Genomic DNA, 57,671 nt, shown 5'->3' on the forward strand with positions numbered 1-57,671 from the left:
ACCGGCAGTAGCCGCTGCCCCGCCGGCCCCGCCGTTACCACCTCGACCGAACAAGCCCGCCGACCCACCACGCCCGCCGTTGCCGCCGGGTGCACCTGATCCACCGTTGCCACCGTTGCCGAACAGAATCCCGCCGTCACCACCGGCCTGTCCCGTCCCCGCCGCGCCGTTAGCGCCATTGCCGATTAGCGGGCGACCGAACAAATCCTCGGTCGGCGCGTTGATCGCCCTGAATAGGTCCCGCTCAAGTGCCTGCAACGGCGACCTGTTAGCAGCCTCGGCGGCTGCATATGTCCCCCCGGCCGCGGTCAACGCGCGGACAAACTCGTCATGAAACAGTGCCGCCTGTGCACTGAGCGTCCGATAATCCTGGGCAAAGGTTCCGAACAGATTCGCGATAGCCGCCGAAACCTCGTCGCCGGCGGCCACCGCGATCCCCACGGTGGAAGGCGCGGCTGCCGCCTCCGCCTGCTTGAGCGCCTCTCTGATGCCGCTTAAGCCCGCCGAGGCTGCGGTCAATGCCTCAGGTGCCGCGACTACATGCCACGACACTGCGGCTTCCCGTCACCTCGAGTTCCCATGAACTTGACTGCAGTTCCATGCGTCACACAGGGTTGATCCGACACCGCGCCCTTTTTGGGTGCGCTGTTTGGAGACGGCATTATTCACTCCTTCCACCACGAATTCGTGACTGAAGGCTGGCCGCGTGGAGAGGTCTCGTCAGGGCACTGCTTCTGCTTTGGCGATCACCCTAGCTAGTCAACACATGACCGTCTATTAGAAAAAAAGCAACAATTCCATGCATACGACGCAAATAGGCTGGCCAAAAAGCCCACGATGAAGGCTTTGCGACTGGAGCTGAAGCACAGTACACCATACTTTGACGGAATAATGGTCAATTGCGGAATTTCGTGATGTGCGCGGCAGGATCCGGATCCGGCCAACGCGGCTATGTCCGTCAAGCCCAGCTAGCAGCGATATTGAAGCGCGTAGGCACGGCCGGCGCCGAGTGCCGACAGCGCCGAAAAGGAGCGGGTGACTGTCGGCGGGTGGTCCAGCGGTGTCATCAGTACGAATTCGCCGACGATTTCTCCCGCTTTATCAATGGCTCCGACGGCCGAGTCGCAGTGGCTGATGCGGATGCCCCGACGAACATCATTCGCGGTCACCGATTGTTAATATGCGATTTATTTGAATACCGCCTGAGCACCCGAGTCACCATTTACTCAAACGGACGGTCCGGCTAAACACCGGCGGGCAGCCGACAATCCATTCGGGATTCGACATCATGCGGTGAAGTGAAATCGACAACACTGCCGCTAGCCGGGCAGCACCATCACCGGCACCGGACTGTGCCGGATGATCTTGCCGCTGCGGGAGCCCAGGAAAACCCTTGCCAGTTCGCCCCGCGGTGACGTGCCCAACGCCAGGATCTCGCCGTCCACCCAGTCCGTCGCATCCAGCGCCTGCTGCCAACCATTTCCGGTAACGACTTGCAGCGGCACATCTTCGTCAACGACCCCGTCAATTCGCAGCCGTTCCAACATTTCTCGCGCCTGCCCCGCCCATGCTTCCAGCACCGATGCCTCGGCGTGCAATCCGACTTCCGGCGGATACATGGTCCGGCCACGCGCGGCGAATGTGATGACCCGCAACGGCACTCGCCACTGCTTGGCCAAGCCCGCGCAGCGCTGCACCACCTCAACCGATTCTGAAGTCGCCGAGTACCCACAAGTGAGGCGCGTCAATCGGGCTGTGCGCGAACGGTATTGACGCGGACTGACAGCCACCGGCACCGGCGACGAATGCAATAGCCAGTCGGCGGTCGAGCCGATCAGCACCCGCGCGCGCCGCCCGTTCGGAAACGAGCCCAGCACCACGACATCGGCGCTGAGTTCCTCGACCAGTTCGATAAGGCCGCCCGATACCGAGCGGTGGGCACGATGGCAATACGTGACCTCGATGCCGTCGGCCAATGTGCGCAGATAACGCTGCGCCTCCTTGGCCGCGTCGGCGGCCAGCCCTTCGGCCCACTGTTCATACTCGGCGTCCACGCGAGCCAGCGACGGTGTGGGCCACGGCGTTGGAACGATCGTCGCCACCGTCAGCCCCGTGCCCAGCGTCCGCGCGATCCGCACGGCCAGCTGCAACGCCGACGGACCGACCCGGCCGGCCAAGTATCCGACGACGACGGTCACGGCTTGCCCCCCTCAAGCGCATCCCCATTCAGCGCGCTGCGGTGGCGGCCCCACAACAAGTAATAGACCAGCGCCGCTGCGACCCAGCCACTGAACGCGATCCAGGTGTACCAGTGCAGGCTGGCCAGAATGTAGCCGCAGGCCAGGATCGAAAGGACCGGCGTGACAGGGTATCCCGGCACGCGGAACGCACGCGGCAGGTCGGGCTCGCGCACCCGCAGGATGATCACCCCGGCAGAAACGACGATGAACGCGGTCAAAGTGCCGATCGACACCATGTCGGCCAGCTTGTCCAGCGGTACCAGCGCAGCCAGCAGCGCCGCGGCGGTCGCGACGATCACGGTGTTGGCGACCGGAGTCATGGTGCGCGGATGCACCCGCGCGAACCGCGTTGGCAGCAGCCCGTCGCGACCCATCGCGAACAGGATGCGAGTCTGGCCATACATGGTGACCAGTGTGACGGTGAAGATCGAGATCACCGCGCCCGCAGCCAGGATCGTGCTGGCCCACGCCCCGTGCGTGACATTGTCGAGAATGGTTGCCAGTCCGGCGTTTTCCTGGCCTTTGAAGTCTTGCCAGGGCTGGGTGCCCAGCCCGGCCAGCGCAACGAGCACGTACACACCGGTCACGATCACCAAAGCGATGATCAAGGCGCGCGGCATGGTCTTCTGCGGATCCTTGACCTCGTCACCCGCGGTCGAGACCGCGTCCAGGCCGATGTAGGAGAAGAAGATCGTGCCGGCCGCCGAGCCGATCCCGGCAACGCCGAAGGGAGCGAAGTTCCTGAGGTGGTCACCGTTGAATGCACTGAATGCGATCACCACGAACATGGCCAGCACACCGAGCTTGATCAGCACCATGATCGCGTTGACCGTCGCCGACTCGCTGGCGCCGCGGATCAACAGCAGCGCACACAGCCCGATCAGGACCACAGCCGGCAGGTTCACATAGCCGGGCTGGGAATCCCACGGCGCCGCCGACAGTGCCTGCGGCATCTGGAACCCGAACAAGTTGCTTAGCAGCTTGTTGACGTAGCCACTCCAGCCGACGGCCACCGCGGCGGTGGCGACTCCGTACTCCAATAGCAGGCACGCCGCCACGCAGATGGCCACCGCCTCCCCCAGCGTGGCATAGGCGTAAGAGTATGACGACCCGGAAACCGGTACCGCAGAGGCCAATTCGGCATAGCAGATGGCCGCCAGCCCGGCCGCGATGCCGGCGATGATGAACGAAACGATCACGCTGGGACCGGCTTCTGGCACTGCCTCCGACAACACGAAGAAGATGCCCGTGCCGACCGTCGAGCCCACCCCGAACATGGTCAACTGGAATGTGCCGAAGCTGCGTTTGAGGCTTGCTGCGGCCCCCTGTGCGACGGGAGCGCCGCCCACCGGGCGGCGCCGCAGCATCTGCTCTTTCAGGCTGATCGAAGTAGCCGGCAACTGCGCCTCCCGTCCCAAGGTCAGCTAATTATGCGGCTGCCGGAACAAAAGCTAACCCTTCAGGTGAAAGAAGGTCTCGAGCGCAATCGCCGCGCCACTGACCGAGACGGTGATCGCCAGCGTCGCCCAGTCAGCGAGTTTGGGCCGTGCCGGATTCGCCGACAGCTGCCCGGTCCCGCCGCGCGCGGTGATCGCATCACCCATCTCGTCAGCGCGGCGCAGCGTCACCGTCATGGCGGCAGCGAGCAGGTCGATCAGTTCGCGAGCGTGCCGCTGACGTCGGGCCTTGCGGGTCGGCGGAACCCATTTGGGGCGCAGCCGACGGGCGGCGTAGAGCACCTGAAACTCGTCGATCAGCATCGGGAATGCGCGCAGCGCAAGCGCCAACGCGACCGCCCATTCGTCGACCGGGATCCGCAACCATCGCAGCGGGCGGCCCAAAGTGGCCAGTGCAGGCCCGATTTCAGCGACGTTCGTCGTCCAGGAGACCATCGCCCCGAGCGCCAGCAACACGATCGACAACGTGGTGATCCGCAGAAAGTTAAGCGCGCCGCCCAGTGCAAGCTCGGTGCCGCCCACGGAGACCACGGGAGTTCCGCCGCCCAGTGCCGCGGTGACGAACCCGAGCGCCAACAGGATCCACAGCCACCGTGGCATCGACGGCAGCGCGCCGCGGGGAATGTGTGCGATCCAGGCGGCGATCAGCACCAGCACGGCCACCATCCCGATCGCGATCGGTCCCGGGTAGAAGGTGAGCAACACCGAAACACCGAAAACCACCAGCAGTTTGGTGCCGGCCCACAAATCGTGGATGGCCGACTTGCCCGGCACCGGAACCAGCAACACCACCGGCCGCGCCTGGCGCCGCGTCCCGTCCGGCGTGGAGGTCATGAGATTCCTCCTGCCGCAGTGGATACCGACTCCACCGCGCCATTGCGCAGATGCAACGTGCGCGGGCAGAGCTCCTCCATGCCGACGAAGTCATGCGAAATGACCACCACCGTAAGACCCCGTTCCCGGCGCAGGTCCTCCAACAGCCGCAGCAAGCCGCGCTGGCTGTCGGCGTCCAGCCCGGCCAGTGGCTCGTCGAGAATCAGCGCACGCGGCGAACACGCCAGCAGACCAGCCAGCACCACGCGGCGCATCTGGCCACCGCTGAGCTGATCGATGCGCCGCTTGCCCAGCGCGGGGTCCAGGCCCACCACACTCAGCGCCGCCGCCACGCGGTCGGCATCTTTGGCCGAAAAGCCCGCTGCCGAAGCAACTTCCAGGTCGACGCGACTGCGCATCAACTGAAGCCGGGCCGCCTGAAACGACAACGCCACCGCGCCGACATGGTCATACGTCGGCTCACCGTCAATCAGGCAGGAGCCGGTGGTGGGCACCGTCAGCCCGGCCATGATCCAGGCCAGCGTCGACTTACCCGAACCGTTGCCGCCGTGGATCAACACCCCGTCGCCCTGCTCGACGACGAAGTTGACATCGCGCAGTGCGGTTTTGGCCCACGGTGTGCCGCTGCCGTATTCGTGTCCCACGCTTAGCAGTTCGATCACCGGCGCGTGCCCCTGGTGACCCACCGAGACGGCCGGCACCGGCGCATCCTCGGTATCGACCATGCCGGTGTTGTCCGGCGAATCACTGAGTTTGATGGTGCGGTCGGCGGATTCGGCCTCGTTGTTGTAGTGCGTGATGTGCACCAGGGCGGTGCGATGCCGTTTCCGCAGCCCCGAGAGGACCCCCAGCAGGGCATCGCGGCCCTGCTGGTCGACCATCGTGGTGACTTCGTCGGCGATCAGCATCGCCGGCTCGCGGGCCATCGCCGCGGCCAGCGCCAGGCGCTGCAGTTCCCCGCCGGACAGCGTCCCAGTGTCGCGTTCGGCGAGTCCTTCCAGCCCGACCTCGCTCAGCAGCTGGTCCACGTCGATCTTGGTACCCGGCGGCAGTCCCCACACCACGTCGTCACCGACCCGGGTGCCCAGCACCTGTGATTCGGGATGCTGCAACACCACCGCAGTGCCGCCCAATTTGCCCAAACCCACCGCGCCCGGCCGGGTTACCGTTCCCGCGGTCGGTTCCCGGCCCGCCAGGATCAGCATCAAGGTGGTCTTGCCGGATCCGTTGGCGCCGGTGATCGCGACGTGTTCGCCGGCCTGCACATCCAGCGTCAGCTCGCGCAGCGCGTCTTGGCCGGCGCCGGGATAACGGAACCGCACCTTGTTTAACCGCACCGGCACCGGACCGATCGCGTCGGTCTGGCCGGCGGCGTCCGGGGCGTCCAGTTTGTGCACATCGGGGATTCCGCGCATCCGCTCCAACAGCCGCGACAGCGCCCACCAGCCGATCAACGACACGATCATGATGCCGATGGTGAAATAGCCCAGCAGCCACCACGGCCAGTAGTGCAGCGCGGCAGCGAAATCGCGCTTCAAGTCCGCGCCGGCACCCTCCAGGTGCACCCTGCCCATAAACCGGGCGAGACCGTCGACGTTCGCGGTCATGACGGAGAAAATCAGGTGCCGCAGTCGCGCCAGCACCATCAGCATCCCGACCATCAGCCCGCCGAAGGCCAGTCCGGCGATCAATGACGTCACGATGACCGTCGGCGTGCCCCGCCCCTTGCGCTTGACGATTCCGGTCAGCCCACCGATGTAAGCGCTGTGCACCACCGCCATGAAACCGCCCAGCCCGGCGATCAGGAAGGCGATCACCCCGGCGGCCACCGTTGCGGCCATCAGCACCCGCAGCCGGTAGCGGTAGGCCAGCAAGCCCGTGGGTACGGTGCCCAGCAGCGCCAGCCCGGCGGCGAACGGTACGACGACGGAGATGATCGCGGTCACTGCGCACAACGCCGCCATAACCGATGCCTGTGCGAGTTCGCCGGGTCGCAGCGGCCCACCACGGTGGTGTGCGGAGAGGGGGCCGGGCGCGGTCACTTCATCGATTGTGCCAGGCACGGAGCCCAACTTTGCGCAGCAGATCAACCCATCCGGGTTTTGCCGGACCGACACCACGATTGGTCTCGCATAGCAAAGCTATGGAACGATGTGCGCATGAGTTCTTACGCCACAGCTAAGGACAGTGCAGCCGTCGAACCCCATCAAGGCCTGGGCGCGGATCTGCTGGCCGTGGTCGCGCGGCTCAACCGGCTGGCCACGCAGCGTATCCAGATGCCGCTGCCCTCAGCGCAGGCGCGATTGCTGGCAACCATCGAGGCGCAGGGCGAGGCACGGATCGGTGACCTGGCGGCCGTCGATCACTGCTCGCAGCCCACGATGACCACGCAGGTCCGCCGGCTCGAGGACGCCGGGCTGGTCACCCGAACCGCCGACCCCGGAGATGCCCGGGCGGTCCGCATCCGCATCACCCCGCAAGGTCTGCAGACCCTCAACGCGGTCCGGGCGGACCGGGCCGCCGCGATCGAACCCCAACTGGACCGGCTCGAGCCGGCCGACCGCCAGGTGCTGGCGGATGCGGTCGGCGTGCTGCGCCGTCTGCTCGAAAACGCCGCAGCCGCCCCGGGCCGCAACACGCTCTGATCGGGCTACCCCCAGCCCTCGGGCATGCTGGATGCATACGCCCGGTCGCGGGTAGACACTTAATTCGGTACCAGTGCGGGAAGGTGGCAGGCCATGCGGAGCGAGGCGACACCGCACGCCTCCCCGTTGACCGTGTGGGTCGGCTCCACCCGGTACGTCTTTCCTCCCGGACGCGACGTGATCGTGGGCCGCGGCAGCCAGTGCGATATTCGCCTGGACCGGATGGGCCCGTTCGAACCCAACGCGGGGCCGGAACCTCCTCCTGATCTGGTGTTGCGGTTCGCTGGTACGCACTGGGTTGCCATCGACCGCAGCCAGATCGGCATCTTCACCGACGGCGCGCGGGTTCCGACGGCCCAGATCCGCGACGGTCAGTCGATCATGATCGGTGATCCCCAGCGCGGGCCGCGGCTGACTTTCCAGCTCGCCGCTGCCGCGGGTCCGCCGGCGCCTCCGGGCGAAGCGGCCACCACCCAAATGCCGGTACGCCGACGCCATCAACCGACGTTCGAAGCATCGACCAGGCCCATGGCGTTACCGCCGCGGCCGTCACCGCCCACAACGGGGACCGGCCCGATACCGCCACCCGCCGTCCCGGTAACCCCCCGAGTTGACGACGAATCCAAGGGCGGTGGCCTGGCCGACTGGATGTCGGTGGCGACGAAGAAGCTGCGCGCTCCCCGCCCGGAGACGGGCACTGACACCAGCACACAAAGCGGAAGCGACACCGTGGCTCCGACGACCAGTCGACTGCCACTGCAACCCGGCGCGCGCACGATCGGGGTGGCCGCCTATCGACTGGGGCTCAACGTCAACGGCCACGAATTGCTGTCCAATGTGTCGTTCACCGCGCGCCCGGGCTCACTGATCGCGGTCATCGGGCCCTCGCGCGCCCGCAACTCCGCGCTGATCGAGTTGCTCGGCGGCACCCGCCCGCTGGACTCCGGCGTGCTGACCGTGGATGGCCACGACGTACACGCTGAGCCAGAATCGATGCGCTCGCGAATCGGGGTGGTGGCACGTGAGGACCTCGTGCATGCGCGCCTCACCGTCGAACAAGCCGTCGGTTACGCCGCTGAACTACGGCTGCCGCCCAACACGTCTGCCGACAGTCGTCGCCGGGTGGTCGACCAGATTCTCGACGAACTAAACCTCAGCCGGCACCGCATGACGCGGGTGGCCAAATTGCCGCCCGAATTGCGTCGGTGCGCAGCGATGGCGATCGAACTGGTTACCAGGCCGTCGTTGCTGGTCGTCGACGAGCCGGGCGCCGGCCTGACACCCGAGCAGCTGGCGCTGCTGCGCCGCCAGGCCGACCTGGGCTGTGTGGTCGTAATAGCGACCACGTCACTGGCTCACTTGAACCTGTGCGATCAGGTGCTGCTGCTCACCGCTGCCGGAAGCTTGGCCTTCGCCGGGCCGCCCCTGCAGATCGAGGCCGCGATGGGCACCGCCGATTGGGCCGACATCATGGCGCGGATGACCGCCGACCCCGCCGGTGCCCATCGCGAATTCCTGGCCCGCCAACAGGCCTCGGTTTCGATGACACCGCCGTCGGTGGCCGCACCGAACCGGCTTCCCGTCACACTCGGCCTCGGCCGGCAGCTGCGGTGGGCAGCCCGTCGTCAGGCCCGGCTATTGCTCGCCCACCGCGGGTACTTCGCTTTCCTGGTGCTGCTGCCGTTCGCACTGGGCGCGCTGACGCTGCTGATTCCCGGCAAGACGGGCTTCGGCCGCGCCGATCCGTCCGGCGCCAACCCGCATGAAGCCGTCGAAATCCTCGCTGCGCTCAACATCGGCGCGGTGATCATGGGCACGGCGTTGACCATCCGTTCGCTGGCGATCGAGCGCGGCATCTTCCGGCGCGAGCAGTCCGTCGGCCTGTCCACCTCGGCTTACCTGGCCGCCAAGCTCATCGTCTTCGGCGTGGCCGCGGCCGTCCAGGCGGCCGTCTTCACCGGCATCGTCGTACTCATCAAGGGCAAGCCCACCCAGGGCGCGGTCCTGCTGCAAAATCCGGTGGTCGAGCTGTACGTGGCGGTGGCCGCCACCACGATCGTGTCGGCGATCGTGGGTCTGGCGCTGTCCTCGGCGGGCCGCTCGATACGCGAGGTGCTGCCACTTGCGGTGCCGGCCGTCCTGGCCTCGGGGCTGTTCGCCGGCGGGCTGGTCTCGCTGGTCGGCACCTGGGGCTACGACCAGATCTCGTGGCTCGTTCCGGCCCAATGGGGCTTTGCCGCAACGGCTTCCACCGTCGATCTGCGCCGGGTCGACAAGCTCGCCGACAGCAACGAGGTGTGGGCCCACTACGTCGGCTGGTGGGTTTTCGACATGCTCGTGCTTGTCGCTTTCGGCCTGCTGTGGGCCGGATTCGTCCGATACCGACTGCGCCCGCCCTACCCGATGCGCAGCGACGCCAGCGGCCGGTCGCTACATCGCGAGCAACAGGAATTGAGTGACCTGCGTGGGTGAAAAGTCGTTGTCGCTCACCAGGACTACCGATTGACGGCCATCGGGCAACTTCGGTCCCAGCGTGATGCCCTCGAGGTTGTACACCAGGTTTTTCGGCCATAGGTCCGGTGCCACCGACAGCGCGGAGACGTCGAAGGCCAGCGACTTGCGCATCGGGGTCAGCGCCCCGCCCAGCAGCGACGGCCTGGACAGGACATCGGTCGCGGCACCGATTTCGGCGCGATAGATGCGGATCACCGGCGGTAGCGAATTGGATCGCTCCACCACCAGAAACGTGCTGTCGGACAGCGCGACCAGATCCGAGACGCCGTCGAACTGAGCGCCCAGGTTGGGCGCCTCGATCGGGTAGGCGTATTGCGCCGTGGGCTCGCCGGTGGCGACGTCGAACTTGGTGATCCGGGTCAGCACCTGATGGCCGTCGCTTTTCGGCGGCCCGTCGTTGTAACCCGGCAGCTCCATGGCAGCGAACAACGAGCGGCCGTCGGGGGTGAGCGTCAGACCTTCCAGCGCCCGGTTGCGCCGCGGCCCGGTGCGCTGGGCAGACATCGCCAGATTGGGCGGCAGAGCGAACTGGCCGAGGTAGGCGCCGTCGAGCGCGGCGATCCGGACCAACGGGTCGACCAGTATCGGCTCTCGATCGGTGGGCCGTTCGCCTTCAGAGGTCCAGTACAACCGCTGCCGGGCAGCGTCGAAGGCGACGCCCTCGGGGTCGGGAGGAACTACCGGAGGCCGCGCGTCCAGGTTCTGCCGCGCAAACGGCTGACCCGACGTATCCAGCAGCGGACGTACGCCGGTAAACGCGACGTCGCTGATTCCCTTGTCCGACAACGAAAGCCGCACGGTGTAGAACCGCACGGGTGCGTTCGCGGAATAGTCGTCGCTGATCACGTAATAGATCTGGCGGCCGCTGTCATAACTGATGCCCGACAAGCCGCCGATGGGCGTGCCGCCAAAGGTGGCATCAGAGGCGACCAGCGACTGGCCGAGGTAAGTCAGCATGGGATGCGCCGTGTTGGCCTGCGGCCCCGCCCGGTCGCAGCCCGCCAGGCACAGGCCGGCCGCCAAACAGCAGACGGTCAGCAGTCTTCCCAGCGCGGGCATCACATCACTGCGGCGACAAGCAACCCGACCAGGTATGTGGCCGCGACGGCGACGGTGCCGAGGAACAACTGCCGAGACGCCGCCCACCACACGGGTTTCCGGGTGAAACGGGCGGTCAGTCCGCCGGCGATCAGCAGGCCCGCCCCACCGAAAATCAGGCCCAGTGGCAACGACCCATGCCCGGACAAATACGGAAGCAACGGGATGACCGCACCGACCGCGAACATCAAAAAGGATGAGATCGCGGCCACCCACGCCGACGGCTTCTCATCGGGATTGAGGCCGATCTCCTGCACCATGTGGAAATTGACCGCGCGGTTTTCGTCGCGGTGGATTTCGTCGGTGGCGGCTTGCGCGGTTTTCTCGGTCATGCCCATCTCGACGAGCAAATTGACGAGTTCGGCCCGTTCGGCGCGCGGGCGGGTGCGCAGGAACCGGCGTTCGACCTGTACCTCGGAGTCGATCTGCTCATTGGCTGTGGTCACCGACGTGTACTCGCCCAGCGCCATGGAGAACGCGCCGGCCAGCAGGCCGGCGATGCCGCTCACCATGGTCGTGTGGGCGCTTTCCCCGGCGGCCACACCGGCGATCAGGCCCGTGTTGCTGACCAGGCCGTCCATCGCGCCGAAGGCGGCGGCCCGCAGCCAGCCTCCGCTGACATCGGAATGGCTATGGCCGACGTCGTACGGGTCGCTGCTTTCTGACCCGGGATCTGACTGGGGCATGGCGCTATCTAAACGCACCCTCTCGCCGCTACAGATACCGCCTCACACGGCTGCAGTACTCGGCGTACTCCTGGCCATATCGCTCGCGCATGAAAGCTTCCTCCCGCAGGACCTGCCGGTTGAACAACCAGGCACCGCCGAGTAAGTAGCAAAGCGGAATCCAGTTGGGAAACACCAAGAACTGACCTACCAGAAACAAGAAAAAGCCTACGTAGATCGGATTTCGGCTGACCGCGAATATGCCGCTCGTCACGAGCTCGCCGGACCCCTCCACGTCGATGCCGACCCGGAAGCTGTTACCGAAGGCCACCAGGCTGAGCACCAGAACTGCGATACCGCCCAGGCACAGCGCCACCCCAAGCCAGGCCAGCGGCGTGGACCGGAAAAACCTTTGGCTGCTGACCAACGGCCAACCGAACGCCGCGGCGAACACTGTGTAGAAGTAGAACAGCGCCACCGGCGGTATCAAGAAGTCGGTCTTGTCGATGCTTCCGAAATGCATTGCGCGAGTGCCGGTTCTGCGCAGCAGGGCGACTCGGACCAGGACCGTGCCCAGCAGCAGCACAACTGTCAATGCGGCCAGGTAATGCGGCATCGCGCGGTCCTCTTCGGTCACTGGGGCTCGGGCTCGACATTCTCGACACTACCCATTGGGGACCCAGTGGGGCCCGCCCCCGTTTGTCCGGTGCTACTCCCACGTCCGCGGGCGGCGGGTTACGGTCGGATATATGGTGCCGAACACGACGAGTACTGCCGATCATCTGCGCAACGCACTGGACGGGCGTTGGCGTGACGTGAAGAACCAGACGCGGGAAAAGTTCCAGCATGAACAATTCCGCCCGCACTACACCCCGAACACGGTTATCGCCCGCGCCAAGGTATTCGAACAGATGAAGGTCATCTCTGCAGCAGGTATCTCCGACGAAGGGTTCCGCAAGGAGCACGGCGGCACCGGCAACGTCGGCGCGGCGATCACCATGATCCAGATGCTCGCCCAGTCGGATCTGTCCCTGATGGTCAAGGCCGGCGTGCAGTGGGGCTTATTCGGCGGCGCCGTGGAGAACCTGGGCACCGGACGCCACCACGACCTTGTGCAGGACATCATCGACCTGGAGCTGCGCGGTTGTTTCGCGATGACCGAGACGGGCCACGGCAGCGACGTTCAGTCACTGGAGACGACGGCCACCTACGACGCCGAGACCGAAGAGTTCGTCATCCATTCCGAGACCCCGACCGCACGCAAGGACTACATCGGTGGTGCGGCCGAAACCGCAATGGTCGCAGCGGTTTTCGCACAGCTGATTACGCACGAGGACGGCAAGCCGGTCAACCACGGCGTGCACTGCGTGCTGGTGCCGATTCGTGACGAGGACGGCAACGACCTGCCGGGCGTCACCACGTCGGACTGCCACTACAAGGGCGGGCTGCCCGGTGTCGACAACGGGCGCATCATGTTCGACCATGTCCGTGTTCCGCGGGTGAACCTACTGAACAAGTACGGCGACGTGGCACCGGACGGCACTTACAGTTCGCCGATCGACAACGCGAACCGCCGGTTCTTCACGATGATCGGCACACTGATCCGCGGGCGCGTCACGGTGGGCGGCAGCGCGGGTGCGGCGACCCAGGTGGCACTTGACATCGCTACTCGATATGCGTTGCAGCGCAAGCAATTCAGCGCCCCCGACGACGACAGCGAAGTGCTGATCATGGACTACCTGGCGCACCAGCGCCGGCTGTTTCCGTTGATAGCGAAGACATACGCGCTGCAGTTCGCCCAGAACGAGCTGGTGTCCAAGTGTCATGACCTACAGACCTCCGACGTGGTGGACGCCGAGGAGCAGCGGGAGCTGGAAGCTCGTGCCGCTGGGCTGAAGGCGGCCAATACCTGGCATGCTTCGCGGGCCATACAGGAGGCTCGGGAAGCCTGCGGCGGCGCGGGCTACATGGCCGAGAACCGGCTGATCGCACTGCGGGCCGATACCGACGTGTTCACCACCTTCGAAGGTGACAACCACGTGCTGACTCAGCTGGTGGCCAAAGAGCTGTTGACCGCCTACGCCGACGACATCAAGAGCATGAGCCCGGTGGAGTGGGTGCGTTTCGCGGCCAACACCGTCAGTGACCGGGTACGCAAACGCACTGCGGCAGAGGCGATTATGCAACGGATCGTGGACGCCAGGCAGGACAGCGAAGAAGAGGGCAGCCTGTTCAACCGCGGCACCCAGGTCAATATGTTCGAGGAGCGTGAGGATTATCTGCTGTCCTCGGTGGCGCGCCGGCTGCAAAGCAAATCCAAGGAGCTGTCGGCCTTCGACGCGTTCAATGCCGTGCAGGATCACGTGCTGCACGCGGCCGCGGCCCACATCGACCGCGTGGTGCTCGAAGCGTTCGTCGCCGGGATCGAGTCATGCCCCGACGAAGGGGCCCGCGAGCTGCTCGGCCTGTTGTGCGACCTGTACGCCCTGTCGGTGATCGAGGAGGACAAGGCCTGGTACATCGAGCACCGCTACCTGTCCACCGAGCGGGCCAAGGCCGTCACCCGCGGCATCAATGACCGCTGCCGGCTACTGCGACCGCACGCCAAGACGCTGGTCGACGGATTCGGTGTACCCGAGCCGCTGCGTTACGCCGAGATGCTGCACCCGGAGAACCTGCCCGCCTGAACTCAGGAGCTCATGAGTTCAGCCGGCTGCCGGGCCGGGGTCTCGCCGGCAAGGCTCAGTGCCGGCCGGCGTACGTACTTCTTCCAGGTCAGCAGTGCCGCAGCGGCGTAGCAGATCATGAAGGTGAAGAACGCCGAGGTCCCGGTGCCGGTGCTGACGTAGGACTCACGCAGCGCCAGGTTGATCCCCACACCGCCGAGGGCGCCGAACGCGGCGACGAACCCGATGGCCACCCCGGAGATGACGCGTGACCACTCACGCCGTTCCGTCTCGCCGAGGTCCAGCGAGCGGCTGCATGCTTCGAAAATCGACGGGATCATCTTGTAGACGGATCCATTGCCCACGCCGGACAAGACGAACAACGCGATGAAGCAGACGAAGTAGCCGACGACGGCCACACTGGCGTGCGGGCCGCTCTGCAGCGCGTGGTGGTGGCGGTCTTCCAGATTGCTCGCACTGATCAGCAGGCCGGCGGTGAGCGTCATGGCGATGAACACCATCAGGGTCAGCCGGCTGCCGCCGATCCGGTCGGCCAGCCGGCCGCCGAAAACCCGGGCCAGTGCGGCCAGCAGCGGTCCGACGAAGGCAAGCTCGGCGGCGTGCAGCGTGGCCTGCGCCATGGTTTGGCCGCAAGCAATGAAGTTGGTCTGCAGCACCTGGCCGAAGGCGAACGAGAACCCGATGAACGAGCCGAAGCTGCCGAGGTAGAGCAGCGACAGGAACCAGGTGTCCGGGGCGGAAAGGACCGCGCCGACGATCGGCCGCAGCCGGGTCACCTTGACCCGGTACTGCTCGAGGTTGTTCATGCCCCGCGTCATTCCGATCGCGGCGATCGACAACAGCACCGCGTACAGGCCGCAGACCAGGTAGGGCTTGCCGTCGCCGGCTGTCGCGATGACCGCCAGGCTCACCAGCTGGATCACCGGCACACCGAGATTGCCTATGCCGCCGGCGATTCCGAGTGCCGAGCCTTTGAGGCGGTGCGGGTAGAACGCGTTTGCGTTGGTCATCGATGCCGCGAAATTCCCACCACCCAATCCGGTGAGCGCCGCGCACACTAAGTACGGCCACAGCGGCAGACCGGGGTTGGCCAACAAGACCATTGCGCCAATCACCGGGAATATCAACACCATTGCCGAGAACATCGCCCAGTTGCGGCCGCCGAAGATCGCGGTGGCCAGCGAGTAGGGCGTGCGCATGCAAGCGCCCACCAGGGTCGCGACGATGTCGAGCAGGAACTTGTCACCCGCCGAGAACCCATAGACGTTCTGCGGCATGAACAACGTCATCACCGGCCAGAGCGTCCACACCGAATAACCGAGGTGGACCGTCACCACCGACCAGAAAAGGTTGCGCCGGGCGATGGTCTTGTTGCCGGCCTCCCACGCCACCAAATCCTCAGGGTCCCAATGTGAGATGTGACGTGGGCCACTGCGACGCTTCGTCGAGGCGTTCGAGTAGCCGTGAGCGACAGTGTGATTAACGGGGTGGGTGGAACTCAAGTCGTGCCCTGGACTGCGCGGCGATTCGTCGCGTTGCAGCAGCATCTGCTGGTCCATCACCCTCCTTGCTCGCGGCCTCATGCGTGGCCGTCCTTGTCCGACATGGACTTTCCAGAGTGCCAGGCTTCAGCTCGCCAAGCATGCCCGGAGCAGCAGGAACCTGCTGTAGAAGTCCTGTAGAAACCCTGAAGGCGGGCGTCAATTTGTTGCGTATTTGAAACGTTCGGTTGCGTATTCGAAACGTGCGGACGGCTATTGATGCGGTATGGCGCCGAGCGCTTTGAGCTTGCCGTCCGGCCCGATCTGAAATTTCACGGTGCCCCTGCCGGTGGGGCAGCACTCCTGGTCGTTGCCGACGCGCCATTGGTACTGGACCGTCACCGTGTCATCGGCGGGCGCGAGCACTGTTGTATAGGGCTTCGGATTAGGGGTCGGTGAGCCCAGCGGGGTGTTGTGGTCAAAGAACAACAGCTGCTGGGGAGTCGACTCCGAGGCAATGGTCGGAATGATCTGTACCCAGTACAGGCGGCATTTCTTGGTATGCCCGCGGGCTATCTCGACCCACCGGGAATCGGCCACCGCGATCGGCACGGCAGCGATGGCCTGGCGCACCGTCTCAGCCGTCGGACCATCGGATTCCTTGCACTTATCAGGCTGCGCCGGTGGCGGTGCCGGCGTCTTGGATCCGCAACCGGCAACAGCCAGCATCACAATCAAGGCGATCGCGCTCAGCCGACGGGCCACGCCGCGAGCTTATCCAAGGCCCGCAGCGGACTTGGCGAAGACTGTGAATGTCCCCCAGGTTTGGTCAAAGCCCCAGGTGTAGCCCCTGGCGACGGCCGAATCGTAGGTAATCTGGCCACAGTTCAGTTGGTCGATGACGACCTGGATGACTTGTTTCCTCCGGTTTCCAGTGGCGCACCGCCACGCCGGGGCCGCCGCGAGAAGTCCGTAAAACGCCTGAAACCTCGGCTCTCTCGTCTCGAAACATCCTTGTCGCACGATTCACCGCAGAGACGGTTGCGCGCTGAGAAAGGAGTAGGTGTGACTGCGAAGCCCGATTCGGCCACCGTGCACTCGATGTGCGCCTACTGCGGCGTGGGCTGTGGAATGGTGTTGCAGATCACAACCGATCCCGAAAGCGGCCGTCGTCACATCACCAATTCGGTTGGGCAGAAAAGCCATCCGGCCAACTTCGGGCGCTTGTGCACCAAGGGCAAGACCACCGCGGATCTCCTGGCCGCACCCGGCCGCGCCGAGACGGCGTATCTGCGGACCGATCGCGGCCGGTCTCTCGAGCCGGCTCCAACCGACGACGCCATCACCCAATGCGCCAAGCGGTTACGTGCCGTCATCGACGAACACGGCCCAGATGCTGTGGCGCTGTATGTGTCCGGGCAGATGTCGATCGAAGCCCAATACCTGGCCAACAAGTTGGCCAAGGGATTCATCGGCACCAACCAGATCGAATCGAACTCCCGACTGTGCATGGCGGGCGCCAGTTCCGGCTACAAACTGTCGCTGGGCGCAGACGGGCCGCCCGGCTCATACCAGGACATAGATCACGCCGACGTCTTCTTCGTCATCGGCGCCAATATGGCTGACTGCCACCCGATTCTGTTCCTGCGAATGATGGACCGCGTCAAGGCCGGCGCCAAACTGATCGTCGTCGACCCCCGCCGTACCGCGACTGCCGAGAAGGCCGACCTGTTCCTGCAGATCGCACCCGGGACCGATCTGGCACTGCTGAACGGTCTGTTGCAGCAGATCGTCGAAAATGGCCACACCGACGCCGAATTCATCTCCGAGTTCACCGAAGGCTGGGAGGTGATGCCGAGCTTCCTGGCGCAATTCATCCCCGAGCGGGTCAGCGAAATCACCGCTATCCCAGAGCAAGACATCCGCACGGCGGCGCGCTGGATCGGCGAATCCGCGAACTGGATGAGCATCTGGACGATGGGTGTCAACCAGAGCACCCACGGGACCTGGAACACCAACGCGATCTGCAACCTGCACTTGGCCACCGGAGCGATCTGTAAGCCCGGCAGCGGCCCGTTCTCGCTGACCGGTCAGCCCAATGCAATGGGTGGACGCGAAATGGGTTATATGGGACCGGGTTTGCCGGGTCAGCGGGCCGTGACCTCGGCCCAGGACCGCGAATTCGTCGAGAACCAGTGGGGCATTCCGCACGGATCGCTGCGCACCGACGTCAGCGACGGCGTAATCGACATGTTCTCCCGCATGGCCGACGGTGAGATCAAGGCTTGCTGGATCATGTGCACCAATCCCGTTGCGACCGTTGCCAATCGGAAAACGGTGCTGGCCGGTCTGGAGAAGGCCGAGCTGGTGATCACCCAGGACGCGTTCCTGCAGACCGAGACCAACGAGTACGCCGACGTGGTGTTGCCGGCCGCCCTGTGGACTGAATCCGACGGGGTGATGGTCAATTCCGAGCGCAACCTGACCCTGTTCCAGCAGGCCGTCGATCCGGTGGGACAAGCACTGCCGGACTGGCAGATCATCACCCGGATCGCCGGCGAGATGGGCTTTTCCGCAGCGTTCCAGTACGAGTCCGCCGAGGAGGTGTTCGAAGAGATCAAGCGGTTCTGGAACCCCCAGACCGGTTACGACTTGCGCGGCGTCAGCTACGACCGGCTGCGGCAGACTCCGCTGCAATGGCCGTGCCCGCCGGAGAGCACCAGCGACCGCAACCCGATCCGCTATCTCAATGACGGTGTCAGCCAGACTCTGTTGGTCCGTGCCGACGGCAGCGTGCCGCGATTGGCCTTCCCCACCGTGACGGGACGTGCGGCGTTCTTCGCCCGCCCGCACCTGTTGCCGGAGGAGATGCCCGACGCCGACTACCCGTTCCTGCTCAACACCGGTCGCCTGCCGCACCAATGGCACACCCTGACCAAGACCGGCAAGGTCGCCAAGCTCAACAAGCTCAACCCGGGGCCGTTCGTCGAAATTCATCCCGACGACGCTGCTCAACTGCAGATCTGCGCGGGCGATCGCATCGAGATCGCCTCCCGTCGCGGCCGCGCGGTGCTGCCCGCCGTCATCACCGACCGGGTGCGGCCGGGCAACTGCTTCGCCCCCTTCCACTGGAACGACGCGTTCGGTGAATACCTCTCGATCAACGCCGTCACCAACGACGCCGTCGACCCGGTGTCGCGCCAACCGGAATACAAGGCCTGCGCGGTCACCATGACCAAGGTGGTCAGCGCCGACGATCCCGCCCCGGCAGTGCCCCACGCAGCCCCCGAGACCGAAGAATTGAGCGTGTCGCAGGTCGACGCGCTGGCCGAAATCCTCGGGCTAGGCAACGAACCCATGCCGCAGTTCGGGCCGATGGGCCGCGCCTACCTTGCCGGAGTGATCGCCGGGCTGCGTTCGGAAGCCGGCCGGCACAACTCGGGCGTGCCCACCCTGCCGATGAGTGCCCCGTTCGATTCCAACACCCGGCTGTGGGTGGACGGTCTGCTCGCCGGGATGTTCTCCCGCACGCAGCCGGCGCCATCACTGGCGGCGCCGTGCGCCACCCAGACAACCGAAGCGGCAGCGCAACCGACACCGATCGTGGTGTTGTGGGCGTCCCAGACCGGGAACGCCGAAGAGTTGGCCGCCGACATCGCCGGCAAGCTCGCCGAGGCGCAGTTGCCGGTCGCGTTGCACGACATGGACGACTTCCCGGTGGCGAACCTGCCCAACGTGAGCGAGTTGCTGCTGGTCACCAGCACCACCGGCGACGGCGACGCACCGGACAACGGCGCCGGCTTCTGGCGGGCGCTGTGCGCCGATGGCGCCCCGCAGTTGCCCGGCATCCGTTACGGCGTTCTGGCACTTGGCGATTCGAACTACAACGACTTCTGCGGGCATGGACGCAAGCTTGACCAGCGCCTGGCCGAACTGGGCGCCACCCGCATCGTCGCCCGCGCCGATTGCGAACCGGATTACGAGGAAACCGCTGCGCAATGGCTTGGCGATGTACTGTGCGCGCTGACCCACCCGGTCGCGCCGCAGCCGACCGCGCTCGTCGCCCCGAGCCGGCCCGCGATCGCCAACTACACCAGGAAGCGGCCCCTGGTGACAAACCTGGTCCGCAACACCACCCTGAGCCGTCCCCAGTCGGCAAAAGACGTGCGGCAGCTGGTGTTTCACGTTCCTGAGGGCACGGTGAGCTACGAGGCCGGTGACGCGCTGGGGGTGTGGCCGCGCAACAACGACGGGTTCGTCGAGGAATGGCTGGCGGCGACCGGACTGGATGGCCGCGCCGAGGTGGAGATCGCCGGGTTCGGTTCCATGCCATTGCACGCCGCGCTCAGTGACCGCGTCGAAATCGCCCACATCAGCCCCGATCTGCTGCGGTTCGTGCGGCAACGCACCCACCATGCCGGCGCCGCCGCGGAGCTTGCCGAGCTGATGAAGCCGGAAAACAAAGCGGCCCTGGCCGATTGGTCGTGGGGCCGCCAATCGGTCGACCTGCTCGGCATGGCGCCGGTCGACGCGTCCGTCGACGAATGGCTGGAAGTGCTCAAACCGCTTCAGCCGCGGTTGTATTCGATTTCGTCCAGCCCCAAGGAGAACCCTGGCGAAGTGCACCTCACCGTATCGCCGGTGCGGTACAACTTTCAGGGTGTGCCGCGGCGCGGGGTGTGTTCGACATACTTGGCGGACCGCTCCCCCAGCGACGAAATCGCCGTGTATGTAAGGACATCCAAGAACTTCCGCGTCCCCAACGACCCGCACACCCCGATGATCATGATCGGGCCGGGAACCGGGATCGCCCCATTCCGCGGCTTCCTGCAGGAACGGCGCGCGCTCGGCCACACCGCGCCCAACTGGTTGTTCTTCGGCGAGCAGCACGCGGCCACCGACTTCTACTACCGCGAAGAGATCGAGGCGATGCACGCCGACGGCTTGCTCACCGAACTGGATCTCGCCTTCTCCCGGGATCAGCACCACAAGGTGTACGTGCAGCATCTGATGCGCCAACGCGGGGCCCGGCTGTGGCAATGGCTGCAAGAAGGAGCCCAGCTCTACGTCTGCGGCAACGCCGATCCGATGGCCAAGGACGTCGATCGCGCGCTCTGCGAGATCGTGGCCGAACATGGTCACCTCGGCGCCGACGAGGCCGCGGCCTACGTCCAGTCGCTCAGCGCGGACAAGCGCTACCACCGTGACGTCTACTGACCTCTCCTAGAGGGACCCGTAATAAACGGGAAACACCACAGGTCGGCGGCTGAAACATCCGCGGCGCACCATTCACCCAGGAGATTGCGCACTCGAGGGACGGATGTACGCCGTGACCGCTGTATGCCCCATACATTGCCGGGATCGGGACGACGCGCCGGCCACCGGCCTGGTGGATTGGGCGGGATTGCCGGTCAACCTTGATCTGGCGTTCTCGCCCGAGCAGCGCGACAAGGTCTACGCACAGCACCTGAAGCGCAGGCGCGGGGCCCAGCTACGACGTTTGTCAAAAGACCTGCCGCAGTCATGTGTTTGCGACGTTGCGGCCGCGCGTTCACCTGAATCGGCGCTACCGTGACTTGACACATCAAGTCACGGACGGAGGTTCGATGAGCGACGCCTGCGTGCCCAGGTTCCCGGCCGCGCTGTCCACGCCGAGTCTCAACCGCGGGGTCGGGTTCACCCACGAGGAGCGGCGACGGCTGGGGCTCATCGGCCGGCTGCCGTCGGCGGTGCTCACCCTGGATCAGCAAGCCGACCGGGTGTGGCACCAATTGCAGAGCCTCGCTACGGATTTGGGCCGTAACCTGCTGCTCGAGCAGCTGCACTACCGGCACGAACTGCTGTATTTCAAGGTGCTGACCGACCACCTGCCGGAACTGATGCCGGTGGTGTACACACCGACCGTCGGGGAGGCGATCCAGCGCTTCTCCGACGAATACCGCGGCCAGCGCGGGCTGTTTCTGAGCATCGACGAACCCGACGACATCGCCGCGGCGTTCGAAACCCTCGGTCAGGGACCCGACGACATCGACCTGATCGTCTGCACCGACGCCGAGGCGATCCTGGGTATCGGGGACTGGGGCGTGGGCGGCATTCAGATCGCGGTCGGCAAATTGGCGCTGTACACCGCCGGCGGGGGCATCGATCCCCGTCGCACGCTGGCGGTGTCCCTGGACGTCGGCACCGACAACGAGCAGTTGCTGCAGGACCCGTTCTATCTGGGCAACCGGCACGGGCGGCGCAGCGGCGCCGAATACGACGACTTCATCAGGCGCTACATCGAGACCGCTCACCAGATGTTTCCGCGGGCGCTGCTGCATTTCGAGGACTTCGGGCCGGCTAATGCGCGGATGGTCCTGCAGAAGTACGGCCAGCAGTACTGCGTGTTCAACGATGACGTGCAGGGCACCGGCGCGGTGGTGGTCGCCGCGGTCGACGGCGGGTCGGAGGTCACCGGGGTTCCGTTGCGCGATCAGCGCGTGATCGTCTTCGGAGCCGGGACCGCGGGCATCGGTGTCGCCGATCAGATTCGGGACGCGATGGTTGCCGACGGCGCGACCCTCGAGCAGGCCACCGCCCAGATCTGGGCGATAGACCGGCCGGGTCTGTTGTTCGACGACATGGAGGACCTGCGCGACTTTCAGGTGCCCTACGCGAAGAGCCGCAGTCAGCTCGGGGTGGCCGCCGAGGAGCGGGTCGGGCTGGCCGACGCCATCAAGCTCGCGTCGCCTACCGTCCTGCTCGGGTCCTCGGCGGTGTCCGGCGCGTTCAGCCAGGAGGTCGTCGAGGCAATGACGGCCTCATGCGAACGCCCGATGATCTTCCCGTTGTCCAACCCGACCTCACGCATGGAGGCGATGCCGTCCGACGTGCTGGCATGGTCGAAAGGCCGGGCGCTGATTACCACGGGCAGCCCCGCAGCACCCGTCGACTACAACGACACCACCTACACCATCGGCCAGGCCAACAACGTGCTGGTGTTTCCCGGCATCGGGCTGGGCGTCATCGTCGCCGGCGCGCGGCTGCTCACTCAGGGCATATTGCAGGCTGCGGCCAAAGCCATTGCGCTGCTTGCCAATCCGACGCAGACCGGCGATTCCCTGCTGCCGGATGTACAGGATCTGCGTGCTGTCTCGAAGGCGGTTGCCGAAGCCGTTTACCGGGCCGCCGTCACCGATGGTGTGGCCACCAGAACACACGATGACGTCGAGCAGGCCATCGTGGACACCATGTGGCTACCGGTATACGACTAGCCCGTGCGTTCAGGGCTTCCAGTGGGTAACCGCGGCGGAGAAATCGCCCAGACCCCGCCGTGGGTACACACTCAAAGCCCTACGCGCACGGTCGATTACCCGACGTTGGTGCCGCCCTCGGCAATGCGGCGCACCGCCCGCAGGAATACGTCGATCTCGGCAAAGGTGTTGTAGAAGGCAAACGATGGACGGACCGTGGCCTCCAAGCCGTACCGACGCAGAATCGGCTGGGCACAGTGGTGTCCGGCCCGCACCGCGATACCTTCGGCGTTGAGCGCCTTGCCCACCTCGAGCGGCTCGTGTCCGGCCAGCACGAATGACAGCACGCTGGCCTTCTCGTCGGCCGTGCCCACCAGACGCACTCCGGGTATGTCGGCCAGACGCGGTGTCGCGTAATCCAACAGCGCGTGCTCGTAGGCGGCGATGCGTTCGATGCCCACCCGCTCGACATAGCGCAGCGCCTCGCCGAGTCCGACGGCGTCGGCGATGTTGCCGGTGCCCGCCTCGAACTTGTTGGGCAGCCCTTGATACAGCGACCGCTCAAGGGTGACGTCGGCGATCATGTTGCCGCCGCCCTGCCAGGGCGGCGTCTCGGCCAGGGCCTCCTCAGACCCGTAGAGCACGCCGATTCCGGTGGGGCCGTAGATCTTGTGTCCGGAGAACACGAAGAAATCAACGCCAAGCTCCGCGACGTCGATCGGCAGATGCGGAATCGACTGGGCTCCGTCGATCAGCACTCGCGCGCCGTAGCGGTGCCCCAGTTCGACGATCTTCTCCACCGGCGTCACGGTGCCCAGCGCGTTCGAAACCTGGGTTGCGGCAACCAGTTTCGTCTTCGGCCCGAGTAGGTCCTCGAATTCGGAGAGCAGCAGGTTGCCCGCCTCGTCCACCGGCGCCACCTTGAGCACCGCACCGGTCTGGCGCGAAATCAGTTGCCAGGGAACGATATTGGCGTGGTGTTCGAGATGGGTGATGACGATCTCGTCGCCGGGGCGTAAATGCTTGCCGCCCCAGGCGTAGGCCACCAGGTTGATCGCCTCGGTGGTGCCGCGCACGAAGATGTTCTGCTCGGCCTTCGACGCACCGATGAACCGCCGCACGGTTTCGCGGGCCTCTTCGTAGGCGTCGGTCGCCCGCGCCGCCAATTCGTGTGCCGCGCGGTGGATATTGGAGTTCTCGTGGGCATAGAAGTACGCCAGCCGGTCGATCACCACTTGCGGCTTCTGCGTGGTGGCGGCGTTGTCGAACCAGATCAGTGGTTTGCCGTTGACCGTCTCCCGCAGGATCGGAAAGTCTGCCCGGACCGCGTTCACGTCGAACACTTCGTGCTCGTCCGGCAACTGCGGCACGGCAGGAACCGGCTCGGGCCTATTCAGGAAGTGATAGCCGGCTTCATCACCGGCCGTCGTCACCGCAGGGACATCGGACCAGCCGAGATCACCGACTGACGGCGCCCCGGGAAGCCAGCCCGGGGCCGATCCGCGCGGCGCCACGGGGACCGTTGGCCCACCTGGCCCGGTCCCGGCCAATACTCCCGGCACCGTCGGCACGATGCCCGACGTCGGAACCGCGAAAGCGGTCAGATCACCGACACCCGGCGGCACGAAGGGATCGGCCACCGCGGCGGCAGCCGCGCCTCCCGACGGACCCGCCGTCGTGTCCGGCACATTGCCCCGCGGCGCCACCGGCACCGTCTGCGGCGGCACCGGCTCCGGACCCGGCGAGGTCGGCGCCGGCACGTAGACGTCGGAGAACGCGATCGCTGGGACGCCGGCTGTCAGTGGGTCGGAGGTGCCGGCCGCGGTCCGTCCAGCCGAGGTCGCCGCCGTCGTGTCCGGCACGTTGCCCCGCGGTGCGACCGGTGCGGTCTGCGGCGGGCTATCGAACCCCGGCCGGATGCTGGCCGCATACAGCTGACCGGCCAGCGCGGCCAGCTCGGCCGCGCTGACGGGCAGGTCGCTTTCGGCGTCTACCGACTTGTACTCACTTGTACTCATGGAACTGGTCCACAGCGACGTCGTCGAGCACGGCAAGCGCGTCGTCAGTGAGGACAGCCAAGGACGTATAGAGGGTGACGAGGTAGGTCGCGATCGCCGACTTGTTGATCCCGGTGAACCGCACCGACAACCCCGGCGCCTGTTCGCCGACCAGACCAGGCTGGAACAGGCCCACCACGCCCTGGCGCTCCTCGCCGGTGCGCACCAGGATGAACTTCGTCTTGCCGTCCTCGACCGGAACCTTGTCCGACGGGATCAACGGAATGCCGCGCCAGGTGATGAACTGAGCGCCGAAAAGGTTGACCACTGGCGGCGGCACACCGCGGTAGGTGGCCTCACGGCCGAACGCCGCGATGCCCAGCGGGTGGGTCAGGAAGAAGCTGGGGGTCTTCCAGACCTTGGTGATCAGCGCGTCGAGGTCGTCGGGCGTGGGCGCGCCGCCCAGCGTCTGAATGGTTTGCTCCGGGGTCGCCTGCGCCAGCAGCCCGTATTCGGGGCTGTTGACCAGTTCGGACTCCTGGCGCTCCTTGATCGTCTCGATGGTCAGCCGCAGCTGCTGGGTGATCTGGTCGTGCGGGCTGGAGTAGAGGTCGGAAACCCGGGTGTGCACGTCGAGCAGCGTTGAGATGGAGCGCAGCGTGTACTCGCGCGGGCTGGTCTCGTAGTCGACGTAGGTCTCGGGCAGCGGCTCGTCGGTGAGGGCACCCGCTTCGGCCTTGACCGCGACCTGTTCCGGATTGACCACGCGGTTCACCCGGTAGATACCCGCCTCGACCGGCACCCAGCTGAGCAAATGCAGCAGGAACCGCGGAGTGATCGTCGACAACTGCGGAACGGTCTTCGTCGCATTGGCAAGCTGCCGGGCCGCGAGATCGCCGAGTGCCTGTGACTCGTTTTGAGGCCCATTTTGAGACGCAGTCATCGTCGTCCTTCCATGCGTAATCAAGTCAGTACCGAATGGTGAGCGGGGTGTCGGGCAGAGCCATTGTGCAACAAGACTGGCGACACGGGGCCTGCCGACGCGCGCCGAGCGTATGCGACCCCATACACCTGGGCAAATGGTTTAAATCAGCTGTGAGCAAACCGGCAGATTGCGGTAATGCCCTATAGTTGGGTCCATGCAACAGGCCGTTCAGCCGCGCTTCGTCCCCTCGCGCTGCCTCGCCGCCTTCTGTTGTTGTTGCTGTTGTTGATTTCCTGGCCCGTCTGACCTAGAAGTCCCCGCGCGCCTGTCGCCTCGCGACACCGTGCCGCGCGAACTCAAATTCTCAGGAAGATCAACCACCCATGACTGTCCTTGCTGTACCCAGCCATGCCCTGGCGCCGGTAGCTGCGCGCCACCGCGTCCACGCCCGGCCCGTCACCGAATTGGCTCGCATGACCCGCTACCGGGGCGGCACGTATTCCCACACCGTCGACAAAATCGTGTTCACCGACGGCACCTCCGCGCGCACCGACCTGATCCGGCTGAACCCCAACCTGCAGGCCTACTCGCTGGATTTCACCGGGATCGCGCCATACCAGCCGTCGCGCTACAACCTGGGCAGTTGGTCGGCGCTGCCGCATTTGCTCACCCGCGGCAGCGAAGCCGAAGTGGCGTGGATCCTGCGCCACTCGTTCCCGATGCGTTCCCTGTCCGAGCTAAGCCGCCAGCTCCGCGAGGCCGGCTACCCTTTGGGTCCGGCGAACATCAGCGAGCACGAGGCCATCGCCGGGACCCAGGCCGCGATCTGGTACCTGACCAACGGCATGGCCCTGGACACCCGGCCGCTCAACGCCCCCAGCGCCGTACACCGCGGCCCCGGACCGGCACTGACCTTCGAGTTCGACAGCCAGCCGCAACTGGGCGGCTACTCGCTGTGGGCGGCCACCGACACCGCGGCCACCATCAAGCTGCAGAAGTCGGCCGACGGCCAGGTCTGGTCCGACGTCTCGGGCTCACAACTGACCACCGACGCCGGCAAAGGCCGCTATCAGCGCACGCTCGGTGTCGGCAGCACCCTGTCGACCAGCAGCCATGGCCAGGGCGGACGCGGCTATCGCTACTACCGGCTGATCGGCACCACCCCGGAGGCGGTCCCCGCGATCGACCACGTCGACTTCTGGCTCACCGGAACCCGCCACTACCGCAACGCCGACCGCGTCGTGCACCTCTACGACTATTTGCTGGCCGGCGCGCACCGAGCTGTCCGTGACGCCGAGGAACCCCAGCTCATCGCTACCGACGCGACCGCCGATTCCGAACTCGTCGGCCCCTTCCAGGTGCGGGTGCCATTGAATCTCACCGTGGGCGAAGATCATGCGCTCGTCGACGCCGACGGCTTCGTCATCAACGACACCGTGCACCCGGGAACCGAGTTTTACCTCCGTCGCACCGCGGGTACCACGGCAATAACATTGACCGCAACCACTCCACACACCATTGGCGGAAGAGTTTTGACCGGGGTGGCGTTGGACGGGGCGCCGCAGCGGTTCACACCCGTGGCGCTGGCGGTGCCAACAGACGTGACCATCGAATTCGAGATCAGCTGGACGTCGGCGAGACAAGCGAGAGAAGGCAGATGAGTATCGCGGAGAACATCACCCAACTGATCGGGAACACGCCGCTGGTCCGGCTGCGCCGGGTCACCGACGGCGCGGTGGCCGACGTGGTCGCCAAGCTGGAATCCTTCAATCCCGCGGGCAGTGTGAAAGACCGCATCGGCGTGGCGATGATCGACGCCGGCGAGAAAGCCGGCCTGATCAAACCGGACACCATTATCCTCGAGCCGACGAGCGGGAACACCGGCATCGCGCTGGCGATGGTGGCCGCCTCGCGCGGCTACAAATGCGTGCTGACCATGCCGGAAACGATGAGCATCGAGCGGCGAATGTTGTTGCGCGCCTACGGCGCTGAGGTCATCCTGACTCCCGGTCCCGACGGTATGGCGGGCGCCATCGCCAAGGCCGAGGAACTCGCCAAGACCGACGACCGGTATTTCATCCCCCAGCAATTCGAAAACCTGGCCAATCCGGCCGTGCACGCCGTGACAACGGCCGAAGAGGTGTGGAAGGACACCGACGGCAAGATCGACATCTTCGTGTCCGGCATCGGCACGGGCGGCACCATCACCGGCGTCGCCCAAGTGCTCAAGGAGCGCAAGCCGTCGGCACAGTTCGTCGCCGTTGAGCCCGCCGCGTCGCCGGTACTGTCCGGCGGCCAGAAAGGACCGCACCCGATCCAGGGCCTCGGCGCCGGCTTCATCCCGCCGGTACTGGACCTGGGATTGGTCGACGAGATCATCACCGTCGAGAACGAAGACGCGCTTGAGCTGGCCCGGCGGCTGGCCCGCGAAGAGGGCTTGCTGGTGGGCATCTCCTCGGGTGCGGCCGTATCGGCGGCGCTGCAGCTGGCGCGCCGGCCGGAGAACGCCGGAAAGCTGATCGTCGTCGTGCTCCCCGACTTCGGCGAGCGGTACCTGAGCACACTGTTGTTCTCTGACTTGAGCGATTAGCCATGCTGACCGAGATACGGCGCGACATACGGGTGGCACGGGAACGAGATCCGGCCCGGCCCACCGCGCTGGAAGTGATCTTCTGCTATCCCGGCGTGCATGCGGTGTGGGGCCACCGGATCAGCCACTGGCTCTGGCTGCGTGGCGCCAGGCTGGCCGCGCGGCTACTGACCGAGGTCACCCGGATATTGACGGGAGTGGAGATCCATCCCGGTGCCGAGCTCGGCTCCGGGCTGTTCATCGACCACGCGACCGGCGTGGTGATCGGCGAAACCGCCGAGGTGGGTGACGACGTAACGCTCTTTCACGGCGTCACCCTCGGTGGCACCGGGCGCGAACGCGGCAAGCGCCACCCCACCATCGGGGACCGGGTCGTTATCGGCGCGGGAGCCAAAGTCCTGGGCCCGATCAAGATCGGCGACGACAGCCGAATCGGCGCCAACGCCGTCGTGGTCAAGGAGGTCCCGTCCAGCGCGGTGGTCGTCGGAGTGCCCGGGCAGGTCGTGAGCCGACCGGTGCCCACCCGCGACGACGACTCGACATTGCCCGACCTCGTGGGGGCCAGCTTGCAGTCCCTGCTCGCCAGGGTTACCAGGCTGGAGTCACACAATGGCGGCCCACGCGCTGAGCGCGTCATACGCCCGCCGGAGGCCGGGGTCTGGCACGGCGAGGACTTTTCCATCTAGTCCCATGTTGGAGCACCTGTGAGCACTCTCGTGGTCGCGCTCATCGCGACCATCGCAGCATTGGCCGGAGCCACCGGGATCGGCGTTGCCGTTAACCGGCGCTCGGGCGTATTGCGGAAATCCGGCTCGGCAGCGCAACCGGATACCTCCGGGCTTGGGTTATCCGACACCGGGCCGACCGTGCTGCACTTCAGTGCGCAATGGTGCGGTCCGTGTGCCACGGTGCGCCGGGTGGTCGACCAGGTGTGCGCCGACCTGCCGGGCGTGGCGCACGTGGAGTTGGACATCGACGCCAACCCGGCCGCCGCCAAGCGACTGCAGGTGCTGTCGTTGCCCACCACGTTCATCTTCGACGCCGACGGGCACCAGCGATACCGCACGGCCGGGGTGCCCAAGGCCGCTGACCTGCGAACGGCGCTGCTCTCGCTCAGTCCCAGCAGCCAGTGACGAAATAAAGGAGCCATGCCATGTCCGCCGAAACCAAGACCGATCAGGTCGACGTACGCGGTCCCCGATTCGCCGCCTGGATCACCACCACGGTTCTGGTGGCGACCTTGATCGTCTCGGTGTTCAGCACACCCGCGGCTGCGGTGATCCTGGGTGCGCAAGCGATCGTCTTTGGGATCAGCGCGGTGCGCGGACCGCGCAACAGTCCCTACGGTCTGCTGTTCGCCAAGCTGGTGGCCCCACGCCTGGCGCCGACGGGCGAACGTGAACCGGTGCCGCCGTTGAAGTTCGCCCAGTTGGTCGGGTTGGTCTTCGCGGTGTTCGGCGTCATCGGCTTTGCCGCTGGTCTTCCGCTACTTGGTGTGGTCGCGACGGCCTTCGCGTTGTTCGCGGCATTCCTCAACGCCGCATTCGGCATCTGCCTGGGCTGCCAGCTGTACCCGCTGGTCGCACGCCTCCGCGGAACGCCCGCGACACAAGCAGTCGAATAGCCGAAAGTAGGCCTGCGGCAAAGGTTTAAAGCGCTGGTGAGGCGAAGTGGGGCGTCAACTACCTGCTCTAGTGTCCAACCGGTCACGACGCTTTGGCATACCTGCGAACCAGCTCGCCGTCCCCGAACGTGCTGGTGTGTTGTAGGCCAACGTCGTCGCGGCCGAAGAACGTCCACTGCTTGGGATCTGTCTGCGGGCCACTGATCAGCTTGACGGTGTAGCGCAGGTCGGTCGGCCGCAGTGTGCCGATGATGTCACCGACCCGGATTTCCGACGGGTGAATCTGCGGCGCATCCCACCAGCTTTGTACGGCCATTTGTCCTGTCCTTCAATCGATTTCGTCACTACTGCGAACACCGCTGCCATTTTTCAGCGGGTTGGGTGAGATCGGAACATGTGGTGTGCCCCGTCGATGTACCCGCTGCGGAACGCGTTGGGCCTTCCCGTCTTGACCGCCAACAGGCCAATGGTGATCAGCGACGACATGGCTTTGAACAGTCACGTGCGAGATACCGCCGATTGATGCCACCTTACCCGGGTCCGCCGCAAACGGGGCTGCTACGCCCAAAGTCGTGACGCTGACGCCCAAACATACTGTGCTGCTGCATTTTTCGCGTGCAGTGCGCGACTAGCGCGGGTATCGTCTGGGCGCAAGCCTGCTATTCGGACCGCCGAAACACCCTTGGTGGCGTAGCGTGAGGGTGAGCCGTTTCGTTGTCAGCGGTGGTCCACCGCGATCGAAGCGGCTGACATCCACGGGCAATGTGATTCCTCCGTTGCCCCGCGCCCGCGGGGCAGTAGTTGCCAACCGGGAAGGAACCGCCCCGTGGCCCGCCCAGCCGTGTCCATCGCGCGCCCGTCAGACATCGAATGCCGCCGATACCGAAAGCACTACCTCCCATGACCCGATCCATCGGAATCCGGCGCCGAACCGATCCCATCCGGCTTTCGGTGGCAAGCGAACTCGGCCGTGAAATCGACGGCGCCTGGTGGCCACGCGCAGACCGCATCACCAATGAACTACCCGAACTTGTCGGGGTGCTGACTCCCCTGCTCGGAGAGATCGACTCGATCAACGTCAATTGGCCGCCGCTGCAACGGCCACCTGACTTCAACGCACGCGGATGGGAACACAAGCGTCAGCACATCATGACAATCACCGGCCGACAGGCTCGGGCAAACCTGCTCGTCGTCCCTTACGGGACCTACAGCGCACTCGCCCTGATGGTGCTGCGGTGCGCCGCCCACCTTCCCGTCGACGCCGCTGACCGCGACAGACCCGCTTTTCTGACGGCCGGCTCGATCGTGCGGGCCGCCGAGCAACAGGCGTTACTGCTCGCCCAGACCGGATGCGACAGGGAACCTGGGTGATGCCGATGCACGAATACCGGCTCCCCCGGAAGGACTCGAACCTTCAACCCTTCGGTTAACAGCCGAATGCTCTGCCAGTTGAGCTACAGGGGACTGCTAGTCCATGCGAACGCTGACGCAGATCGCGGGACGACTCTAGCGTACTGGCACGGCCGGACCCAACTAGGCCCGACCGGATGCAACTCGAGGGCTGCCTGATCCTGCCCGACGGCGCCGCATGAGGCAGGATGGAGCCAACCGCACTGTTAGTCGGAGGGGACCGTTTTGATCGGGTATGTCGCCGTGCTTGGGCTGGGTTACGTGCTGGGGACCAAGGCCGGGCGCCGCCGCTACGAGCAGATCTCCGGCACGTATCGCGCCCTCACCAGCAGTCCCGTGGCCAGATCGGTTATCGAAGGCGGACGTCGCAAGATTGCGAATCGAATTTCACCTGATGCGGGATTTGTGACGCTGACCGAGATCGACGACCAGACGTCGGTAATCGAACGGCCAGTCGAACGCCCTGTCGTGCGCGCGGCCGAGCCGCAGGCCAACACCGCGAACTGAGGGCCTCAGGCGGTCAGATCGTCGCCACTGGCCTGCTCCAAAAGGCTGCGCCGATAGGCCTCCATGGCCACCAGGTCACCGAACAACGCGTGGTATTCGTCGCCCTGTTCGATCGGTGACATGCGCTGCAGCTTGGATTTCACCTCGGCGATCTGCCGGCCCATCCAAACCTCCTGGAGCCGGGCCAGCACCCCGGCGATGTAGCGCGGCAGCTTTTCGTCCTCGACCTGGATAGCCTCTACCCCCAATTCGTTGATCAGGCTGGCGGTCAACGTCGAAGTGGTGTGCCGGCGCACCGCCTCGATCCACTCTGCGCCGGTGCTGCCGGTCGAGGTACCGCCCGCCGCGTCGATGGCCGCGCGGACCGCCGCATATCCCGGGTGGGTGAAGCTTTCGACGGTCAGGGTGTCGAACACCGGACCCGCCAGTGCCGGATACTGCAGCGCTGATTTAAGCGCCTCTCGCTGCGGCCACAGCGTGGGGTCTCTCGGATCGGGCCGGGCGGGCCCGGGTTCGGCCCCGCGTTCGGCCCCGGCGCCCTGAGCGGGGTCCTGAGCCGCGCGCCGCGGCGCCTTCGACACCGGCCCGCTGCGGGGCTTCTTGGCTTCCCCGCGCACCCGGTCGATGACTTGGGCGACGTCCTCCCAACCCACCCAACCGGCCAGCTGGCGGGCGTACTCGTCGCGCAGTGTCGGGTCCTTGATCTGGCCGACCATCGGTACACAGCGGCGCAGCGCGGCCACCCGACCCTCAGCGCTGTCGAGGTCCATTTCGGCGAGCGCAGACCGAATGGCGAACTCGAACAAGGGGGTTCGTCGTGCCACCAGGTCGCGCAGCGCGCCGTCGCCGGACCTCAGCCGTAGGTCGCAGGGATCCATGCCGTCCGGGGCCACCGCGACAAAGGACTGGCCGGCCAGGTTCTGCTCGCCATCGAAGGCCTTCAGCGCGGCCGCGCGGCCGGCCTCGTCGCCGTCGAAAACGTAGATCAGCTCGCCACGAAAGAAACTGTCGTCCATCATGAGCCGGCGCAGCATCGCCAGGTGCTCGTCGCCGAACGCGGTGCCGCACGACGCGACGGCGGTGGTGACTCCGGCCAGATGCATCGCCATCACGTCGGTGTAGCCTTCGACCACCACCGCTTGATGCCCCTTGGCGATGTCACGCTTGGCCAAGTCGATGCCGAACATCACCGACGACTTCTTGTACAGCAGCGTCTCCGGTGTGTTGACGTACTTGGCCTCCATCGGATCGTCGTCGAACAGCCGCCGCGCCCCGAACCCGATCACCTCGCCGGCCGAGGTGCGGATCGGCCAGAGCAGCCGGCGGTGAAACCTGTCCATCGGGCCACGGCGCCCCTGCCGCGACAGTCCGGCGGCTTCCAGCTCTTTGAACTCAAAACCCTTGCGCTGCAGGTGTTTTGTCAGCTTCTCCCAACCGGACGGAGCGAAGCCGCAGCCGAACCGACGGGCGGCCTCGGCGTCGAAACTGCGCTCGGTCAGATAGCGGCGGGCCGGTGCCGCTTCGTCAGACTCGAGCGCTTCGGCGTAGAACTCCGCCGCGGCCGCGTTGGCGGCGATGAGCCGGCTGCGGCTGCCGCGGTCACGCTGCACGCTGGTGGCCGAACCGGTGTAGCTGATGGTGTGGCCGATCCGGTCGGCCAGCAATTCGACCGCCTCGACGAAGCTGACGTGTTCGATCTTCTGGATGAACGCATACACGTCGCCGCCTTCGCCACAACCGAAGCAGTGGAAGTGGCCGTGGTTGGGTCGCACGTGAAACGACGGCGACTTCTCGTTGTGGAACGGGCACAGACCCTTGAGCGAGTCGGCACCGGCGCGCCGCAATTGGACGTAATCACCGACGACATCCTCGATGCGGGCCCCTTCTCGGATGGCGGCGATGTCACGGTCGGAGATCCTCGACCGGCCCCCGGGACTCGACATCCGCCTAGTCTAGGTCTCAGTCTGAGCCGTTGACTTTGGTGGTTCCGGCGTCGATGCGTTCCAGCCGCCCCTCGGTATACGAGGCGATCTGATCGACGACCACCCGCAACCGGGCACGGTCGTCCGCGGCGGTGTTGAACGCCGCGGCAAAGACCGGGTCCAGCGTCTGCGGCGCCCCGGCGAGCAGCCACTGCGCCACCCGGTGGATGCATTCGCGCTGGCGGGCCTGAGTTTCCAGATGCCTGGGGTCGGACATGATGAATTGCAGCGCCAGAATTTTCAGCACCGCGACCTCGGCCCGAACCAGGTGAGGCACCTGCAGGTCGGCCTGGTAGCGCACCAGCGGCCCGGGACCGGCGACGGCACGGGTGGTCGCGATCGCTGCCGACGCGAAGCGGCCGACCAGTTCGCTGGTCAATCGCTTGAGCGCGACCGCGGCCGTCAGTGTCGCGTCGTATTTGCCGACGGCGGCCACCACCGGCAGCCCGGACAACCGTCGGGCGGCCTCCATGAAGTCGTCGGCACGCACCCGCGAGTACTCGCTCTCCCCCAGCTTGGCCAGCGAGGCGACCTCGTCCTCGTCGGCCAGCACCCGCAGGTCGATGCGTTCGGATACGACGCCGTCCTCGATGTCGTGGACCGAATACGCGACATCGTCGGCCCAGTCCATCACTTGGGCTTCCAGGCACGCGCGATCGGCGGGCGCGTGCGAACGGGCCCAGTCGGCCGCGGCGCGGTCCTCCTCGTAGAAGCCGAACTTGGGCCCGGTCCCAGGCCCGTTGCCACGTGTCCACGGGTACTTGGTGACCGCATCCAGGGCCGCCCGGGTCAGGTTGAGTCCCGCGCTACGCCCTTGCGGGTCAAGGACTTTGGGCTCAAGGCTGGTCAGGATGCGGAAGTTCTGGGCATTGCCCTCGAAACCTCCGAAGCCGGCCGCCACTTCATCGAGGGCCCGCTCGCCGTTGTGTCCGTAGGGCGGATGTCCGATGTCGTGGGCCAAGCCCCCAAGCTCGACGAGCTCCAAGTCGCAGCCCAGTCCGATCGCCATGCCCCGCCCGATCTGGGCCACTTCCAGCGAATGAGTCAGCCGGGTGCGCGGAGTGTCGCCCTCCCGCGGCCCGACCACCTGCGTCTTGTCCGCCAGCCGGCGCAGCGCTGCGCTGTGCAGCACCCGGGCCCGGTCCCGGGCGAAGTCGGTACGGTGCTGGCCTTCGGTGCCCGGCAGGCCCGCGGTCTTCGGCGCTTCGGGTACCCGTCGCTCACGGTCGAAGTCGTCGTAGGGGTCCTGCTGATTCGTGGTCACCGATCCACAGTCTGCCAGGGAGATCACGGATCGGAGGTCACGCGCACACTAAATTGGCTCTTATGCGCATTGCCCGCCTGCTCGGCGTGATCCTGACCATCCTCGCTACCGGGCTGCTGCTCGCGCCGCCCGCCGGGGCGCAACCACCGTTCCGGCTGCCCGGCTACATCACCGACAACGCGGGCGTGCTCAACGATTCCGGCCGCGCGGCGATCACGTCGGCCGTCGACAAGCTCTACACCGACCGCCGGGTCCGGCTCTGGGTGGTCTACGTCGACAACTTCTCCGACCAGAGCGCGGTGAACTGGGCGCAACGGACTATGCGGACCAGCGATCTGGGCAACTACGACGCGCTGCTTGCGGTGGCCACCACCGATCGCGCCTATGCCTTCCTGATATCCAATGGGGTACAAGGCCTTAACGAGAGCCAGATCGACAACCTGCGGCACAACCAGATCGAGCCGGCGCTGCGCAACGGAGACTGGAGCGGTGCGGCCATTGCGGCGGCCAACGGTCTGAACAAGTCATCCAGTTCGTCGGCTCCGCTGGTGTTGCTGAGCCTGCTCGGCGTCATCGTTGTGGCCGTTGTGGTCTTGCTGATTGTGATGCGCCGGCGCCGACGGCGGCGGCGCGCCGACGCATTGACCGCGGCGCGACGAGTCGATCCCACCGACGCGCGGGCCCTGGCCGCGCTGCCGCTGGACACCCTCGACGATCTGTCCCGCTCGATGGTGGTGGAGGTCGACAACGCGGTGCGCACCAGCTCCAACGAGCTCGCACTGGCGATCGACGAGTTCGGCGACGAACGGACCGCGCCGTTCACCCAGGCGGTGAACAACGCCAAAGCCGCGCTCTCCCAAGCGTTTACGGTTCGCCAGCAACTCGACGACAGCGTGCCCGAAACGCCGGAGCAGCGCCGCGGCCTACTCACCCGGGTCATCGTGTCCGCGGCGCAGGCCGACCGCCAACTCGAGTCCCAGACCGAAGCCTTCGAGATGCTGCGCGATCTGGTGATCAACGCCCCCTCCCGGCTCGACCTGCTGACTCAGCAGTACGTCGAACTCACCACCCGCGTTGCCCCGACCGAACAGCACCTGGCCGGGCTACATACCGAATTCGGCTCCGCGGCACTGGCTTCGGTTGCCGGCAATGTCACGACGGCCAGCGAGCGGCTGGCATTCGCCGACCGCAACATCGGCGCGGCGCGGGAGCTGGCCGGTCAAGCGGTGAGCGGCCAACAGGCCCAGCTGGTCGATGCGGTGCGAGCCGCCGAATCCGCGCTCGGGCAGGCCCGGGCGCTGCTTGATGCGGTGGATAGCGCGGCCGGCGACATCCGCCACGCCGTTGCCGCGCTGCCGTCGCTGGTCGCCGACATTTCAACCGGCATCCAGAACGCCAACGCGCAATTGCATCAGAGCAACGCCGCTGGGCACACCGGTGAACTGGTCGCGGCGCGCGATGCGGCGGCCAGGGCCCTGGACAACTCGCGCGCTCCCGGCGGCTCCGCCGATCCCCTGAGCGCGTTTGCCGAGCTGACCAAGGCCGACGCGGACCTCAACCGGCTGCTTGGCGTGCTGGCGCAAGAGAAGGCCGATGCCGATCGGCTGACCCGTTCATTCGAGCAGGCGTTGTTCACCGCGCAGTCGCGGGTGCGCGCGGTGTCCGACTACATCGACACCCGCCGCGGCAGCATCGGACCCGAAGCCCGCACCCGGCTCGCCGAGGCTAAGCGGCAGCTGGAAGCGGCGGCGGCAAAGAAGTCGACCAATCTGACCGAAGCGATCGGCTATGCCAACGCGGCCTCCACGCTGGCCGCCGATGCGCAGTCATTGGCCAATGCCGACGTGCAAGCGGCTCAACAGACCTACACCAGCCGCGGAGGTGGAAACGACCTTGGCGCGATGCTCGGCGGGATCATCATCGGCGACCTGCTCAGCGGTGGCCTGCGCGGCGGATTCGGCGGCTGGAGCCCCACCTCGTTCGGCGGCTCCTCGGGCGGCTCGCCCGGTGGTTCGGGGGGCGGATTCATGGGTGGCGGCGGCCGCTTCTAAGCGGCTTCGGAAACTTGGTCTAGAAATTTGGTCCAGAAATGGGGACTGCGCACGCCTGCACACGGGAGCTATTGCTGCCCATGCGCAGGTCGTGCGCAGTCAACCGGTGCGGACGGGCGCACCACCGCTAGCAGAGCGGTGCGCCGCCGCTAACCGAACTTGTCAGGCCCAGCTGGAGCCGACGGCGCTGTCAGTTTGCGCCATGTTGCTGCCGGCGGACTGAACCTTCTGGCCGTGAGCGTTGGCCTGCTCGTAGATCACCTGGAAGTTGCGACCCAACTGGGTGATGAACTCCTGGCAAGCCACCGAACCGGCGCCGCCCCAGAAGTCGCCGGCAGCAAGCACATCGCGAACGATGGCCTGGTGCTCGGCCTCGAGTGACGCGGCCTGTGCGCGGATGAGAGCACCGTGAGCGTCGACATCGCCGAACTGGTAGTTGATTGTCATCGAACCTGTTCTCCTTAGCTTGTAAAAGTTTAGTGGCGTTAGCTGCTGAGGGTCTGCTGCGCAGCCTGCTCTTGCTGCTCGTAGTTGTTCGCGTCACGAACCAGGCCGTCGCGCACACCGTGCAGCATGTTCACGATGTTGCGGAAAGCCGTGTTCATCTGGCCCATGGTGTCCAACGAGGTGGCCTCTGCCAGACCACTCCAGCCGGCGCCGGAGATGTTCTGCGAGGACGCCCACATACGGCGGGCCTCGTCTTCAACGGTCTGAGCGTGCATCTCAAAGCGACCCGCCATGTCCCGCATCGCGTGCGGGTCGGTCATAAAACGTGTTGCCATGTTGACTGTTCTCCTTATTTCTTGGACTCAATTACACCGTGCAGATTGACTGTTGCGGTCAGCGGCCGAGAGACATCCAGAGTCGTTGACCACCTGCAAAACAACGACGTCTCCCCCCTTCTCTCTTAACCGGCCGCCGGAGAATGCGGAACCACGCCGCTGTTAGTACGTGGCATTTCGAACTGAGGTTCTGCGTTCTCGGCTTCCCACTCACGCCACGCAGCCCACTCATCCCACTCGCCCATGTCTTGTTCGACCGGTTCGGGATCAACCGCACCCGGTACAAGCTCGACATTGGTACCCTCTTCGGACTCCTTCGCCCAGTGGTCATAGTCGTCGGGTGGCACGGCAACGCCCCAACTGAGCGGTACCGACAACCCGCCGAGCATGCCCGACTCACCCCGTTTAGCCGCCACAGCGTCAGGCGGCAAGGGCGGACCCAGAGGCAAAAGCACGCTGTCCCCTTCCAGTGCCGATCTCGATAACCAACACTCAATGGTCAACTACGCACCACCGAGCACTCCGCATCGTAAGGCAACACTTTGGACAATATCTCTAATTCCCGAATTTCTCTGCCCTTAGTACACACGCGATCAAAAAAGATGACTAGATCCTTAACCGATCCGGCGCCGTCGCGCAGGCCCCACTGATGCACCCCTGATGCACCCCTGATGCACCCCTGATGCACCACTGATGCGCGATCTCAACCAAACGTTTGCTCGGTAATGCTCGTGCCGAGGCGGCCGCCGGCGATCCGCACCGACGATCCGTCCGGAACCGGTTGGGCCGCAATGTATTCAAAGCGGGCTCCGGGGTGGTCAGCAGATGCCGCTGGGAATCCCACGGGCCGGGGCCGTCTCCTGGGCGGGCATTATCTGGGGATAGGGCACCCGATAAGGCAAGCCTTCATTCAAAAAGCCCAACACCACATTGGGCACACACTTGGCCACCTTCGGCAGTTGGCGCACGGGGTGGTCCAGATTGGGCCGCGACGGATCGGGTGGAACGGCGAAATTAAACGCTGACGTCAAATCCCCGGTCACGCTGGCCCGCCAAGGGGTCAGGTTGGGAACCGGAACACCGAACCGCTTACCGATGAATTGCAGCTGCGAGGTGTGGTCGAACTGGTCATGCGCCATCAGCCCGCCGCGACTGTAGGGGGAAATGATGAAGCAGGGCACGCGGTAGCCCAGCCCGATGGGCCCGCGGATGCCACCGGAGCCGTCGACCTTGTTGATGTCGACGGTGTCGGGAATCCATTCCCCGGGTGTTCCGATCGGCGCCGTGGGTGGCGTGACGTGGTCGAAGAAGCCGCCGTGTTCGTCATAGGCGATGATCAGCGCCGTTTTCTCCCACACCGCAGGATTGCGCAACAGCGCCTTGATCAGGTTCACGATCGTCCACGCCCCGACGGCTATCGGGAACGAGGGATGTTCGGACTCGACCGTCAACGGGACCACCCACGAGACCTGGGGCAGCCTGTTGTTGATGACGTCGCGGACGAAGTCGGCTGGATAGGTGGGTGCAATCCCGTACCGAGCCAGCTCTGACCTCGGGTCGCCGGCTTGCTTGAAGCTGCCCACATACCCGTTGCGGCTCAGCGACGTGTCGTTGAGGCCGCCGAGCAATTTGCTGTTGTAGACCTTCCAGCTGACGCCTGCGTCGCTGAGATTCTCCGGCATCAGGCGCCAGGTGAACGTCAACTTCGGCTGGATGGTCGGTTCCACGATCTGCGGCCCACCCTTATCCCCTTCTGGATTGACCGTGGCGCTGATCCAGTAGAGCCGGTTGGGCATCGTGCCGCCGAGCAGCGACGCGTGGTAGTTATCGCAAATCGTGAAGGTGTCGGCCAGCAAATAGTGAATCGGTATGTCCGGGCGCGCGTAATAGCCCATTACCGCGGGGGTGTTGGCCACCGACCGGGTCTTGGCCTGCGCGGCGAGCCAGCCGTCGTTGCCGCCGTTATTCCACGACAGGTGCGCGGCAATCCACTGGTGGTCCGGGTCGTTGATGCACTCGCCGACTCCGTTGGGTCCCCGGGTCGTATCGATGCGGTAAGGCAGGGTGATCCCGGCCGGGTCGAGCGCCTGCGTCTGCGGATTCCAGCCCTTCTGCTGGAACAGCGGCGTCGGGGTGTCGAAGCCGTTGACCTGCGACAGCGTGCCGAAGTAGTGGTCGAACGATCTGTTCTCCTGCAGGCACAGCACGACGTGCTCGATGTCGGAGAGGTGCCCGGAGCAGGAGCCGGCGCCATAGGCTTTTTCGATTACCGGGCCGGCCCAGTCCGTCAGAAACGCGGCGGCGCCGGCACCAGTGGCCTTTGCCAGGAATTCTCGGCGCGACATTCCGGCGAATGGCCATGGGCTTTTCACCACCGTGCCTCCTCGCATATTTCGGCTCACCGTATATTCACAAACGCGATTTACGGCCAACCGCCAATCGGCGTGTCGCGCATGGGGTTTTCACCGGCAAATTGACGGCGAGAGATAATTTTGAATTCAGCAGATACCGCTGGGCTTTCCGCGGGCGGGTGCGGTTTCCTGGTTGGGCATGATCTGCGGGTAGGGAACCCGGTACGGAATTGATGTCTTGGTGGTGGTGCCCAAAATCGCGTTGGGCACGCATTGCGGAAGCTTCGGAAGGGCCTTCAGCCTCGGGTGGTCCAAATTGGGTTTGGCCGGATTCGGCGGGGAGGCGAAATTGAACGTCGAGGTCATGTCGCCAACCGTCGCGTCGCGCCAGGCGCTGATGTTGGGCACCGGGACGCCGAACCGCTTGCCGATCAATTTCAGCGTCGAGGTGTGGTCGAAGGTGTCGCTGACCAACAGGGGGCCGCGGCTGTAGGGCGAAACGACGATGCAGGGCACCCGGAAACCCAGACCGATCGGACCGCGGATGCCGCCCGATCCCGGCACCGCGTTGATGTCGGGCACGGTGAGATATTCGCCGGGAGTTCCTGGCGGCGGCGTGGGTGGTACGACGTGGTCGAAAAAGCCGCCGTTTTCGTCGTAGTTGATGATGACCGCGGTCTTTTCCCACAGCGGCGGGTTCGACAGCAGGATGCGCAGCACGTCCACGATTCCGACCGCGCCGATGGACACCGGGAATGCCGGGTGCTCCGAGAGCAGGAACCCCGGCAGCACCCAGGACACCTTCGGCAACCGGTTGGTTCGCACGTCGGTCGCGAAGTCCACCGGGTAGGTCGGCGCGATGCCGAACCGGGCCAGGTTCGATCGCGGGTCCGCGGCCTGTTTGAAGTCGTTGACCAGTCCGTTGTAGCCGACCACAGTGTTGTTGAGCGGCCCGAGCAGCTTGTTCTGATAGACCTTCCAGCTGACGCCGGCGTCTTCGAGATTCTCCGGCATGATGCGCCAGCTGTATTTCTGCATCGGCTGGATGTTGGGCTCCAGAATCACCGGCCCGCCGTGGGTGCCGTCGGGGTCGTTCCACGCGCTCATCCAGTAGCAACGGTTCGGCGTGGTCCCGCCCAGCAGCGAACAGAAATAGTTGTCGCACACGGTGAATGTGTCGGCCAGCATGTAGTGGATCGGGATGTCTTGACGGGTGTAATAGCCCATCGTCACCGGCGTATTGCCCTGCAATGTACTGCTCGCGGCCTGCGCCGGCAGCCAGCCGTTATTGGCGCCGTTGTTCCACGAATTGTGCATGGCGATCCAGCTGTGGTCCGGGTCGTTGACGCATTCGCCGGCCACCAGGGGCCCCCGGGTCGTGTCGAAGCGGAACGGGATCGTGGTGGCGGCGGGGTCGTTGGTCTGCGTTTGCGGGTTCCAACCCGGTTGCGCGAATACCAATGGCGGGGTGGTGTCGTCAAAACCGCGAACGGCAGACATCGTGCCGAAGTAGTGATCGAAAGAACGGTTTTCTTGCATCAACAACACGATGTGTTCGATGTCGCTCAATTGGCCGCCGCAGGGTCCCGCCCCGTAGGCCTTTTCGATAATCGGGCCGGCCAACGACATGAATGCCCCGGCGGTGGTGGCTGCGGCGGCTTTAGCCAAAAATTGGCGACGGGACATTCCGTCGACCGGGTGTTCGCTTCCCACACGCTCTCCTTGAAGGCTTCCTTGCGCCGCTTCCAGATCACGGTATAGTTGTGGAGCCAATCAGCCGGGACACCATGACCGGCGTGTCGTGGTCGAATCCCGGTTCTTTGCCAGCCGGCATTCTGGTGCTGTTATCGCCGTTTACTCGCGCAATGCGGTAAGTCAGCTGCAGAGCCCGCTGGGAATGCCGCGCACCGGTGCGGTCTCCTGGCCGGGCATCACCTGCGGGAAGGGCACCCGATAGGGAATGGCCGGCAGTACGCCATCCGTGGTCCCCAGTACGACGTTGGGGATGCACTGCGGCAGCCTGGGCACCGCGGCCAGCAAAGGATGGCTGAGGTTGGGTTTCGAACTGTTGGGCGGCGTTCCGAAGTTGAACGTGGATGTCATATCGCCGACCAAATTGTCGCGCCATGCGGTCAGGTTGGGAACCGGGACACCGAAACGAGCCCGAATCAATTTCAGCTGCGACGTGTGGTCGAAAGTGTCGTGGACCATCAGCGGCCCGCGACTGTAGGGCGAGATGACCAAGCACGGAACTCGGAAGCCCAGGCCGATCGGACCCCGGATGCCACCGGAGCCCGTCACCGCGTTGATGTCTGGCACGGTGACGTATTCACCGGGCGTGCCCGGCGGCGCTGTCGGCGGCACCACGTGGTCGAAGAAGCCCCCGTTTTCGTCGTAGCTGATGATCAACGCCGTCTTCTCCCACACCGCGGGGTTGGTCAGCAAAATCCGCAGCGCGTTCACCATCGCCACGGCGCCCAGGGCCACCGGCAGCGCGGGGTGTTCGGATTGCAGGAAAGGCGGCACCAACCAGGAAACCGACGGCAGCGTGTTGTTTCTGACGTCGGCGGCGAAATCGCCCGGGTAGTTCGGTGAGATGCCGAACCGGGCCAGATTCGACCGCGGGTTTGCCGATTGTTTGAACGCCTGCACCAGCCCGTTGTTGCTGATCGGGGTATTGATGAAGCGGCCCGCATCCTTGCTCTGGTAGACCTTCCAGCTGATGCCGGCGTCTTCCAGGTTCTCCGGCATGATGCGCCAGCTGTACTGCTGTTCCGGCAGGAATCCGGGCTCCACCAGCTGCGGTCCGCCGTTGGTTCCGGCCGGATCGATTTGGGCGCTCATCCAATACAGCCGATTGGGCAGCGTGCCGCCCAGCAACGAACAGTGGTAGCCGTCGCAAAGAGTGAAGGTGTCGGCTAGCAGATGGTGAATCGGGAGATCTTGGCGGGTGTAATAACCCATCACCATCGGGACATACGGCCCGGTGCGGGTGGCCGACTGCGCCGGAAGCCAGTTGTCGTTGCCCCCGTTGTTCCACGAATTGTGCATCGCGATCCAGGCGTGGTCGGGGTCGTTGACGCACTCCCCATCCAGGATGGGACCGCGGGTGGTGTCCAGGCGGAACGGAATGGTTATGCCAGCGGGGTCGAGCGCCTGCGTTTGCGGGTTCCACCCCGGTTGCTGAAACTTTGTCGACGGGTCGTTGAATCCGTGGGTACTGGAAAGTGTGCCGAAGTAATGGTCGAACGACCGGTTCTCCTGCATCAGCAACACGATGTGCTCGATGTCGTTCAAGTGACCAGGGCAAGGGCCAGCGCCGTAGGCCTTTTCGATCACGGGGGCGGCGATGTCCGTGAGCAGCGCTGCGGCGCCGGCGCCGGTGAGTTTCGCGAAAAACTCCCGGCGCGACATTCCCCGGAGCGGGTTTTCGATCACCGAATCTGCCTCCCTGCAAACATCCCAGATCACGGTATAGTTACGGCGCTGGTCCATCGCGGCACGCCAACCGGCGTGTCGCAAGCCGATTTTCGCGCGAAAGCAAACGCTGTCGCGGTCCCGGTCACGACGGGCCAAGTGCCACACCGCCCAGGCCTAAAACCCTTGGGCGTAAAGGCGCATCACCGAAAAATTTATCTAATCCCACATTCCTAATTGATCCCTCATAGAGCCATTTCGCGACGAGTTTCACCCATCGCCATCCGCGAACATTGTTCGAGGTCAGCGACCGAATACCGGTTCTCGTCGAGATGCCTTCTGCCAGCTGCGTTCTTACTCTCGCGCCAGAAATTGGCCGGTGTTCAGGTTATGCGGCCGTGATCGGTAAACCGGTGTCCTGAAAGGGGTTTCGCTACCCTGCGACACCGATGTACCGTCCTCTGCCATGTGGGGCACGGTGCTGGTGTTAGCTCTTGTGGCGACGGCAGACCCGGTTCGGATCGGGACGAGTGTTCTGTTGTCGTCGCGGCCTCGTGCCGCGGGTCTGCTGGTGGCGTTCTGGCTGGGCGGCGTGGCGATGAGCGTTGCCCTGGCGGCGGGCGTACTTTTCGGTCTGCGCGACTTCGCACTTGCGGTCATGCACCGAATCGAAGTCGTCACCGCCAGCTCGACGGCCGGGCGCATTCAAATCGCGATGGGCGTGCTGGCATTGCTGATCGCCGCGGCGGCAGTGGGCCAGCGGGCACGAGTCGGCATACCCGCCGCCACTACCGCGCACTTGGGGGCACCGCCCATAATCACGCGGTTGTCGACGCGCGCTCAGGACGCGTTGCGCGCCAAGCCGCTGCGGGTGGCCTTCATCCTCGGATTCGGGATGTTGGCGGACTTCAGGTACCTGGCGGCACTTGCCGCCATCCTGGCCTCGGGAGCCGCTGTGCACACTCAAATCAGTGCGGTCAGCGTGTACACCCTGGTGGCACTGGCCTTTATCGAGCTTCCGCTGGTCAGCCAGCTCGCCGCACCGACATGGACCGGCCAGGCGATGTCGGCCGTCCACGGCGTGGTGAAAACCCATCGACAGCAGGCGTTCGCCGTGGTGATCGCCGTCCTCGGGGTCTTCCTGATGACCCGCGGAATGGGCCGGGTCTAAACAGGACCTGAAAACGCAAGCGGCGCACCGGCTTCCGAGGGCTGACCCGCGGTTTCGCCGATGCGCCGAAGCGCAGATCGCAGTATGTTTATCGTTTATCCGACTCCGCTGCGCGGAATCACGCTGGGCCGTTGCTGAACCACGTGCGGGTTGGCGCCGCCGCGGCCCATCATCCCGCCGGGCATACCGGCGCCGGCACCACCAGCACCCATGGGCATCGGCATCATCGGCATACCACCACCGGCACCCGCCCCCTGAGCCGCCGCCTCCAATGCCGCAGCGTTGGCTCCCAAGCCCGACATCGCCGAGCTGGCCATGCCTTTGGGCATCGAACCTTCCCAGGTGGGTGGCACCGACATCGCCCCCACCAATCGGGCCTTACCCAAGCCGGCGTCCATGCCTGCACCTAAGCCGCCCACACCGCCCAGGCCTTTCGCCGCGGGAGTGATGTCACCGACCATCTTCGGCATGTCAGCGGCGGTCATACCCGCCGAAGCCAGGCCGGCCGCGTTCGCGCCCGTGTTGCCCATCTGGGCCAGCTGCATCATCGGGCTGATCATCATGCTGGCCGGGTACATCGCGATCTGCGCGAACGACTGCAACTCGCCGATCGGCACCGCCGACGCCGCCGACTGTACCGCCGTCACCGCCCCGGCAGCGCCCGTCGACAGGCTCTGCAACGTCGGCGACAGCGTCGCGGTGGCACTCGTGGCCGCCGACGTCACCTGAGCGCCGATCTGAGCCAAGCCGGCCAAACTCACCGGCGGCACGCTGAACGGCGTCAGGGTCGAGGCCACCGACGTCGCACCGGTGTAGTACGTCACCATCGCGGCGACGTCCTGGGCCCACATCTCCACGTAGTCGAACTCGGTGGCCGCGATCGCCGGGGTGTTCTGCCCCAAGAAGTTCGTCGCGATCAACGACAACAGCGACACCCGGTTCGCGTCCACCGCCGCGGGGTGCACCGTGGCAGCCAGCGCCGTCTCAAACGCCGTCGCCGCCGCGCGCGCCTGTCCCGCCGACAAGTCGGCCTGCGCCGCCGCCGCGGACAGCCACGACACGTATGGGGTCGCCGCGGCCGCCATCGACGCCGAGGCCGGGCCGGTCCACGGCCCGCCGGTCAGGTCGGCAAGCAGCGATTGGATCGAATTCACCGACGCTTGCAGATCCGCACCCAGCGCCTCCCAGGCCGCTGCGGCCGTGAACAGCGGCGACGAACCGGCACCGGAAAAGATCCGCAGCGAATTGATCTCCGGCGGCAACCACGAAAAGTCCAAAATCATTTACAACCCCAAACCGGCCAGCCGCGTCAGCAGCACTTGAAGGTCACACCCCGGAAAGTTATCCACGCCGATAACCCACGCAATCGTAGGATAATCCACACCAAGGGTCTCGGCTTTCGTCAATTTTCCGACGATCGGTATTGATGGCAGACATGGCAAGAGCGCGGGTGACACCGTTCCCCCTGGTGTCGCCCGCGCCCTTGACCGCTAGATGTGGATCCCTAGGCCCAGCTAGAGCCCACTGCGGAGTCCGTCTGGGCCATGTTGCTGCCCGCCGACTGAACCTTCTGACCGTGGGCGTTGGCCTGCTCGTAGATGACCTGGAAATTGCGGCCCAGCTGCGTGATGAATTCCTGGCACGCCACCGAACCGGCGCCGCCCCAGAAATCCCCGGCCGCCAGCACATCGCGCACGATCGCCTGGTGCTCAGCCTCCAACGATGCCGCCTGCGCGCGAATCAGCGCACCGTGGGCGTCCACATCGCCGAATTGGTAATTAATCGTCATAGCCAATCCTTCCTAATGCTTGAGAGAGCTAGCTACTGAGGGTCTGCTGTGCGGCCTGCTCTTGCTGCTCGTAGTTGTTGGCGTCGCGGACCAGTCCATCGCGCACACCGTGCAGCATGTTCACGATGTTGCGGAACGCCGTGTTCATCTGCCCCATGGTGTCCAACGAGGTCGCCTCGGCCAGACCACTCCAGCCCGCACCCGAAATGTTTTGCGACGACGCCCACATCCGGCGCGCCTCGTCCTCAACCGTCTGGGCATGCATTTCAAAACGACCCGCCATGTCCCGCATCGCGTGCGGATCGGTCATAAACCGAGTAGCCATCACACCCGTCCTTTCATAACGAAACAATCAATTGCGATCACGTGCCGAATTGCAGCTGACAACCCCGACCGATCACCCCCGCCCTATCCGACGCCAGTCCGCGGCACCACACTGGGCCGCTGCTGAACGACGTGCGGATTAGCGCCTCCCCGGCCCATCATTCCGCCGGGCATACCGGCGCCCGCGCCGCCCATACCCATCGGCATCGGCATCATCGGCATACCGCCCCCGGTTGCGCCCGCTTGCGCCGCCATCTCGGCGGCCGTCGGCAGGCCCATCCCCGCCATCGCCGAACTGGCCATCGCCTTGGGCATGGATCCCTGCCAATTCGGCGGAACGGACATCGCTCCCACCAAGTGCGCCTTGCCCAGGTCGGCCGCCATTCCGGCACCGCCCAGTCCGCCACCCAGGCCCTTCATCGCCGGAGCGACGTCACCGACGAACTTGGGCACGTCACCGGCGGCCATACCCGCCGAGGCCAGCCCGGCCGCGTTCGCTCCCGTGTTGCCCATCTGGGCGAGCTGCATCATCGGGCTGATCATCATGCTGGCCGGGTACATCGCGATCTGCGCGAACGACTGCAACTCGCCTATCGGCACCGCCGATGCCGCTGACTGCACCGCCGTCACCGCACCCGCCAGCCCCGTCGACGCGCTCTGCAGTGCCGGAGATAGCGCCGCCGTGGCAGTGGTAGCCGCCGACGTCACCTGCGCGCCGACCTGGGAGGCCAGCCCAGCCAGGCTCACCGGCGGCATGCTGAACGGCGTCAGAGTCGACGCCACCGACGCCGCCCCGGTGAAGTAAGACACCATCGCCGCGACGTCCTGGGCCCACATCTCCGCGTAGTCGAAGTCGGTAGCCGCAATCGCCGGAGTGTTCTGCCCCAGGAAGTTCGTCGCGATCAACGACAGCAGCGACACCCGGTTGGCGTCCACCGCCGCCGGATGCACGGTGCCCGCCAGCGCCGTCTCAAACGCCGTCGCCGCCGCCCGCGCCTGCCCCGCCGATAAGGCGGCCTGCGCCGCCGCCGCGGACAACCACGACACGTACGGCGCCGCCGCGGCCGCCATCGACATCGACGCCGGACCGGTCCACGGGCCACCGGTCAGGTCGGCAAGCACTTTTTCAATCGACGTCACCGACGCTTGCAGATCCGCACCCAGCCCCTCCCAGGCAGCGGCCGCCGTGAACAACGGGGACGAACCGGCACCCGAGAAGATCCGCAGCGAGTTGATCTCCGGCGGCAACCACGCAAAATCGAGAATCATCGCAACCCCAAACCAGCCAGCCGCAGCAGCGGCTCCGACATGCCAACCGCGAACGTGTACCCGCGACTGTCCACGGCCGGATCGTATGACAAACCCACACCAAAAGTCTGCACTTTCGCCGAATCTTTTTCGAGGAATTCACGATGTCGGGTCGGCCGCGGGTCTGGACCCGACCGGACCGGCGTCCAGACAAATGTCGACAGGTTGGACAAACTGCATCGCTTTCGCAGGAAATAACGGTTAAAGCGTACCGAAATTTATTGTCTCTTTAGAATGAGGCTGACCCCGATCTTCGCCCCACCACGTCGCTGACCACGGGCGTTGCCGCACCTCAGGGGTCACAGCGGCCCCGTCAGTAACGCAGCCGTGCAGTGCGGGCTAGAAAAGGTTCTGGAAAAAGCCCGAAATCCCATTCCCGGCATTGAACACACCGGAGCTACCGGTTCCTGAATTTAAAATGCCAGACGTCGTCACGCCGGCTAAGAAGATGCCCGCATTCTGCACCGCCGCGTTGTAAAAACCGGCGTTTCCATAACCGGTGTCCAGGATGCCGGAGTTGCCACCGAAGGTCGTCGTGGTGCTGGTATTGACATAACCAGAGTTGCCGAAACCTGAGTTTTGGATGCCCGAGTTGCCGCTACCGGCCGGGTCGTTGTGGCCGAAGCCTGAGTTGCCGGTGCCGACATTGAAGAAGCCTGAGTTCGGGCCGACCTGGTTCACCGAGCTGAAGAACCCGGTGTTGAGGTTTCCGCTGTTGAATCCGCCGGTGTTGATGTTGCCGTTGTTGGCGAATCCGGTGTTGGTGTCGCCGCCATTGGCGAAGCCGGAATTGACGTCGCCGGCATTGAAGAAACCGGTGTTGAGGTTGCCGGCGTTGCCGAAGCTGGTGTTCGAGTTCCCGGAGTTGAAGCTGCCGGCGTTGAAGTTGCCCGAATCGAAGAAACCGAAGTTGCTGGCGCCGGCATTCAGCGCGCCGGAGTTGACGCTGCCGCCATTCCAGAACCCGGTGTTGGTGTTGCCGGCGTTGCCAAAGCCGGTGTTCCCGACGCCGGAATTACCGAAGCCCACGTTGCCGGTGCCGGAGTTGAAGAAGCCGATATTGCCCGTGCCGGAGTTGCCGAAGCCGATATTTCCGGTGCCGGAGTTGAGCGCGCCGATGCCGAACTGGCCGTTACCGGTGAGCCCGAATCCGATATTGCCGTTGCCGGTGTTCCCGAAGCCGAAATTGCCGCTGCCGGTGTTGCCGAACCCGACGTTGTTGCTACCGAAGTTGCCGCTGCCGAAGTTGAAGGCGCCGTTGTTCCCGTTGCCGAAGTTGGTATTGCCGATGTTGCCACTGCCGACGTTGGTGTTGCCGATGTTGCCGCCGCCCAGATTGCTGCTGCCGATATTGCCGCTGCCCAGGTTCTGGCTGCCGAAGTTACCGCTGCCCAGGTTCAGGTTGCCGTTGTTGCCGCTGCCCAGGTTCGTGCTGCCGATATTGCCGCTACCGACGTTGGTGTCACCGATATTGCCGCTACCGAAGTTGAGCGAGCCGATGTTGCCGAAGCCGAAATTGAGGCCCTGAAGCGGCGCCGGCACGGCGGCCCCGACCGCCTGCGCGGCCGCCGCCGGCATACCCGCCAACCCCGACACACCGGGCAGGCCCGACAAGAAATTCTGTCCCCACGACGTCAACTGAGCCGCAGCCGCCGACGCCCCACCGTGATACCCCACCATCGCCGCCACATCAGCAGCCCACATCTCCTCATACACACCCTCAGCAGCAGCAATCGCCGGCGCATTCTGACCAAAAATGTTCGACAACACCAACTGCACAAACACATTCCGATTCGCCGCCACCGCCACCGGATGCACCACCGCCGCCTGCGCCGCCTCAAACGCACTCACCACCGCATTCGCCCCCGCCGACGCCTGCGCAGCCCGCGCCGACGCCGCACTCAACCACCCCGCATACGGAGCCGCCGCAGCCGCCATCGCCTCCGCCGCCGCACCCTGCCACGCCGTACCCGACCCACCCGCCAAACCCGCCGTCACCGACGAAAAGAAATCCGCCGCCGACCCCAACTCCTGCGACAACCCCTGCCAGGCCGCCGCCGCCGCCAACATCGGCCCCGCACCCGCACCAGAGAACATCCGCAACGAATTGATCTCCGGCGGCAACACCGAAAAGTTCATTAACCGCCCCTCCTCTAACGGGATATTCTCAACCGCCGCCCCGCGCGTTACCCGAAACGACACGCGACACTTTGCATCTCGCCGCCGACCAGCCGCCAGCGACCCCGTGTTCTACCACGGTCCTCGGCACGTTCAGGGACCGAACCGCGCTTATCTGAAGAAGCCCGAGAGTTGTGAGCCCGAGTTGAACCCACCGGAGTTGTCATTGCCGGAGTTGACCGTGCCAGAGCTGTCGTCGCCCGAGTTCGAGATGCCGGCGAGGTTATTGCCCGCATTGGTAAACCCGGCATTGAACGTGCCGATGTTCCCGAATCCGGAGTTGAAGCCGGTGAACGAAGTCGTGCCCGCGTTGGAGAAGCCCGAGTTGCCGGTGCCGGTGTTGAAGAAACCGGAGTTTCCGTGGCCCGAGGGATCGGCGTTGCCCCAGCCCGAGTTGCCCGTTCCCGCGTTTCCGAAGCCCGAGTTGGGGCCGCTCTGTTGGAAGCTGCTGAAGAACCCGGTGTTGAGGTCCGCGCCGTCGAAGCCCCCGGTGTTGATGCTGCCGGCATTGAAGAAACCGGTGTTGACGTTGCCGGAATTGAAGAACCCGGTGTTGGAATCACCCGAATTCAGGAAGCCCGTGTTTCCGGCACCGGCATTGCCGAATCCAGTGTTCTGAAAACCGACGTTGAAGCTGCCGGAGTTTGAATTCCCGCCGTCGAAGATGCCGAGGTTTCCGTTGCCCGCACTGCCGAAGCCGGTGTTGGAATTGCCCGCGTTCCAGAAGCCGGTGTTGAAGTTGCCGCCGTTTCCGAAACCGGTGTTTCCGTTGCCGGAGTTGAAGAAACCGATGTTGTTGTTGCCGGAGTTGAAGAAGCCGATGTTGTTGTTGCCGGAATTCCCGAAGCCGATATTTCCGCTGCCGGTATTCAGGCTGCCGATGCCGAATTGGCCATTGCCGGTGAGCCCGAAGCCGATATTGCCGTTGCCCTTGTTGCCGAATCCGATATTGCCGGTACCGAGGTTTCCGAACCCGAGGTTGGTACCACCGTTGTTCCCGCTGCCGAAGCTGAAGTCGCCGATATTTCCGCTGCCGATGGACAAGTCGGCGCGGTTTCCGCCGCCCAGGAGGTTGAGCGTGCCGAAGCTGCCGCTGGCCAAGTTGAGGCTGCCGATGTTGCCGCTGCCGATGTTTCCACTGCCGAAGTTTCCGCTGCCGAAGTTGAAATCACCGATGTTTCCGCTGCCGGTATTGGCAGTGCCGATGTTCCCGCTGCCCCAGTTGTCGTCGCCGTAGTTTCCGCTGCCCAGGTTGTTGTCGAAGGTATTGCCGAAGCCCAGGTTGAAGTTGCCGAAATTGCCACTGCCGATGTTGAAGTTTCCGACGTTGCCCAAACCGAGATTGAAGGCGATTTGCGTGACGGCTTGCGAGGCAGCCGCCGGGACGTTGGTCGCACCGCTCACCAAGCCCGACAAACCGGACACGCCGGGCAAGCTCGACACGAAATTCTGTCCCCACGACGTCAGCTGAGCCGCAGCCGCCGACGCCCCACCGTGATACCCCACCATCGCCGCCACATCAGCAGCCCACATCTCCTCATACACACCCTCAGCAGCAGCAATCGCCGGCGCATTCTGACCAAAAATGTTCGACAACACCAACTGCACAAACACATTCCGATTCGCCGCCACCGCCACCGGATGCACCACCGCCGCCTGCGCCGCCTCAAACGCACTCACCACCGCATTCGCCCCCGCCGACGCCTGCGCAGCCCGCGCCGACGCCGCACTCAACCACCCCGCATACGGAGCCGCCGCAGCCGCCATCGCCTCCGCCGCCGCACCCTGCCACGCCGTACCCGACCCACCCGCCAAACCCGCCGTCACCGACGAAAAGAAATCCGCCGCCGACCCCAACTCCTGCGACAACCCCTGCCAGGCCGCCGCCGCCGCCAACATCGGCCCCGCACCCGCACCAGAGAACATCCGCAACGAATTGATCTCCGGCGGCAACACCGAAAAGTTCATTAACCGCCCCTCCTCTAACGGGATATTCTCAACCGCCGCCCCGCGCGTTACCCGAAACGACACGCGACCCGGCGAGATGCGGTTGCTAACTTCCCTTGAGGCGGACCGCCAGATAGTCGGCGACTTTGTCGATCGCGACCCGTTCCTGTGTCATGGCGTCGCGCTCACGCACGGTGACGGCGCCGTCCTCGAGCGAGTCGAAGTCGACCGTCACACAGAACGGAGTGCCGATCTCGTCCTGGCGCCGGTAGCGCCGGCCGATGGCGCCGGCGTCGTCGAAGTCGATGTTCCAGCATTTGCGCAATTCGGCCGCCAGGTCGCGCGCCTTCGGGCTGAGGTCGGCATGCCGCGACAGCGGCAGCACCGCCGCCTTGACCGGCGCCAGCCGGGGATCCAGCCGCAGGACCGAACGCTTGTCCATGCCGCCCTTGGCGTTAGGGGCTTCGTCCTCGGTGTACGCGTCGATGAGGAAGGCCATGAAAGAGCGGGTGAGGCCGGCCGCCGGTTCGATGACGTACGGCGTGTACCGGGTGTCGCTCACCTGGTCGTAGAAAGTCAGGTCGGTGCCGGAATGCTTTGTGTGCGTTGACAAGTCGTAATCGGTCCGGTTGGCGACACCTTCCAGTTCGCCCCACGGATTGCCTTGGAATCCGAATTTGTACTCGATGTCGACGGTGCGGTCGGAGTAGTGCGAGAGCTTTTCTTTGGGGTGTTCGTAGAGCCGCAGGTTCTCCGGGTCGATACCGAGCTCGGTGTACCACGCCAGGCGGGTGTCGATCCAATACTGGTGCCATTCCTTGGCTGTCGACGGCTCGACGAAGAACTCCATCTCCATCTGTTCGAACTCGCGGGTGCGGAAGATGAAGTTGCCCGGGGTGATCTCGTTGCGGAAGCTCTTTCCGATCTGCCCGATGCCGAATGGCGGCTTTTTGCGCGAGGTAGTCACGACGTTGGCGAAGTTGACGAAGATGCCCTGCGCGGTTTCCGGCCGCAGGTAGTGCAGCCCCTCCTCGGTCTCGATGGGGCCGAGGTAGGTCTTGAGCATCATGTTGAATTCGCGCGGTTCCGTCCATTGACCGGGCTCGCCGGTTTCCGGGTCGCGAATGTCGGCCAGCCCGTTGGGCGGCGGCTGACCGTGTTTGGCTTCGTAGGCCTCGATGAGGTGGTCGGCGCGGTAGCGCTTATGCGTGATCAGCGACTCGACCAGCGGGTCATGGAAGACCTCGACGTGGCCGGACGCCACCCACACCTCGCGCGGCAGGATGATCGAGGAATCGAGGCCGACGACGTCGTCGCGGCCGGTGACCACGGCTCGCCACCACTGCCGTTTGATGTTCTCTTTGAGCTCAACACCCAGCGGACCGTAGTCCCACGCCGACTTCGTGCCCCCGTATATCTCGCCCGAGGGGAAAACGAAGCCGCGCCGTTTGGCCAGGTTGACTACGGTGTCGATGACGGACGCCACGGGGTGGTGCGCTCCCTTCGGGGACTTGGGCAAGCACGCGCAGGCGCGTGCAAAACATCAGTCATGGTAGCGATCGGCCCGGTAAGGCCGTATCCGTCTTTGACATGCATCATCACGCATGTGACAGTGGAGGTCGGCCGCAAGCCTGCCCAATACCGGCACTTCTCGAGGTGGTGACTCCGATATGGTGACGTCCCCCTCGACACCCAGTGCCGCCGAGGAGATGGCCGGCGACGGGGTCGCCGGCCACGAGCATGGCGCAAATCGCTGCCCGGACTTCCCGATGCCGCCGCCGCGCGAAATTCTCGACGCGGCCGGTGAATTGCTGCGCGCGCTGGCCGCACCGGTACGCATCGCGCTGGTGTTGCAATTGCAGGAGTCGCAGCGCTGCGTGCACGAGTTGGTCGACGCGCTGGGCGTGCCGCAGCCGCTGGTCAGCCAGCATCTGAAGATTCTGAAGGCGGCGGGCGTCGTTACTGGAGAGCGGTCGGGACGCGAAGTGCTCTACCGGCTGGCCGACCATCACTTGGCGCACATCGTCGTGGATGCGGTTGCGCACGCCGGCGAGGGCTTATGACCGCCAGCGACGATGCAGTGGGGGTACCGCCCGCTTGCGGGGGACGAAGCGATGAGGTGGGGGCACCTCCCGCTTGCGGGGGAGAGCGGCGCAAATGACCGGCACCAGCGTCCGTTCCACCCGTCAGCGCGCGGCGATCTCGACTCTGCTGGAAACGCTTGACGAGTTCCGCTCGGCCCAGGAGCTGCACGACGAACTGCGCCGCCGCGGCGAGAACATCGGCCTGACCACCGTCTACCGCACACTGCAGTCGATGGCCGCGGCCGGCATGGTCGATACCTTGCGCACCGACACGGGTGAATCGGTCTACCGCAGGTGCTCGGAACACCACCACCATCATCTGGTGTGCCGCAGCTGCGGCTCCACCGTTGAGGTGGGCGACCACGAGGTTGAAGTGTGGGCCGCGGAAATCGCCACCAAGCATGGCTTTTCCGACGTCAGCCACACCATAGAGATCTTCGGCACCTGCTCGGACTGCCGGTCCTAAGCGGTGCGTTCTCTGCCGAGCGTGAAGCTGGCCTCACGTTCGCTGCCGAGCGTGAAGCTGGCTTCACGCTCGGCGTAGTCGGCGCGGCGGATCTAAGCCGTCAGCGCCCGGCGGATCCCCGCGCCGGTGTCGAGCACCAGCAGAATCAGCGTGCGTAGCGCGTCGTCGGTCAGGCCGGCGCCGGGAAAGTTGTAGCGCAGCATCACGTCCGCGGTCTTCGGCGTGCCTTTGGTCTTGTCGCCGGCCTTCTCCGTGACGGTCACTGAGCCGAAGTTGAGATCGTGAGCTTGCCTGGCCACTTGATCGTTCACCTTCTTGGTCAGCGGCAGGTCCCACGCCAGGATCTGCGTCAGCGACACCAGGTCGAGATCCGCAGCGATATTCACTACCCGTAACGAGGCGAACGTATCGCCGTGGCGGACCGTCAGCCCGCCGTCGGGTTCCTCGTCGACGGGCAGCACGTCGCCGAGGATCGAAGCCAGCCGCTCCGGCAGAGATGGCACTCGACCAGCTGGGTGCGGACCCGCCGCGCCCGGCTCCGCCGCGCTTGCGGTCCCCACTAGGCGCTCCCAAATCGTCGGTTGCGGGCGGCGTATTCCTCGCATGCCGCCCACAAGTCGCGGCGGTCATAGTCGGGCCACAACTTGTCCTGGAAGACGTATTCGGCATAGGCCCCCTGCCACAACATGAAATTGCTGGACCGGTGTTCACCTGAGGTCCGCAGGAACAGGTCCACATCCGGGATGTCGGGGCGCTGCATGTGGCGGGCGACCGTGGCCTCGCTGATCCGTTCCGGGTTCAGCCTGCCCGCGGCCACCTCGCGAGCGATTTGCCTTGTCGCGTCGGTGATTTCGGTGCGCCCACCGTAGTTGACGCAGTAGTTGATGGTGATGACGTCGTTGTTCCTGGTGACCTGCTCAGCGACCGCCAATTCATTGATGACGCTGCGCCACAGGCGCGGTCGCGACCCCACCCATCTGATTCGCACACCCATCAAGTTCAGGATCTCGCGACGCCGGCGCACCACGTCGCGATTGAAGCCCATCAGGAAGCGCACCTCCTCGGCCGAACGCTTCCAGTTCTCAGTGGAGAAGGCGTAAAGACTGAGCCATTTGATCCCGAGTTCGACTGCACCACAAGCGATATCGATGACCACCGCTTCGCCCATCTTGTGGCCCTCGGTGCGGGGCAGACCACGTTGGGTGGCCCAGCGCCCGTTGCCGTCCATCACGATGGCGACGTGGTTGGGCAATCGGTCGGCGGGAATTCGTGGTGCGCTGGCTTTCGAGATGTGCTGCGGCGGCCGGCGCGGTCCACCGTCGGGCGACGGCGGAAGCTCGGGGAAAACGACCGGCCACGTCGACGTATCGGGAAAGGTCGGATAATCGTCTGGCGCCGGAGGCAACTGGGGAAATTCAGCGGAGTTCAGCTTGCGGGCGCTTCTAGCCACACTCGGTATCCTGCCCGATCAGCGCGGCGCGACGCTGGCCAATCGTGCGATCGGCCTGGTAGACACGCTCCACCAGCGGCAACGTCTTGAGCTGCCGTTCCAGATGCCATTGCAGATGGGCAGCCACCAATCCGCTGACGTAGCCGCGGTGGGATTGCGGTGACTGCTCGGCAGCCTCCCAATCGCCGTCGTGCAGTGCGGACATCAGATCCAGCACGCCCTGCGGCGGTGTGGTCGAACCGGCCGGGCGACAGTGCGCGCAGACGCTGCCGCCGGCGGCAATATGAAACGCGCGATGCGGACCGGGGGTGGCGCAGCGGGCGCACTCGGTCAGCGCCGGCGCCCACCCGGCAATGCCCATGGCACGCAGCAGATAGGCATCCAGCAACAGATCGCGGGGCCGACGCCCGTCAGCCACCGCGCGCAACGCGCCCACGGTAAGCCGGTGTAGCGCCGGGGCCGGCGCTCGCTCCTCACCGGCCAAACGTTCGGCGGTCTCCAGCATCGCGCACCCGCAGGTGTACCGGCCGTAGTCGCTGACGATGTCGGTGGCGAACGCGTCGATGGAGACGACCTGGGTGACGACGTCGAGATTGCGTCCGGGATGCAGTTGCGCGTCGATGTGCGCGAACGGCTCCAATCGGGCGCCGAATTTGCTGCGGGTGCGGCGGACTCCCTTGGCCACCGCACGGACCAGTCCGTGGTCGCGAGTCAACAGGGTCACGATCCGGTCGGCTTCGCCGAGCTTGTGCTGGCGCAGCACAACAGCTCGGTCTCGATACAGCCGCATCACAACAGTTTTGCACCCCGCCGCGACATCGCGGGTATCCGCGCCGATAGTCTCGTACCCCGTGGTTGGCGCTTCTGGGTCCGATTTCGGGTCCATTTCCGGATCCGGCAGCCAGCGCCTGCCCACCCTGACCGAACTGCTATATCAGCTGGCAACCGGCAAGGTCACCTCCGCTGAGCTGGTCCGACGGTCCCTGCACGCGATCGACGTGAGCCAGTCCACCTTGAACGCGTTCCGCGTGGTACTCACCGAGTCTGCGTTGGCCGATGCGGCCGCCGCCGATCGACGCCGAGCAGCAGGTGACACCGCGCCGCTGCTGGGCATCCCGATCGCGATCAAAGATGACGTCGACGTTGCCGGAGTGCCGACGGCCTACGGGACCGAGGGGTACATCCGGCCCGCCGACCGTGA

At 65.3% G+C, this 57,671-nt stretch carries 50 protein-coding genes, 1 tRNA gene and 3 pseudogenes (1 of these 54 running past the window's edge); 19 read left to right on the forward strand and 35 right to left on the reverse strand.

Features of this window, described 5'->3' with window-relative positions:
• From BST12_RS34885 to BST12_RS16235, 7 genes and pseudogenes are all read right to left on the reverse strand, one after another.
• The coding region (locus BST12_RS34885) for a PGRS repeat-containing protein (RefSeq protein WP_425437398.1) at nt 1–225 on the reverse strand (225 nt) is incomplete at its 3' end.
• Between the two features lie 102 nt (nt 226–327).
• A pseudogene (locus BST12_RS34890) lies at nt 328–552 on the reverse strand (PE family protein); the annotation flags it as partial.
• Nucleotides 553–968: 416 nt separating this feature from the next.
• Complete coding sequence (locus tag BST12_RS16215; protein ID WP_083114147.1) at nt 969–1,169, reverse strand: hypothetical protein; 201 nt, start codon at nt 1,167–1,169, stop codon at nt 969–971.
• Nucleotides 1,170–1,319: 150 nt separating this feature from the next.
• A complete protein-coding gene (locus BST12_RS16220) occupies nt 1,320–2,198 on the reverse strand; it encodes a universal stress protein (RefSeq protein ID WP_083114148.1) in 879 nt (292 codons plus the stop codon).
• On the reverse strand, nt 2,195–3,640 hold the full coding sequence (locus BST12_RS16225; protein WP_083114192.1) for an amino acid permease: 1,446 nt from the start codon (nt 3,638–3,640) through the stop codon (nt 2,195–2,197). The genes BST12_RS16220 and BST12_RS16225 overlap by 4 nt, the downstream gene beginning before the upstream one ends.
• Nucleotides 3,641–3,691: 51 nt before the next feature.
• Entirely contained in the window at nt 3,692–4,531 is an 840-nt protein-coding gene (locus BST12_RS16230; RefSeq protein ID WP_083114149.1) for an energy-coupling factor transporter transmembrane component T family protein, read from the reverse strand.
• On the reverse strand, nt 4,528–6,573 hold the full coding sequence (locus tag BST12_RS16235) for an ATP-binding cassette domain-containing protein (protein WP_245850356.1): 2,046 nt from the start codon (nt 6,571–6,573) through the stop codon (nt 4,528–4,530). The genes BST12_RS16230 and BST12_RS16235 overlap by 4 nt, the downstream gene beginning before the upstream one ends.
• Nucleotides 6,574–6,690: 117 nt before the next feature.
• Here BST12_RS16235 and BST12_RS16240 point away from each other — a divergent pair, with 117 nt between their 5' ends.
• Both BST12_RS16240 and BST12_RS16245 read left to right on the forward strand, forming a co-directional pair.
• Nucleotides 6,691–7,176 (forward strand): MarR family winged helix-turn-helix transcriptional regulator, encoded by a 486-nt coding sequence (locus BST12_RS16240; protein ID WP_083114151.1) that lies wholly within the window; start codon nt 6,691–6,693, stop codon nt 7,174–7,176.
• Between the two features lie 93 nt (nt 7,177–7,269).
• Entirely contained in the window at nt 7,270–9,648 is a 2,379-nt protein-coding gene (locus tag BST12_RS16245) for an ATP-binding cassette domain-containing protein (protein ID WP_083114152.1), read from the forward strand.
• Here BST12_RS16245 and BST12_RS16250 read toward each other — a convergent pair.
• Genes BST12_RS16250 through BST12_RS16260 form a run of 3 tightly spaced genes read right to left on the reverse strand, consistent with a single transcriptional unit; the run spans nt 9,607 to nt 12,090 of the window.
• Nucleotides 9,607–10,752 carry an esterase-like activity of phytase family protein gene (locus BST12_RS16250; protein WP_372511113.1) on the reverse strand — a complete coding sequence of 382 codons (1,146 nt, stop codon included), beginning with the start codon at nt 10,750–10,752 and terminating at the stop codon, nt 9,607–9,609. The two genes, BST12_RS16245 and BST12_RS16250, sit on opposite strands and share 42 nt — an antisense overlap.
• Nucleotides 10,749–11,474, reverse strand: coding sequence for a VIT1/CCC1 transporter family protein (locus BST12_RS16255; RefSeq protein ID WP_083114153.1), 726 nt, complete (start codon nt 11,472–11,474; stop codon nt 10,749–10,751). Before BST12_RS16255 ends, BST12_RS16250 begins: the two co-directional genes overlap by 4 nt.
• Nucleotides 11,475–11,502: 28 nt before the next feature.
• A complete protein-coding gene (locus BST12_RS16260; protein WP_245850357.1) occupies nt 11,503–12,090 on the reverse strand; it encodes a methyltransferase family protein in 588 nt (195 codons plus the stop codon).
• Nucleotides 12,091–12,202: 112 nt separating this feature from the next.
• On the opposite strand from BST12_RS16260, the gene BST12_RS16265 reads away from it, so the two are divergent.
• On the forward strand, nt 12,203–14,140 hold the full coding sequence (locus tag BST12_RS16265) for an acyl-CoA dehydrogenase family protein (protein ID WP_083114154.1): 1,938 nt from the start codon (nt 12,203–12,205) through the stop codon (nt 14,138–14,140).
• A 2-nt stretch (nt 14,141–14,142) separates the two neighbouring features.
• Here the strand turns inward: BST12_RS16265 and BST12_RS16270 are convergent, their stop codons facing one another.
• Nucleotides 14,143–15,699: a nitrate/nitrite transporter gene (locus BST12_RS16270; protein WP_083114155.1), complete on the reverse strand. Its 1,557-nt coding sequence runs from the start codon at nt 15,697–15,699 to the stop codon at nt 14,143–14,145.
• Nucleotides 15,700–15,894: 195 nt separating this feature from the next.
• On the reverse strand, nt 15,895–16,350 hold the full coding sequence (locus BST12_RS16275) for an LppP/LprE family lipoprotein (protein ID WP_083114196.1): 456 nt from the start codon (nt 16,348–16,350) through the stop codon (nt 15,895–15,897).
• A 372-nt stretch (nt 16,351–16,722) separates the two neighbouring features.
• Here BST12_RS16275 and BST12_RS16280 point away from each other — a divergent pair, with 372 nt between their 5' ends.
• The 3 genes from BST12_RS16280 to BST12_RS16290 all read left to right on the forward strand — a co-directional run bounded on the left by BST12_RS16280 (nt 16,723) and on the right by BST12_RS16290 (nt 22,874).
• Nucleotides 16,723–20,838: a bifunctional nitrate reductase/sulfite reductase flavoprotein subunit alpha gene (locus tag BST12_RS16280; RefSeq protein ID WP_083114197.1), complete on the forward strand. Its 4,116-nt coding sequence runs from the start codon at nt 16,723–16,725 to the stop codon at nt 20,836–20,838.
• 112 nt (nt 20,839–20,950) lie between these two features.
• Nucleotides 20,951–21,196, forward strand: coding sequence for a hypothetical protein (locus tag BST12_RS16285; RefSeq protein WP_245850359.1), 246 nt, complete (start codon nt 20,951–20,953; stop codon nt 21,194–21,196).
• 31 nt (nt 21,197–21,227) lie between these two features.
• Nucleotides 21,228–22,874: an NAD-dependent malic enzyme gene (locus BST12_RS16290; protein ID WP_083114156.1), complete on the forward strand. Its 1,647-nt coding sequence runs from the start codon at nt 21,228–21,230 to the stop codon at nt 22,872–22,874.
• Nucleotides 22,875–22,969: 95 nt separating this feature from the next.
• On the opposite strand, the gene BST12_RS16295 is transcribed toward BST12_RS16290, so the two are convergent.
• Nucleotides 22,970–24,871 carry a family 2A encapsulin nanocompartment cargo protein cysteine desulfurase gene (locus BST12_RS16295; protein ID WP_083114157.1) on the reverse strand — a complete coding sequence of 634 codons (1,902 nt, stop codon included), beginning with the start codon at nt 24,869–24,871 and terminating at the stop codon, nt 22,970–22,972.
• A complete protein-coding gene (locus BST12_RS16300; protein WP_083114158.1) occupies nt 24,858–25,793 on the reverse strand; it encodes a family 2A encapsulin nanocompartment shell protein in 936 nt (311 codons plus the stop codon). The genes BST12_RS16295 and BST12_RS16300 overlap by 14 nt, the downstream gene beginning before the upstream one ends.
• Before the next feature lie 365 nt (nt 25,794–26,158).
• On the opposite strand from BST12_RS16300, the gene BST12_RS16305 reads away from it, so the two are divergent.
• The 5 genes from BST12_RS16305 to BST12_RS16325 are packed head-to-tail and all read left to right on the forward strand — an operon-like array spanning nt 26,159 to nt 29,989.
• Nucleotides 26,159–27,436, forward strand: a complete 1,278-nt coding sequence (locus BST12_RS16305) for a TQXA domain-containing protein (RefSeq protein ID WP_083114159.1) — start codon at nt 26,159–26,161, stop codon at nt 27,434–27,436.
• Nucleotides 27,433–28,365, forward strand: a complete 933-nt coding sequence (gene cysK / locus BST12_RS16310) for a cysteine synthase A (protein WP_083114160.1) — start codon at nt 27,433–27,435, stop codon at nt 28,363–28,365. The genes BST12_RS16305 and cysK overlap by 4 nt, the downstream gene beginning before the upstream one ends.
• A gap of 2 nt (nt 28,366–28,367) precedes the next feature.
• On the forward strand, nt 28,368–29,051 hold the full coding sequence (gene cysE, locus BST12_RS16315; protein ID WP_083114161.1) for a serine O-acetyltransferase: 684 nt from the start codon (nt 28,368–28,370) through the stop codon (nt 29,049–29,051).
• Nucleotides 29,052–29,069: 18 nt separating this feature from the next.
• The gene (locus tag BST12_RS16320; protein WP_083114162.1) at nt 29,070–29,498 is read left to right on the forward strand and encodes a thioredoxin family protein; all 429 of its coding nucleotides are present in this window, start codon (nt 29,070–29,072) and stop codon (nt 29,496–29,498) included.
• Between the two features lie 20 nt (nt 29,499–29,518).
• Nucleotides 29,519–29,989, forward strand: coding sequence for a DUF4395 domain-containing protein (locus BST12_RS16325; protein WP_083114163.1), 471 nt, complete (start codon nt 29,519–29,521; stop codon nt 29,987–29,989).
• An 82-nt stretch (nt 29,990–30,071) separates the two neighbouring features.
• Here BST12_RS16325 and BST12_RS16330 read toward each other — a convergent pair whose 3' ends face one another.
• On the reverse strand, nt 30,072–30,305 hold the full coding sequence (locus BST12_RS16330) for a hypothetical protein (protein WP_083114164.1): 234 nt from the start codon (nt 30,303–30,305) through the stop codon (nt 30,072–30,074).
• Nucleotides 30,306–30,889: 584 nt separating this feature from the next.
• On the opposite strand from BST12_RS16330, the gene BST12_RS16335 reads away from it, so the two are divergent.
• The gene (locus tag BST12_RS16335; protein WP_083114165.1) at nt 30,890–31,360 is read left to right on the forward strand and encodes a DUF5994 family protein; all 471 of its coding nucleotides are present in this window, start codon (nt 30,890–30,892) and stop codon (nt 31,358–31,360) included.
• A 20-nt stretch (nt 31,361–31,380) separates the two neighbouring features.
• On the opposite strand, the gene BST12_RS16340 is transcribed toward BST12_RS16335, so the two are convergent.
• Nucleotides 31,381–31,453: transfer RNA gene (locus BST12_RS16340), tRNA-Asn, on the reverse strand.
• A 171-nt stretch (nt 31,454–31,624) separates the two neighbouring features.
• Here BST12_RS16340 and BST12_RS16345 point away from each other — a divergent pair.
• Entirely contained in the window at nt 31,625–31,906 is a 282-nt protein-coding gene (locus BST12_RS16345; RefSeq protein ID WP_083114166.1) for a hypothetical protein, read from the forward strand.
• A 5-nt stretch (nt 31,907–31,911) separates the two neighbouring features.
• Here BST12_RS16345 and dnaG read toward each other — a convergent pair whose 3' ends face one another.
• Together dnaG and BST12_RS16355 are read right to left on the reverse strand one after the other, a co-directional pair.
• Entirely contained in the window at nt 31,912–33,849 is a 1,938-nt protein-coding gene (dnaG, locus tag BST12_RS16350; protein ID WP_083114167.1) for a DNA primase, read from the reverse strand.
• Between the two features lie 16 nt (nt 33,850–33,865).
• A complete protein-coding gene (locus BST12_RS16355) occupies nt 33,866–35,152 on the reverse strand; it encodes a deoxyguanosinetriphosphate triphosphohydrolase (protein WP_083114200.1) in 1,287 nt (428 codons plus the stop codon).
• A gap of 62 nt (nt 35,153–35,214) precedes the next feature.
• On the opposite strand from BST12_RS16355, the gene BST12_RS16360 reads away from it, so the two are divergent.
• Complete coding sequence (locus BST12_RS16360; RefSeq protein ID WP_083114168.1) at nt 35,215–37,203, forward strand: TPM domain-containing protein; 1,989 nt, start codon at nt 35,215–35,217, stop codon at nt 37,201–37,203.
• Between the two features lie 162 nt (nt 37,204–37,365).
• Here the strand turns inward: BST12_RS16360 and BST12_RS16365 are convergent, their stop codons facing one another.
• The 6 genes from BST12_RS16365 to BST12_RS16390 form a co-directional block, all read right to left on the reverse strand.
• Nucleotides 37,366–37,650, reverse strand: a complete 285-nt coding sequence (locus BST12_RS16365) for a WXG100 family type VII secretion target (protein WP_083112432.1) — start codon at nt 37,648–37,650, stop codon at nt 37,366–37,368.
• A 38-nt stretch (nt 37,651–37,688) separates the two neighbouring features.
• Complete coding sequence (locus BST12_RS16370; RefSeq protein ID WP_083114169.1) at nt 37,689–37,985, reverse strand: WXG100 family type VII secretion target; 297 nt, start codon at nt 37,983–37,985, stop codon at nt 37,689–37,691.
• A gap of 125 nt (nt 37,986–38,110) precedes the next feature.
• Entirely contained in the window at nt 38,111–38,440 is a 330-nt protein-coding gene (locus BST12_RS16375) for a hypothetical protein (RefSeq protein ID WP_372511112.1), read from the reverse strand.
• Nucleotides 38,441–38,803: 363 nt separating this feature from the next.
• Nucleotides 38,804–40,330, reverse strand: a complete 1,527-nt coding sequence (locus BST12_RS16380; RefSeq protein ID WP_083114170.1) for a phospholipase C — start codon at nt 40,328–40,330, stop codon at nt 38,804–38,806.
• Nucleotides 40,331–40,483: 153 nt separating this feature from the next.
• On the reverse strand, nt 40,484–42,022 hold the full coding sequence (locus BST12_RS16385) for a phospholipase C (protein WP_083114171.1): 1,539 nt from the start codon (nt 42,020–42,022) through the stop codon (nt 40,484–40,486).
• A gap of 189 nt (nt 42,023–42,211) precedes the next feature.
• Nucleotides 42,212–43,750, reverse strand: coding sequence for a phospholipase C (locus BST12_RS16390; RefSeq protein WP_083114203.1), 1,539 nt, complete (start codon nt 43,748–43,750; stop codon nt 42,212–42,214).
• 469 nt (nt 43,751–44,219) lie between these two features.
• Between BST12_RS16390 and BST12_RS16395 the strand changes: the two genes are divergently transcribed.
• Nucleotides 44,220–44,924, forward strand: coding sequence for a GAP family protein (locus BST12_RS16395; RefSeq protein WP_083114172.1), 705 nt, complete (start codon nt 44,220–44,222; stop codon nt 44,922–44,924).
• Between the two features lie 95 nt (nt 44,925–45,019).
• Here BST12_RS16395 and BST12_RS16400 read toward each other — a convergent pair whose 3' ends face one another.
• The 8 genes and pseudogenes from BST12_RS16400 to BST12_RS16430 all read right to left on the reverse strand — a co-directional run bounded on the left by BST12_RS16400 (nt 45,020) and on the right by BST12_RS16430 (nt 53,989).
• Complete coding sequence (locus BST12_RS16400) at nt 45,020–46,207, reverse strand: PPE family protein (protein WP_083114173.1); 1,188 nt, start codon at nt 46,205–46,207, stop codon at nt 45,020–45,022.
• Between the two features lie 221 nt (nt 46,208–46,428).
• Complete coding sequence (locus BST12_RS16405; RefSeq protein ID WP_083112432.1) at nt 46,429–46,713, reverse strand: WXG100 family type VII secretion target; 285 nt, start codon at nt 46,711–46,713, stop codon at nt 46,429–46,431.
• A 28-nt stretch (nt 46,714–46,741) separates the two neighbouring features.
• The gene (locus BST12_RS16410) at nt 46,742–47,038 is read right to left on the reverse strand and encodes a WXG100 family type VII secretion target (protein ID WP_083114169.1); all 297 of its coding nucleotides are present in this window, start codon (nt 47,036–47,038) and stop codon (nt 46,742–46,744) included.
• A gap of 83 nt (nt 47,039–47,121) precedes the next feature.
• On the reverse strand, nt 47,122–48,306 hold the full coding sequence (locus tag BST12_RS16415) for a PPE family protein (RefSeq protein WP_083114174.1): 1,185 nt from the start codon (nt 48,304–48,306) through the stop codon (nt 47,122–47,124).
• Between the two features lie 378 nt (nt 48,307–48,684).
• Nucleotides 48,685–49,923, reverse strand: coding sequence for a beta strand repeat-containing protein (locus BST12_RS16420; RefSeq protein ID WP_425437399.1), 1,239 nt, complete (start codon nt 49,921–49,923; stop codon nt 48,685–48,687).
• Nucleotides 49,924–49,976: 53 nt separating this feature from the next.
• A pseudogene (locus tag BST12_RS34895) lies at nt 49,977–50,484 on the reverse strand (PPE family protein); the annotation flags it as partial.
• 150 nt (nt 50,485–50,634) lie between these two features.
• Complete coding sequence (locus BST12_RS16425; protein ID WP_083114176.1) at nt 50,635–52,491, reverse strand: PPE family protein; 1,857 nt, start codon at nt 52,489–52,491, stop codon at nt 50,635–50,637.
• An 85-nt stretch (nt 52,492–52,576) separates the two neighbouring features.
• The gene (locus BST12_RS16430) at nt 52,577–53,989 is read right to left on the reverse strand and encodes a glycine--tRNA ligase (RefSeq protein WP_211281289.1); all 1,413 of its coding nucleotides are present in this window, start codon (nt 53,987–53,989) and stop codon (nt 52,577–52,579) included.
• 151 nt (nt 53,990–54,140) lie between these two features.
• Between BST12_RS16430 and BST12_RS16435 the strand changes: the two genes are divergently transcribed.
• The 3 genes and pseudogenes from BST12_RS16435 to BST12_RS16440 all read left to right on the forward strand — a co-directional run bounded on the left by BST12_RS16435 (nt 54,141) and on the right by BST12_RS16440 (nt 55,020).
• The gene (locus BST12_RS16435; RefSeq protein ID WP_083114178.1) at nt 54,141–54,533 is read left to right on the forward strand and encodes an ArsR/SmtB family transcription factor; all 393 of its coding nucleotides are present in this window, start codon (nt 54,141–54,143) and stop codon (nt 54,531–54,533) included.
• Nucleotides 54,530–54,626 (forward strand): annotated as a pseudogene (locus tag BST12_RS34900) (hypothetical protein); the annotation flags it as partial. The gene BST12_RS16435 and the pseudogene BST12_RS34900, both read left to right, overlap by 4 nt.
• A 1-nt stretch (nt 54,627) precedes the next feature.
• Nucleotides 54,628–55,020, forward strand: a complete 393-nt coding sequence (locus BST12_RS16440) for a Fur family transcriptional regulator (protein ID WP_083114179.1) — start codon at nt 54,628–54,630, stop codon at nt 55,018–55,020.
• A gap of 92 nt (nt 55,021–55,112) precedes the next feature.
• Here the strand turns inward: BST12_RS16440 and BST12_RS16445 are convergent, their stop codons facing one another.
• From BST12_RS16445 to recO, 3 genes are read right to left on the reverse strand one after another with little or no spacing between them, the layout of a single operon-like run.
• Entirely contained in the window at nt 55,113–55,523 is a 411-nt protein-coding gene (locus tag BST12_RS16445) for a hypothetical protein (RefSeq protein WP_083114180.1), read from the reverse strand.
• A 56-nt stretch (nt 55,524–55,579) separates the two neighbouring features.
• Complete coding sequence (locus tag BST12_RS16450) at nt 55,580–56,470, reverse strand: decaprenyl diphosphate synthase (RefSeq protein WP_083114182.1); 891 nt, start codon at nt 56,468–56,470, stop codon at nt 55,580–55,582.
• Nucleotides 56,463–57,260: a DNA repair protein RecO gene (gene recO, locus BST12_RS16455; protein WP_083114183.1), complete on the reverse strand. Its 798-nt coding sequence runs from the start codon at nt 57,258–57,260 to the stop codon at nt 56,463–56,465. Before recO ends, BST12_RS16450 begins: the two co-directional genes overlap by 8 nt.
• 61 nt (nt 57,261–57,321) lie before the next feature.
• Between recO and BST12_RS16460 the strand changes: the two genes are divergently transcribed.
• Nucleotides 57,322–57,671 carry the 5' portion of an amidase gene (locus tag BST12_RS16460; RefSeq protein WP_083114184.1) on the forward strand. It continues 1,153 nt past the right edge of the window, so 350 of the gene's 1,503 nt are visible here — the first part of the coding sequence; its start codon is at nt 57,322–57,324; its stop codon lies beyond the right edge, outside the window.

The organism is Mycobacterium angelicum, assembly GCF_002086155.1.
In the GTDB taxonomy this organism is placed as follows: Bacteria; Actinomycetota; Actinomycetes; order Mycobacteriales; family Mycobacteriaceae; genus Mycobacterium; species Mycobacterium angelicum.

Excerpts from the sequence above, each read along its gene's own strand:
- BST12_RS16230 (WP_083114149.1), bottom strand. The coding sequence starts at position 4,531 with ATGACCTCCACGCCGGACGGGACGCGGCGCCAGGCGCGGCCGGTGGTG.
- BST12_RS16240 (WP_083114151.1), top strand. The coding sequence starts at position 6,691 with ATGAGTTCTTACGCCACAGCTAAGGACAGTGCAGCCGTCGAACCCCAT.
- BST12_RS16245 (WP_083114152.1), top strand. The coding sequence starts at position 7,270 with ATGCGGAGCGAGGCGACACCGCACGCCTCCCCGTTGACCGTGTGGGTC.
- BST12_RS16255 (WP_083114153.1), bottom strand. The coding sequence starts at position 11,474 with ATGCCCCAGTCAGATCCCGGGTCAGAAAGCAGCGACCCGTACGACGTC.
- BST12_RS16265 (WP_083114154.1), top strand. The coding sequence starts at position 12,203 with ATGGTGCCGAACACGACGAGTACTGCCGATCATCTGCGCAACGCACTG.
- BST12_RS16270 (WP_083114155.1), bottom strand. The coding sequence starts at position 15,699 with ATGGACCAGCAGATGCTGCTGCAACGCGACGAATCGCCGCGCAGTCCA.
- BST12_RS16275 (WP_083114196.1), bottom strand. The coding sequence starts at position 16,350 with ATGCTGGCTGTTGCCGGTTGCGGATCCAAGACGCCGGCACCGCCACCG.
- BST12_RS16280 (WP_083114197.1), top strand. The coding sequence starts at position 16,723 with ATGTGCGCCTACTGCGGCGTGGGCTGTGGAATGGTGTTGCAGATCACA.
- BST12_RS16290 (WP_083114156.1), top strand. The coding sequence starts at position 21,228 with ATGAGCGACGCCTGCGTGCCCAGGTTCCCGGCCGCGCTGTCCACGCCG.
- BST12_RS16295 (WP_083114157.1), bottom strand. The coding sequence starts at position 24,871 with ATGAGTACAAGTGAGTACAAGTCGGTAGACGCCGAAAGCGACCTGCCC.
- BST12_RS16300 (WP_083114158.1), bottom strand. The coding sequence starts at position 25,793 with ATGACTGCGTCTCAAAATGGGCCTCAAAACGAGTCACAGGCACTCGGC.
- BST12_RS16305 (WP_083114159.1), top strand. The coding sequence starts at position 26,159 with ATGACTGTCCTTGCTGTACCCAGCCATGCCCTGGCGCCGGTAGCTGCG.
- cysK (WP_083114160.1), top strand. The coding sequence starts at position 27,433 with ATGAGTATCGCGGAGAACATCACCCAACTGATCGGGAACACGCCGCTG.
- cysE (WP_083114161.1), top strand. The coding sequence starts at position 28,368 with ATGCTGACCGAGATACGGCGCGACATACGGGTGGCACGGGAACGAGAT.
- BST12_RS16325 (WP_083114163.1), top strand. The coding sequence starts at position 29,519 with ATGTCCGCCGAAACCAAGACCGATCAGGTCGACGTACGCGGTCCCCGA.
- BST12_RS16330 (WP_083114164.1), bottom strand. The coding sequence starts at position 30,305 with ATGGCCGTACAAAGCTGGTGGGATGCGCCGCAGATTCACCCGTCGGAA.
- BST12_RS16335 (WP_083114165.1), top strand. The coding sequence starts at position 30,890 with ATGACCCGATCCATCGGAATCCGGCGCCGAACCGATCCCATCCGGCTT.
- dnaG (WP_083114167.1), bottom strand. The coding sequence starts at position 33,849 with ATGTCGAGTCCCGGGGGCCGGTCGAGGATCTCCGACCGTGACATCGCC.
- BST12_RS16360 (WP_083114168.1), top strand. The coding sequence starts at position 35,215 with ATGCGCATTGCCCGCCTGCTCGGCGTGATCCTGACCATCCTCGCTACC.
- BST12_RS16365 (WP_083112432.1), bottom strand. The coding sequence starts at position 37,650 with ATGACAATCAACTACCAGTTCGGCGATGTCGACGCTCACGGTGCTCTC.
- BST12_RS16370 (WP_083114169.1), bottom strand. The coding sequence starts at position 37,985 with ATGGCAACACGTTTTATGACCGACCCGCACGCGATGCGGGACATGGCG.
- BST12_RS16380 (WP_083114170.1), bottom strand. The coding sequence starts at position 40,330 with ATGTCGCGCCGAGAATTCCTGGCAAAGGCCACTGGTGCCGGCGCCGCC.
- BST12_RS16385 (WP_083114171.1), bottom strand. The coding sequence starts at position 42,022 with ATGTCCCGTCGCCAATTTTTGGCTAAAGCCGCCGCAGCCACCACCGCC.
- BST12_RS16390 (WP_083114203.1), bottom strand. The coding sequence starts at position 43,750 with ATGTCGCGCCGGGAGTTTTTCGCGAAACTCACCGGCGCCGGCGCCGCA.
- BST12_RS16395 (WP_083114172.1), top strand. The coding sequence starts at position 44,220 with ATGTGGGGCACGGTGCTGGTGTTAGCTCTTGTGGCGACGGCAGACCCG.
- BST12_RS16400 (WP_083114173.1), bottom strand. The coding sequence starts at position 46,207 with ATGATTTTGGACTTTTCGTGGTTGCCGCCGGAGATCAATTCGCTGCGG.
- BST12_RS16405 (WP_083112432.1), bottom strand. The coding sequence starts at position 46,713 with ATGACGATTAATTACCAATTCGGCGATGTGGACGCCCACGGTGCGCTG.
- BST12_RS16410 (WP_083114169.1), bottom strand. The coding sequence starts at position 47,038 with ATGGCTACTCGGTTTATGACCGATCCGCACGCGATGCGGGACATGGCG.
- BST12_RS16415 (WP_083114174.1), bottom strand. The coding sequence starts at position 48,306 with ATGATTCTCGATTTTGCGTGGTTGCCGCCGGAGATCAACTCGCTGCGG.
- BST12_RS16420 (WP_425437399.1), bottom strand. The coding sequence starts at position 49,923 with ATGCCGGCGGCGGCCGCGCAGGCGGTCGGGGCCGCCGTGCCGGCGCCG.
- BST12_RS16425 (WP_083114176.1), bottom strand. The coding sequence starts at position 52,491 with ATGAACTTTTCGGTGTTGCCGCCGGAGATCAATTCGTTGCGGATGTTC.
- BST12_RS16435 (WP_083114178.1), top strand. The coding sequence starts at position 54,141 with ATGGTGACGTCCCCCTCGACACCCAGTGCCGCCGAGGAGATGGCCGGC.
- BST12_RS16440 (WP_083114179.1), top strand. The coding sequence starts at position 54,628 with ATGACCGGCACCAGCGTCCGTTCCACCCGTCAGCGCGCGGCGATCTCG.
- recO (WP_083114183.1), bottom strand. The coding sequence starts at position 57,260 with ATGCGGCTGTATCGAGACCGAGCTGTTGTGCTGCGCCAGCACAAGCTC.